This window comes from Brevibacillus fluminis, from assembly GCF_003710825.1.
GTDB lineage: Bacteria > Bacillota > Bacilli > Brevibacillales > Brevibacillaceae > Brevibacillus_D > Brevibacillus_D fluminis.
In genome coordinates, this window is record NZ_RHHQ01000012.1 from 288,358 (window position 1) to 346,028 (window position 57,671).

Below are 57,671 nucleotides of genomic sequence, written 5' to 3' on the forward strand. Positions count from 1 at the left end.
CACGCGCCAGCTATAATGCTCCACGATGATGCCAGACAAGGTTGGCCCGATCGCTGGTGCAAAGGTAATGACGATACCGATCGTCCCCATCGCTTGACCGCGTTTTTCGAGCGCCACTGTCGCGAACACCACGTTGGTCAAGAGCGGGAAGAGCAACCCGGTCCCCGAAGCTTGCAGCGTTCTGCCGAGCAGGAGCATGCCGAAGTTGGGAGAGATTGCGGCAACTAACGTTCCGATCGTAAACAAACCCATCGCAGAGAGGAACAAGCCTCTCGTCGTGAACCGCTGGATCAAAAAGGCGGTGACGGGAATCAGCACGCCGATCACCAGCAAATAACCGGTCGACAGCCATTGTGCGGTGCTGGGAGAAATGCCGATGTCTCCCATGATTTTGGATAACGCCACATTGAGGAGCGTTTCGTTGAGGATGGCGACAAACACGCCGAGAATCATCACCAGGACGACGAAAAAATTCCCTTTGCTTCCGAACGTCCCTCCTGTATCCTTCGTTTCCATTTGCATACTCAAATCAGTGTTCCTCCCTTACAAGGTCGCAACATGATTGCGACCATATGTGCGTGATTCATAATTTCACTTTTCCTATTCTAGCCCAAAATCGCAGCGAATGGTTTCTTTTCAATTGCGAAGTTGCCGATTTCAGCACATTCATGGGAATTTTTTACTGCCAAGTTTCCCAAATGCAAGAATATGCCTCTCTCTTTTGAGAAGTGAGCGCTTTCAACGGAAAACAGGGAAATTAGATGTTCCAATTATTGTAAATGAGAATAGTGACGTTCCGATAAAAGGGTTCATAACTGTTTGTGATGCTGGTACAAAAGTTGCTACGGCTCTATATGGGCGCGAGCGCGGCATAGCCGGGCAGGTCGACTCAAAAATGCGAAGGGAAGTGGAATCTCAATTGAAACGGATTCGGGTAGCAACAGTAGTAGGGTGCATGGTAGGAAGCAAACAAAAACAATATTCCAGTGAAGGAGGACGACGATCTGAGTTTTGCGATGGTCATTTTAGGTATTGGTGGAGTAGGTCAAGTTTGTGCGAGGGAAGCGGTCAAGCGTGAGTATGTAACCCAACTTGTTTTGGCGGATCTTTTTCCGGCAGCTGCTGAGCGATTGGCAGAACAGCTGCGCGAACAAACGAAGGCGACGATTGAGGTCGTGAAAGCAGATGCGAGCGATGCAAACAGCATGGCTGCGATTCTCGGTGCTGCGGACGTTTGCGTCTATGCGGGTTTGCCCGAATATAATTTTCAAGTGATGCAGGCGTGCCTTGAGACAGGGACGTCTTATATTGATTTGGCCGCAGACGGCCCCGGTTCCAGCTACCAGCTGGAGCAATTGGCATGGGATGAACGATTTAAACAGGCAGGCCTCCTCGGCATCATGGGGATGGGCTGCGACCCTGGCTTTACCAACATCGCGGCGCGTTATGCCGCAGATCAGATGGACCGCATCACACGCATCTCTGTGCTTGATGGGGACAAATCGACGGTTGATATCGACGGGTATTGCGCTTATTTCAGCCCGGCTACGGCGATCAAAGAGTGCCTCGGCAATCCGAATTACTGGACGCCGCAAACAGGCGAATGCTTCGATTGGGAGCCGCTTTCTAACAAGGAGCGCATCCAGTTTCCGGAGCCGGTCGGCTGGCTCGATTGCTACAATGTCGAGCATGAGGAAGTCGCTACGCTCGGCACTTCGATCGGCAAGGGCTGCGAGTATGTCGATTTCAAGTACGCGCTGTCCGAGGATTTCGTCACGATGCTTCGCGTGATCCAAAAGCTCGGCTTGGCCAGCGAAGAGCCAGTGGAGTCAGGTGGGCAATCGGTGGTGCCACTTGATCTCGTCGTGCGCGCAATGCCCAAGCCCGCGGAATTGGCTGGGAAAATACACGGACACTCCTGCATCGGCACCCTCGTGCATGGTACAAAGGGCGATCGGGCGGTAGAGATGTTCGTCTATTCCCTGATCAGCCACGATGAGGTGTATGCCGAGCACGGGTCACAAGCGACCGTCTGGCAAACCGGTGTACCGCCGATCGTAGCCGTGGACATGATGGCCGAAGGGCTTTTGACTCGTACTGGCTGCATTCCGCCGGAGATGATCGATCCCGTTCCTTTCCTGGAACGATTACGAGCGAGAGGAATGAGATGGGACGTAATTATGAAAACAAGTCCACTTGTGTAAGCTGGCTTGAACGATAAATCGCTGTAACCAAAAAGAGAAGAAATAGAGAGAGAAACCGGTGCTTTCCGCATATGACGTGGAGGGTAACGATGGGGGTTATGATACGTTCGTATCAATTGAAACGGCAGCATCGCTTGTGGGCCGCCCTGATAGTGGGGATATCCTTCTTGCTGCTGTCCGCATGCAGCCAGACGCCGGCTGCCACGAATGGACAAAAGCCAGGTGGCGAGGTTGTTTTCTCCAATTGGTCCGATTTCACACCGGAGACGATGCTGAAAAACTTTGAGCAAGAAACGGGCATTAAAGTCAAATTCAGTACGTTTTCGTCCAATGAAGAGGTGTTGGCCAAGCTTTCTGCTGGTGGCTTGGGCAACTATGACTTGATCGTGGTGAGCGATTATACGGTGGATATTTTGCGTAAGCAGGGGATACTTGAAGAGATTGACAAGACGAACATCCCGAATTTCAAAAACCTGATCCCCTCGTTTTTGGATCAGGCGTTCGATCCCGGTAACAAATACTCGATTCCGTACATGGCTGGCAACGTGATCATCGCCTACAACAAGAACACGGTCAAAAAGCCGATCACAGGCTATGCGGATCTGTGGGACCCGGAGTTCGTCAACAATCTGGTCGTTTTGGATGACCAGCGGACACTGATCGGCATCACCAACAAAATGCAGGGGAAATCGATGAACGATACGGACCCTGCCGTTTTGAAGAAGTCGCTTGACCTTTTGCTTGCGCTTAAGCCGAACATCAAGGCTTTTGATAGCGACAGTCCCAAAAACATGCTGATCAACGGCGAGGTGAAGGCGGGAATCGTCTGGGGAGCCGAGGCGGCGCTGGCCCGCAAAGACAACCCGTCGATCGTCACGGTCAATCCGAAGGAAGGCATGCAGCTGTGGATCGATAACCTGGTGATTCCAAAAGGTGCGCCGCACAAGCAAAATGCAGAGGCGTTCATCAATTTCATTCTGGAAGGTAAAAACAGCGCGGAGCTGACAAAAGCGTTTCCGTACATGCTGCCCAATTCAGCAGGCCTTGAACTGACAGACGACTCGATCAAAAATGATCCGGCCGTTTATCCGCCGGAAGAGGATAGGAAGAAGGGCGAGTATTTTATTGATGTCGGTGATGCGACCACCGAACTGGACCGAATCTGGTCGCGATTCAAGCAATAAAAATTGAAGGGGGACACACTCTTGCAGATGAATATCGCCATTGTGGGAGCAGGCGCAGTCGGGCACGTGGCTGCGATGGAAGCGATCAAAACGACCTATGTGAAAAAGTTGGTGGTGGCGGACATTTCGCCACAGGCAGCCGAGCATTTGGCCCAGAAGCTACGGGGAAAAACAACCATCGACATCGTGACGGCGCGGGTGGATGCGAGCGATACCGAAAGCGTGGCTGCGATTCTTAGTGACATCGACGTGCTGGTACACGCAGGGATCCCGCAATACAACTTCACGGTGATGGAAGCGTGCATCCGTACCAAAACCAACTATATCGATATGGCAGCCGATTCGCCGACATGGCTGTTGAAGCAGCTGGAATGGGACGACAGATTCAAGGCAGCAGGCATTCTCGGCATCATGGGGCTGGGCTGCGATCCGGGCTTCACCAACATTGCAGCCCGTTATGCCGTTGACCAGCTGGACACAGTGAAAAGCATCACCGTGCTGGACGGGGACAAATCTGTGGTCGACTACGAAGGTTTTTGCGCCTATTTCAGCCCGCAGACGGCGATCAAGGAATGCTTGGCCAAACCGAATTACTGGAGCAAAGAAGAGGGGATGCAGTTCGATGCCAAGCCGTTCACGCGTCAGGACGAGTATGAGTTTCCCGAGCCGATCGGCTGGCTCGACTGCTACCGCGTCGAGCATGAGGAGGTTGCGACGTTGGGCGAAACAATCGGGCGCGCAAAAGGCTGCGAGCTGGTCGAATTCATGTATGCGCTCCATCCCGACTATGTGAACACGCTGAAGGTGCTGAGCTATCTCGGCCTGGATGGTGACGAGCCGATCAAGGTGGATGGCACTGATGTGATACCGCTCCACGTCGTCGTCACCTCGATGCCGAAGCCGCAGGACCTCGCGGGCAAAATCCACGGCTTTTCCTGCATCGGTACGGTCGTCAAAGGGATGAAGGATGGCGAATTGGTGGAGCTGTTCGTTTACTCGATGGTCAACCATGATGAAGTGTACTTGCGGATGAACACGCAGGCAACCGTATTTCAGACCGGTGTGCCGCCGATTGTCGCGATCGACATGATGGCAGAAGGGCTTTTGAACCAGACTGGCTGCATACCGCCGGAAATGATCGATCCGATCCCGTTTCTCGCGCGCCTTGAGACGCGTGGTATGAAATGGTATGTGAGCAAGAAAACGACGCCGGTGTATGAACGGATTGAAGCGTAAGTGTAACCAAAGCCGTCAGGAAATTCCTGGCGGCCTTTTTGTGCCGTTTAACTGCTTCCGTTGAGGATTTTCGGGATGTTTGCAATCTCTGCCTGTTCCTCCGTTTGGTGATTTTATCTAAATCAGCTTCCGATTTTCGAGTCATCAATAAGTGAAATTTTTGTGCGACCTAGACAATTCAAAACGTCAGCGATTATCATAGGAGACAGTAATAATGATAATTCTTTTCATTTATGAATGCTAAGGATGCGAGACATAGATGGTGTTAAGTGAATGCAGCATTGGCACAAGCGCACGGATCCTCGCGTTGGACATGGCAGACGCCCAGCGAAAACGGATGATGGATCTCGGGTTGATGCCGGGAACAGAAGTGAAGTTGGTGCGGAAAGCGCCGCTCGGCGACCCGATCGTCGTGCAGGTGCGCGGCTATTTGATCAGCTTTCGAATATCGGAAGCGCGTCGGATCGAAATCGAAAGAATACCCTAGATTTAATGGAAGAAGTTGGTCGTTGTGAAAACCATCATCGCATTGGCGGGCAACCCCAATGCCGGAAAAACCTCTTTGTTTAATGTGTTGACAGGCACGCGGCAGCAAGTGGGCAACTGGCCGGGTGTCACGGTTGAGAAAAAAGAAGGCGTGATCAAAGGGCTCGATGGGAGTGTGCTGATCGACCTGCCGGGGATCTACAGCTTATCTGCGCAATCGCTTGAGGAAAAGCTGGCGATCTCCTATCTGTTGCTGGAAACGCCTGATACGATCGTCAATATCGTCGATGCCTCCAATCTGGAGCGCAATTTGTACTTTTCGCTGCAGCTTTTGGAGATGGGCCTGCCCAGCATCGTCGTGCTCAATATGATGGATGTGGCGCGTTCGCGCGGACTACATATCGATGAAAACAAGCTTGCAGACCGTTTGGGCGTCCCTGTCATTCCGATGGTGGCGCGCAAAGGCAGTGGTCATGAGCGATTGCTGGGACAGCTTGCGGAACGCCGGGCGACTACAAGCATGCTTACGCTCGCGTATCCTTCCGAGGTGGAGGAGGCGATCGGCCGATTGCTTCCTCATTGCAGCGACATTCAGCTGGGGCAAGCGCTCAACCCGCGTTGGCTCGCTGCGATGTGGCTGGAGCGCAACGAATCGGTCGAGCAATTGATTCAGGCACGCGTCACGCAAGCTGTGTATCGGGACATGGAACGAATCCGTGATGAATACCGGCTCGCCGACCAATTGATCCGCAATGCGCGGTACACGTGGATCGAAAATTTGCTGACTGATGTGACGGAGCGGAAAAAACAGGTGGCCAGCACATGGAGCGACCGGATCGACAGCGTGGTTCTGCACCGCATCTGGGGGATTCCGATCTTTCTCGGATTTATGTATCTAGTGTTCCAGCTGACGTTCAGCTGGATCGGGACGACGCTGTCGGATGCGATGGATGCGTTTTTCAATGGCACGCTGACGGAATGGGTGCAGCAGGCGCTTGCGCTGATGGACAGTCCTGAGTGGTTTAGCAAGCTGGTGACCGACGGGATATTGGCGGGTGTGGGCTCAGTCCTCGTGTTTGTGCCGCAGATCGCGATCCTGTTTCTCTGCTTGTCCTTTTTGGAGGACTCCGGTTATATGGCGCGCGCTGCGATTTTGATGGACCGGTTCATGCTGGCGATCGGCTTGAACGGAAAAGCCTTCATCCCGCTGATTCTCGGGTTTGGCTGCAATGTGCCGGCGATCATGGCGACGCGCACGCTGGAAGACCCAAAAGGACGACTGGTCACCGCGCTGATCGCGCCGTTTATGTCCTGCTCGGCGAGGTTGTCCGTATTTTCCTTGTTTGTGGCGGCGTTTTTTACCAATCATCAAGCGGAAATCGTGTTCATCCTCTATGTGACCGGGATTTTGATGGCCGTGTTTACCGCATTTTTGCTGAAGCGATTCATCAAGGCGGAGGAAGGGCTGTTCCTGATGGAATTGCCGCCGTATCGTGCGCCGATGGTCAAAAGCTTGCTATTGCACACGTGGGACAAAGCCAAAGGATTTGTGCGCAAAGCCGGTACGATCATTTTCGGGATGTCAGTGCTGATCTGGTTCCTCGGCAATTACTCCTGGCATGGTGCAGCCCCGATGAATGAGAGCTTCCTCGCAGCCATCGGCGGAAGCATCGCGCCGCTGTTCGCACCAATGGGCTTTGCGACTTGGCAAGCGGGCGTATCGCTGATCACTGGGTTTTTGGCGAAAGAAGTCGTCGTCACGACGATGAGCATCGCGTATATGGCGGGAGACAGCGGCAATTCGCTGATGGCTTCGCTGCAAGGCGCGTTTTCCCCGGCAGCAGCGCTTTCCTTTCTGTTTTTCTTGCTTCTGTATACCCCGTGCGTGTCCACGGTCGTTATCATGAAAAAAGAAACAGGTTCGTGGAAGTGGACGATTCTTTCTGTCGTATACAGCTTTGTGGCGGCGTGGGTTGTGGCGTTGCTCGTCTATGAAGTGGCGCGAGTCATTTACTAAAAGTCGAAAGGCGGAATGGAAATGATCTATCTAGTGATGGCTGTAGTTCTGGGCTTTGCGACATGGCAACTGATCGCGTTTGCGAAACGGGCGAGGGCGGGCAAATGCGGCGGCGGAGGCTGCAGCGGCTGTGCAGCAGCGGACGGAAACATGATATGCACCAAAAAATAAAGGAAGCTGTCAGCGGACCGATGGTTCTGCTGACAGCTTTTTTTTGCATGTTCGTCTAGGCGATCTTTTCATCTTCCGGGACGTCTCTTGCTTGCTCGCGAGCGTAATACTTACCTTTGGTCGCCACTGCCAGAATCACTGTCAAGGCAAAGGCAAGGATGGCAGCGAAAAACGCGGCGATGTTTTGCAAGAACGCCCCCATGTTGCCAAAGGCGGCGACGGTACCCAAAACGCTCGACACGACAAGCGAGATGACGCCGACTGGGTTCCACGGGTACAGATATTGACTGCGGTATTCGAAAAACAGCGGGCCGATCTTAAGCCACCGTTTGACCACAAGCGCATCCGCGACCAATATCGCAGCCCATGCAAATAAAAAGACGCCTTGGAAAGTCAATAACGGTCCGAGGTAATCAAGCGCGCCGGCCAGCATGGCGATGATTGCCGTGAGGGCGGTGGTCGCTACCCAGAAAGTGCGTCCCGGCCGGAAGCGGAAGACGTGCTCGAAGAAATTGGCGAGAGATAAGGAGCCGCTGTACAAGTTGGTAATATTAATGCGCAGCTGCGTCAGAATCGTGAAAAGTGCGCCGCCGATCCCGATCAGATGAACAAAGAACACGCCGGGATTCGGTTCTCCCAGTCGCACGCCGAACCAGATTCCTGCCAACCCCATCAAAAAGAAGCAGACCAGCTGCGGAATGAAGCCGACGGCAAAGACGCCGATTTTCATTTCCTCGCGCTTGATGAATCGGGCGTAGTCGGAGACCAGGAGCGCCATGATGCCGACCAGCCCGTTCATAATGCCAATGCAGGTCAACAACATCGTCCCGCCAACCTGCGCACCCTCCGGCAAAAAGGACCAGATTCCGCCGGTGTAGGCGGGGGCAACTCTCATAGCCGCGACGATGCCTGCGCCAAGCAGGACGATGAAGACGGGCAGCGTCCATTTTTGCAGCTTCTCCAATTGCTTCATACCAAACCAGTTGAACGGAATGACGATCAGTCCGAAAAAAACCATCAGCACCCAAACGGGCACGACCTGTACATATTCATGGACAGCGCTGGCCATGATGGACCCCTCAATTGCGGAATACATGATGAAGTTCATCGCATAAATGAAAGACGTGATCGATGCGCCGACATAGCCGAACCCGCCGCCGCGCGCCATGAGATTGGTGTTCAGGCCGGATTTGGCAGCGTAATAGGCGATCGCGATCCCCAAAACACCACCGACTACAGTCGCATAAATTTCGGCGATCAATGCATTCATGCTGCCGTAGGCTGTGGCCATCAGGCTGCCCATCTGCATGAAGACCATGGCGGTTGCGACTCCCAGCGTCACATTGGTGATGCTCCACCATTTCATGCGGTAGTGCACAGGTACTTTTTCCAATGCGTAGTCTTCCTTTTGTTCCTTGGAGGAATCGCCGGATGAGGTAGCGGGACGTATGATTTCTGCCACGTGAATCAACCCCTTTATTCGAATGATTATTTCTGGACAACCAGGACGCGTACCGTTCCTCCTTTCCTGTTTTGCAAACTGTTAGATAAGCAATCCACGTACCAAGCAAAAAAAAGATGGAATTATTTGAATTTTTCGATTGTAATCTTTCATTTTTGCAAGAAGTCAAGGATAGCGACTTCGGATTTGCAATCGATTAGGGGCCAAAAAGTAGCGAGACTGCCAGTTTTGACGGCGAAAAAAACGGTCTTTCAAAAGTGAAAGATCATCTTTCGTTTTTGAAACATTTTTGCGTCTTTGTTGCAAGCCAAAAGCGGGCGATACCGCTGCTTTCGCCTTGTTACCACTGGAAATCAATCCGTTTTTTCACTGTTGGTACGCTCTTTGCTATTGCTTCATGTACAAGTCGCGGCAAGCGCAGACAGCAGGGGAGAGGAGGCAGACGGCGCTGGCTTACGTGTTGCGTGGAATCGCAATGCCCGAGCCAACCATGACGGAAGGCTTGTCGGCAAGCGTGACAAACCAAAACAGAAATTTCGAAAAATCATAAGTATGGAGGGCAGACAATGGGCAAATATCAGCTGGCAGTCGATGTAGGTGGAACGTTTACGGACGTGTTCATTTTTGATGAGGAATCGAAGAAAATTTCGGTGACAAAAGTATCTTCAACACCGCACAATCCTGCGGTCGGGATTTTGACGGGCATCGCGCAATCGGCCGTATCGACAAAAGACATTCATCTGTTTTCGCACGGAACGACGGTTGGACTGAATGCGCTGATTACACGGAGGCTGCCGAAAACGGCGCTGGTAACGACAAAGGGGTTCCGGGACGTGGCGGAAATTCGCCGCGGTACCAAGCTGGACTTGTGGGATGCCTACGCAGATGTGGCGCCGCCTTATATCAAGCGACGCGATCGGTTTGAGCTGGAGGAGCGCGTGGATTATACAGGCAAGCTGCTTACCGCTGTCGATGAAGAGGAGGCACGGGAGCTCGCCCGCTTGTTGAAGAAGCGAGGTGTCCAGTCTGTTGCGATCTGCTTTATGAATGCGTATACAAATGGCGTCAATGAGCGGAAAGTGAAGGAGATTTTGCAGGAAGAACTGCCCGAAGTCTACATTTGCACGTCGAGCGAGACGCTGCCGGAAATTTTCGAGCATGAGCGGATGAGCACAACGATTGTCAATGCAGTGCTGGGGCCGATCCTCTCGACTTATATCCGGAATTTGACAGACGAAATGCGGGACAAAGGCTACGAGGGCGATGTGCTCGTGCTGCATTCGGGCGGCGGAGTCATGACCTCGGAGACAGTGCCGAAGTTTGCCGCCAGACTCGCCAGCTCCGGAATTGCTGCGGGGGCAATCGCCAGCTCCTATATCGCCAAGCTGTGCGGCTATCAGAATGCGATCGGGCTGGACATGGGGGGAACAAGCACAGACATCTCGCTCATGTATGACGGCGATTTGCGGATTACGAAAGACTGGTACATCGAATACGGCTACCCAATCGGATTCCCTAGCATCGAGATCTTAAGCATTGGTGCGGGTGGAGGCAGCCTCGCCTGGATCGACGAGGGCGGCTCCTTGCGCAACGGCCCGCAGAGCGCTGGCGCCGATCCGGGTCCTGCCTGCTACATGAAGGGAGGCAAGGAGCCGACCAACACCGATGCCAACGTGCTGCTCGGACGCCTGAACACCCGGCTGCTCAGCGGCCAAATGACGCTGAATAAAGATGCTTCACGCCACGTCATCAGCGAAAAAATCGGGACGCCGTTTACGCTGTCCGACGAAGAGGCGGCCAATTCCATTTTGAAGGTAGCCAATGCCAATATGTGTGATGCACTGCGGCTCATCTCCATCCGCCGCGGCTACGATCCGCGCGATTTCGCCCTGGTGGTCTTTGGTGGAGCGGGTGCGCTGCACGGCGCTTATTTGGCAAAGGAGATGGAGATTCCGACCGTGATCGTCCCGCCGTATCCCGGCATCACCTCCGCGATGGGCTGCCTTTTGGTCGACGTGCGCCACGACATTTCGAAAACGTATCTGGTCAATGCGGCGGATGTGACCGCCGAGCAGCTGGAGAACGAATTTCAGGCGATGGAAGAAGAGGCAGCTGGTTTGCTGGCTTCTGAGGGCATCGGTGGTGAGGAGATGAAGCTGGTCCGCTATTTGGACATGCGCTACAACGGCCAATGGCGCTCGCTGGAGGTCGCAATGAACCGTCCGATTCATTCCTTGGCAGACGCACTTGAGCGGTTCCACCAGGAGCACCAGCGGGAGTTCGCTTTCTCGAGCCGCGAGCAAAGTGTGGAAATCTATGGCCTGCGCGTGGAGGCGATCGGGCTTGTGCCAAAGCCGAACTTGCCTAGCTACGAACCAGAGGGGACGCTTGAAGACGCGCTGACGGGTTACCGCCAAGTTTATTTCGAAGAAGCGGGTGGTTATGTAGCAACACCGATTTACGATCGCGAACAAATGCCGGTCGCAAGCGAATTCACCGGTCCGGCCATCGTGGAGCAGCTGGACTCCACGACCGTAATCCCACCGGGCTTTTGCGTGAAAGTGGACGAATACAAAAATATGATCTTGACCTACGGGGAGGCGAAATAAGATGAGCCAGGTGCGAGAGCAAGCGACCGCCTACAAAAGCAAGCTGGACCCAGTTACCTTTGAAGTGTTGAAAAATGCGTTCGTCAATCTGGTGGACCAGATGTCCGAGCAAATCTTGCGGACGTGCTATTCGTTCGTCATCTATAACCGCGATTTCAGCTCGGCGATTTGCGACGCCAAGGGCAACACGATCATGCAGGGGACACAAGACATTTCCGTGCACGTGGGCACACTGCATCTGACGGCAAAAGCGGTGATCGAAGATTTCGGAGACGACATCCATCCAGGAGACGTTTTTCTGGTGAATGATCCGTATCGCGGCGGCACCCATTTTTGCGACGTGCGCATCGTCCGTCCGGTTTTCCATGAGGGCGAATTGATCGCTTTCATGCAGTCCAACGGCCACTGGGCCGATGTGGGCGGTTCGGTCCCCGGCTCGTTTGACGTGCAGTCACAGGACCATTATGGTGAGGGGATGCGTATTCCCCCGGTGAGAATGTGGAGCCGCGGCGTCTTTCTCGCGGATGTCGCGAATTTGCTCGCAGCCAATATGCGTCTGCCGCAAGAGCGGCTGGGTGACCTGCGCTCGCAGGCGGAGGCGACGCACGTCGGTGAGCGCCAGCTGCTGCAGTTGATCAAAAAATATGGCCGTGAAACGGTGCTGACCGCGTTCGACGAGGTGCAAGATTATGTGGAGCGTCTGGCCAAGTCCAAAATCGCGCAGCTGCCGAATGGCACATGGGAGACAACCGATTACCTTGATATGGACCCGCAGCAGGGCGATGGCTTGATTCCGATCAAGGTGAAAATGACGATTGACCAGGATACGATCACGTATGATTTGAACGGGTCGCATGCATATATCGGCTGCTTTCTCAATGCGGGCTTCGGCTCCTCCTTCTCGGCGGTCGTGGCGGGGACAAAGACGTTTTTTCCGGAAATCCCGCTCAACTCTGGCTTCTACCGTGTCCTGACGGTCGAGCTGCCGGAAAACTCCGTCGTCAATGCGCCGTGGCCTGTTGCGGTATCGGGCTTTTGCTCGGGCGCATACGAAAAGATCATGAATGCGATCTTTGAGCTGTGGTCACACATCATGCCGGAGCGGGCGCTTGCATGCTCCTTTAACCTCGAATATTTGCTGATCGGCGGCTGGGATAAGCGGCAGGGTGCCGACAGCTACTTCATGTGGTACGACTGGATGGCCGGCGGTCATGGTGGCCGCCATGAAAAGGACGGGGCCAACGCGCTGTCGCCGGTGTTCGGCGTAGGCTTAAGCATCCAGCCGTGCGAAGGGCAGGAACGTCTGTCGCCGGTGCTGACCACCCACCATCAGATCATCACGGATTCCGGCGGACCGGGTCGTTTCCGCGGTGGCTGCGGAGTGGAAAAAGGCGGGATGATGACCGGTATCGACCGCACCGTCATGTCATATTGCTGCGACCGTTCGCGTTCCGTGACATGGGGCATTTTTGGCGGACAATCGTCTAACCCGCACGGAGCGTGGCTCAACCCGGGGGAGGAAGGTGAACGTTTTTTGGGCACGATTTTTTCCAATGTCAAAATCAAGACCGGCGACACGTTCACGCGTCCATCTGCCGGCGGCGGTGGCTTGGGCGATCCGCTCGAACGGGACCCCGAGCAGGTAATGGAAGATGTCATTGACGGTTATGTTTCGCTCGAACGCGCCAAGCGCGATTACGGCGTGGTCATCTGCGAGATCGACCAGGAGCTGGACCTCTACGAAATCGACGAGAGTGCGACGGAAGCGGAGCGCACCTATATACGCGCTCATCGCAAGGAATGGCTGGCGCTTGGGCTGGATGAGGTTCAGGCGCTGTACGACAGCGGTCAGGCTGACAAGCTCGATCTGCTACGCCGCTACCATGTAATCCTCGATTATGCGACAGGGATGATCCTGCCGAAAACCACTGCGCAATACCGCGACATGATCACCAAGCGGACGCTTCCTTACTGGTTATAACGATTCTTTGCACGAAGCCCCGGGCTGTTCGGATGAGCATGCCAGGGGCTTTGCGCCATTTGAAGCGGGCCAATCTCCGCTATTCTTTTCGGTGCGGGCTTTTGTACAATAGGGATAGGGACAACGCTTCGGCGCAGCCAAGTTTTATCGCGACAGGTGGTGGAAAACATGATGGATTGGAACGAGATTCTCGAGGCATTGCCTGCGACGGTTTCGAAAGACGCGACCGTGAAGCACGCCTTGCAAATGCTGAATGCCGCTCCGCAAAAGGTAGTGTTCGTCACGGAAGCGGACGCCATCATCGGCTATGTGGACGGCGAAAGCATACTGGAGCAGATTGAGCAAAGCAGCCTGGGAGCGCCGATCACCTACAAAACGGACATGCTCAAGGTGCCGTGCACAAATCCGGTTGAGTTTTACCACAATGTGTCGATCGTGCTCGGGGTAAACCAGCAAGGCGAGCCGGTCGGGTTCACCACATTCGCGGAGGCGCGAAACAAGATCACGCAGACGCAGCTACACCGAAAAAATCAAATTTTCCACAGCTCCGGCATCGGGCTGATCACCACGGATTGCCAGTTCCGCATCACATTTATCAATGAGCGTGCGGAAGCGATACTTGGGCTCTCACGCAATTTTTTGCTGAACCGCAATTACAAGAAGCTGCTCGCCATCGATGTGCTCGAAGAGGTTTTGCAAGGCGGGCAGCTCGTCAATGTCACCAGCTCGCTCAATTTCAAGCAGATGATCGGCAACTTTTCACCGCTCATCGAGCATGGCAAAATCCAGGGCATCGTCCACATTTTTTATCAGAGGCAGCAATTGGAGCAAGCGATTCAGGATTTGGAACTGGTGCGCAACCTGAACGACGACATCCAGGCGATCTACTCGTCTTCAAATGAAGAGATTCTCGTCATGAATGGACAGGGGCGGATCATGCGCTTGGCTGGGACGTATTTGCAGGAGTTTTGGATGTATGCCGATCCGCATCTGCTGATCGGCAAGCAGATGGACGAGCTGCAGAAAGAAGGATTTTTCCGGCAAAACATTTTGCAAATCTGCCGTAAGCAAAAAGGTAAACACGTGTTCATTCAGGAAAATGCCAAAGGACGCAAGGTGTGGTCCGTGGCGACCCCCGTGTTCCACGGTGAGACGTTAGAAAAAATCGTGATCATCTCACGCGACATCACGGAGCTCAATCAGCTGAAGGAAGAGCTGGAAACCGTCAAAAAGAAATCGGATCGGTACAAGCAGGAGCTCGACCAGATCTTGAATAAGACCCAGCAGGAAAAAAAGCTAATCTACAGGTCGAAGGTGATGGAAAATCTGGAGGACCAGATCAAGCAGATTGCCCTGGTGAATTCGACCGTGCTGCTTTACGGACAGTCCGGGGTCGGGAAGGAAGTGTTCGCGCAGGCGATTCATAAATACAGCCGACGCAGCGAGCAGCCGCTGATTCGGGTCAACTGTGGGGCAATCCCTGAGAATTTGATCGAGAGCGAGTTTTTCGGCTATGAAAAAGGGGCGTTCACCGGAGCTGACCGCAACGGCAAGCCCGGTTTGTTCGAGTTGGCTCACAACGGCAGCATTTTCCTCGATGAGATCACCGAAATGCCGCTCAACATGCAGGTCAAGCTGCTGCGCGTATTACAAGAGCGGGAAATCACGCGAATCGGCGGGGTGAAAAGCCGCAAGATCGACGTGCGCGTCATCGCGGCCACCAATCGCGACATCAAGAAAATGGTGGAGGAAAACAAATTTCGCGAAGACCTTTATTACCGGCTGAACGTTATCCCGCTCCATATCCCGGCGCTGCGCGAGCGGGTAGAGGACATCATCTCGCTGTCGATCGCGTTTTTGCAGCAATACAACGACGCGTACCAGCGGCAAAAAACGCTGACGCGCGAAGCGCTCGACGTGCTGGAGAGCTATCACTGGCCAGGAAATGTCAGAGAATTGCAAAATGTTTTGGAGCGGAGCATCGTAACGACGAAGGATGACGCGATCAAGGGAGAGGATGTCATGGCGATCCTGTACGGCGAGGAAAAGGATACGAAAATCAAGCCGATCATCGGTTCTATCGTGCCGCTCAAGGAGGCGGTGGATGAAGTGGAGGGACAGCTCATCCGCTCCGCGCTGCAAAAATACGGGACAGCAGCAAAGGCGGCGGAGATTCTCGGCATCAGCCAGGCCACGATGAGCCGCAAGATTAAACAACTGCTGTAGAGGAGGTCATCGTCATGTTCACGCTGCCAGAAACACGCTTCGATTTTGCCGGGGACGAGTACATTTATGCGGAAATCTCGCGGGAGATGGGGCTTGCGAGCAACTTCAAGGCGCTTGCGATCACGAACGAGCTGCGCAAGCGCAACATTCCGGGGCTCATCGACATTTGTCCGGCAAACGCCTCCTACCTGGTCCGCTTTAATCCAGAGATCATTTCGTCGCAAGATTTGCTCGATTATTTGATCGAGATCGACATCACCAAAAGCAATGTTGCGGAGCTGAACCTGTCCACGCGGATCGTTGAGATTCCGACCTGGTACGACGATCCGATCACCCGCTCCTATTCGGAGCGCTTCGCAAGCCGACACCAGCATCCGGGCCTATCGGATTTCGATTTCGTGATGAAATGCAACGGCTTTACGGACAAGGCCGCATTCATCCAGGCGCACTCGTCCACGCCGTATTTTATTACGATGGTAGGCTACATTCCCGGGACCTCATGGGAGTTTCCGCTCGGTACGACTAACGAAGAGATTTTGCAGGCGCCCAAATATTTGAGCCCGCGCTCAAAGACGCCGAACCGCGCGATCGGCTTGGGCGGCGCGTTCAATGCTATCTATCCGGTCGACAGTCCGGGCAGCTACCAATTGATCGGCATGTCGGCGGTGCCGGTTTACGACAAGGAGCGGCGCTATCCAGAGCTGTGCGACTACGTGCTGGCAAAGCCGGGAGACATCTGGCGGCACCGCCCGATTGACGAGGCGGAATACTGGCAGATCGTTGCGGACGTGGAAAAGGGGACATACACATACCGGACACGGGACGTCGAGTTTTCGCCAAAAGAATATTTGCTGCGCGGTAAAGCGTACATTGCATTATTGATGGAGGGATTTTAAATGATTCGGGTGCTGGAGCCGGGATTGTCGACCACTGTGCAGGATATGGGCAGAGACGGCTATTATCATTTGGGCATACCACCGTCAGGGGCGGCGGACAAATATTCGTATGCGCTTGGGAATATGCTGCTGGGCAATCCGGCATCGTTTGCGGCGCTTGAGATGTCGCTCTTCTGTCCCAAGCTTGCATTCGGCAAAAAGACCGTGATCGCCATCACCGGCGCACCGGTTTTGGCTTATGTGAACGAGCAGGAAATCCCGATGTGGCAAAACGTCGAGGTACGTGCGGGGGACATCTTGTCGTTCGGCCATGTGGCTGCGGGGGTTCATGCGTATTTGTGCGTATCGGGTGGCATCGCGGTGCCGGAGATCATGGGCAGCAAATCGACGTATGCGCAGAGCGGGCTCGGCGGGTTTCACGGACGCAAGCTGCAGAAGGGCGATGAGGTCGAGATCGGCGAGCCGCTTCCCGGTTACGCCCGGCAAGTCGGCAAGCAGATCGGCGAAGATGCACTGCCTGTATTTCAAAAGGAGCTTGATGTACGGGTCGTCCTCGGGTTGGCGAGCCACCGCATCAGCGATGAGGGAGTTCGTGCCTTCCTCAATGAAGCGTGGGTCGTTTCCTCCGAGGCCAATCGGGTCGGCTATCGGTTCCATGGGCCAAGCGTGCATTTTGAACCGTTCGAGACGCCTTTCGGGGCGGGCAGCGGGTACTCCAATGTCGTCGATACCGCGTATATGCTCGGCGGGATCTTGCTGACGAACAGCGAGGAAATCATCATTCAGCTGAGCGATGCGACGACGGGCGGTGGCTTCATGACAATGGGAGTCGTCATCAGCCCCGATCTCGATCGGATCGCCCAGTTGAGGCCGACCGGCATCGTCCGTTTCCATGCGGTGACCGTCACACAAGCGTATGAAGCCCGAATGGCCAAAAAACAAAAGCTTCTGCTGGTCGCAGAGCAGTTGAAGTAACAAAAATCCGAAATTGCAAAAAACGGAAGAGTCGCTACAATAAGGGGAAGTAAAGACGGGAAGAGGAGGCCAAGGCAATGAAGATGAGCATCGATCGACTGGATCATCTCGTCCTGACGGTAGCCGACGTCGAAGCGACGGTTCGCTTTTACACCACCGTGATGGGGATGGAGGAAGTCACGTTTAAAGGGGGCCGCAAAGCGCTTCAGTTCGGCCGTCAAAAGATCAATCTGCATCAAGCAGGACGCGAGTATGAACCGAAAGCGCTGCGGCCGACGCCTGGCTCGGCGGACCTCTGCTTCATATCGACGCTGCCGCTTGCGGATGTGATGATTCATCTGACCGAGCAAGGCGTCGCGATTGAAGAAGGACCCGTGGAGAGGACTGGCGCGAACGGCACGATCCTGTCCGTGTATTTCCGCGATCTGGACCAAAACTTGATCGAGGTGTCCAATTACATAGAGAACTAGCCCGATACGAAAAAACACCCGTTTCCCGAATGAAAGTCGGGAGTGGGTGTTTTTTTGCTGTTCAAAAGGATCGATTACTAGGCTTGGCTATGTCCCTGAACGATGCGGCCGATAAATGCGGCGCACTGCTCGGCGATCGCCTGCTTGTCATGGTCGAGCGTCGCCACATGGTAGGAGTTGCTGAGCACGACCTTGCGCTTTTCAGTCGAATGCAAATGCTCCAAAATATAGTCCGAATCAGTGGGCGGAACCACATGGTCATCCGCGGAAACGAAGACCAGGGCAGGGCAATTGATGAAGGGGAGCTTTTTTCTCACCTGCTCTTTGAACGTCAAAAACTGCTTCACGGCAGCGATCGGCACTTGAGGATAAACGAGCTCTTGTGCGTCGGGGTCCTTGATATCCGAGCCGATGCCGGTCAAATAGGAGTCGGTCGTGACGCTCGCCAGCGTTTCGAAGTTTTCGACTTTGACGGCGGCGTTGATCAGCATCAACCCACCTGTTTCAGGGAAGCGATGAGCCAGATGCAGCGCGATGGTGCCGCCCATGGATAAGCCTGCGACAAACACATGATCACACTGCGCGGCCAAAAGCTGATAGCCTTCTTCCGCAGAGGCGATCCAGTCTTCATATGTCGTTCTTTCCAAATCCTCATAGTGCGTACCGTGCCCTTTGAGCAAAGGGGCAAGTACGGTAAAGCCGCATGCCGCCAAATGCTCCGCGAGATAACGAATGCTTTGGGGGGTGCCGGTGAATCCGTGCTGGACCAATACGCCGATATGGTTCCCTTTACTGAAAAATGGTTCAGCCCCCGCTAAAACAGGAAACGATTGAGACATAGGAAGCACCTCCCAGAACAATTATATTTTTTCGATATATTTCCAATGTTACTAGTGATTTCCCTGCTAAACCAGTATGTTTGATCAAACAAATAAAATAAAGAAATATAAAGGAATATCATAATGTGCTTGTAAATGAAACGCTGGTCCTAGGTGAAACGTACTATATGCAGAGGAGATTACATAACTTTTCCGCAATTGGAGGGAGCCGTCGATGAAAAAACGGTTGCAGCTACAGATTTTGATTCCGTTTCTCGCGCTGATTCTTCTATCCGTGGCCGTCGTTTCGGTGGTGAGCTACGTAGTGTCGGTGAACACGACAATGGAAGTACTGACGCAAAATATAGGTCAAAGGATGGAACAGACAGATAAAACCTTTGATTTGTATTTTAAAAAGACAGAAAATATCGTCAGCATGCTGGCAAAGGCGGATGAATTCGCCAACTATGAAACCCAGCATGGGCAGTTGATGAATACATTGGAAGCATTTGAAGATTCGGGTGCCTATTTCGGCACGGAAAAGGGCGAGTACTTCAGTACGGGGGCTTGGCAGGACGTACCAAAAGATTTCGATCCTCGCAAGCGTGTCTGGTATCAAAAGGCCGTCCAGCATAAAGGAGAGATCATCTGGACCGACCCGTATGCCGATGCGAGCGATCCTAAGTCGATGACGATCACCGCTGCTGAAGCGATCTACAAGGGGGAGCAGCTTGTAGGGGTTGTAGCGATCGATGTGGCACCGACCGAGCTGATCGACCTCGCCAAAGATATCAAAATCGGCGATACCGGACATGCCATACTGCTCGACGCAAACGGGATCGTCCTCTATCATCCGGATCAAGCGGCGATCGGGACGGACATGTCAAAAGAAGATACATACCGCCAGATGCAGGCGAAGGGCGCAGCTGGTGATTTGCAAATCGACGTCAATGATGACATTTTCACGATGAGCTATGTCACTAACGAAGTAACGGGCTGGAAGCTGATCGGCACGGTGAAAGTCAATGAGCTGGCAAGTCGGGCTGGCGTCATTTTCAACCCTCTGCTGATTACGTGCCTCATTCTGCTCGCCATCGCGACGCTGATTTCCATCCTCCTCGCTCGCGGCATCACCAAGCCGATCCAGCGCCTCGGTCAATCGATCGAAGAGGTCGAAAAGGGCAATCTAGGCATCGTGATGACGACGAATCGGGAAGACGAGATCGGCCAGCTCACCCGCCGTGTCAACAAAATGGTAGAGCAAAACCGCGAGATCATCGGCAAGATTCAGGAGTATGCGCAGCACGCGGCAGATTCGGCCGAATCGCTGTCCACAAATATCAACGTGAACAATGACATCGCGGGCCAAATCCACGAATCAATGGCACAGGTGGCAGCAGGCGCCCATCAGCAACAAAAGCAGACAGAAGAGGGTATGCGCGCGCTCGAGGAAATGTCGGTCGGCTTGCAAAGATTTGCCGAAACGGCATCGATTGTATCGGAAGCGACTGTGGAGACAGCGAATAAGGCGGAGCAGGGCGACAAATCGATTCGCCAGGCCGTTGCGGAGATGGATGCGATCAACCAGTCGGTCACGCTGGCAGCCGATACTGTCGAGCAGCTCGGCAAGCGTTCGCAGCAGATCGAGGAAATCGTCGTCGCCATTACCGCGATTTCGTCCCAAACCAACCTGCTTTCGCTGAATGCAGCGATTGAGGCGGCACGGGCAGGAGAGCATGGCAAAGGTTTTGCGGTCGTAGCGGGCGAAGTGCGCAAGCTAGCGGAGCAATCCGCCGAATCAGCGAAGCGGATCGAGCAGCTGATCAAGGAAATCCAAAATGAGACGGCCCATGCGATCAGCTCGATGGATGTCGTTAGCAGCAATGCGTCGGCAGGCATGGAAGCAGTGAAGAGAAGCGGCGAGATGTTCCGCGTTATTATGCAGCAGATCAAGCAAGTCTCCGATCAAATCCAGAGCGCATCAGCCATTTCGGAGGAAATGTCGGCCAGCTCGGAAGAAATTTTGGCAGCGGTCGACGAAACGGCGAAAATCGCCCAGCTATCGTCCGGCAAGGCTGGTGAAGTAGCCAGTTCGATTGAGGAACAGGTGAAGTCGCTCGATCAACTTGCAGGCTCAGGCGAATCGCTCAACAAGATGGCACATGAGCTGAAAAGATTGACAGACCGCTATACGGTTTAAAGTAAGCAGAAAAGAAGCGTACCTGTGGGGACGCTTCTTTTTATACAACTGCGGCTACGCCAAAAGCTTGGCGTAGCTAGGTTTTCTAATGAAGAGGTATCGCAGGAATTGTCAATTAAAAGGGAATTTTGATAATGGGAGTAACTTTTTGCAGGATGAGGCGTCTTTTAATACGATGGAAAATACTAGTATATTTGGAAGGGACGTATTTTATTCATGATGAAACAAAAGCTGACTCGAATTCTCGGAACAGTCGTAGCAGTGAGCCTCTTATCGGCGACACCAGCTTGGGCCAAGCCCATTGAGCGGCATGCAGGCAATGGCCACCAGGTGCAATCGATTTCCATCAAGAAGATCCCCTCGGATATGACAAAAGCGCTTCAAGACCTATACAAGCTGATACCCGAACTGAAAGATTTGCGCGTAAGCAGCGCTGACATTTGGGAGGATGAAGACGGCACAAGCGAATGGAGCTTCACACTCTTAAACAAGGAGAAGAAAGAGAGCAAATCGATGGTCCGGGTGAATCTAACCATTGATCCTGACACGGGCAAGCTCCTCAATTACATGATTTTCAATTCAGACTGGAATCCGACGAAGTCGATTTCGGAAAAAGAGGCAAAGGAGATCGCTGACAAGTTTTTGAAAAAAGCGGTGGACAAGAGCGACCGTTATCAATTGGTGAAGATCAGCACCCAGACCGATGATGATGGCGAGTATGAGTACGAGGATGAAGAAGGCGAAGGCGAAGGCGTATTGCAGCGCGAGCTCATCTATCAAATGACCGTCAATAAAATTCCGGTGTTGGGCACCGATATCCGCATAAAAATCGACGGGGACGGACATCTGACCCGATACACCAATTATTTCAATGAGATACCGGACGAATCGCGCTTCCCCGATGCCAAAAAGGCGCTCAGCAAGAAAAAAGCGGAGGCTGCGTACCTCGGTCTATTAGACATGCAGCTGATGTACAATGCCAATCAATTGGTGTGGGACAAGAATGGCGAAGAGGCGACCGGTCTGGGCCCTGTGCTCAAATACGTGCCTTCGTTCAGCGGCGCCATCGACGCGCTGACTGGCAAAGCAGCGTATGAATACGTAGAGGACGACGAAGGAGGTAGCGAGCAAATACCTTACGAGAAAATCAAGCTCACTCCTCAAGGAAAAGACATTTTCATCAAATCGGCAGACGATGCCCAAAAAGTGCTGGAAGACGCGCTCGGCATCGATCTTTCGCAGGCGGACTACAACGAATCCGGCAACAAGCAAACGCGCAGCTATCGCTTTTATACGGACGAAGAGAAGGGTGGAAGCGTCGCACGCGTCATGATCGACGCGAAAACAGGACAGCTGCAGCTGATCGACTTCCGCAGCTATGACGACAGGACGGGAACGGGATTCAAGCCGGAAGAGGCAAAGGCTGCAGCTGTGAAGAAGTTGGAGCAGTGGCTCGGCAAAGATGTGACGGAAGTGTTCCTGACGGGAGGATGGTCGGATCCACAAGGCTATTCCTTTGAATTCCTGCCGTCCTACCAAGGCATTCCGGTGGAAAGCAGCGAAAATGAAGTCGAATTCGACGGCAAAGGAAATTTGACGAGATTGCGGATTTCGCTACAAAACGATTTCTCCAAACTGCCAGACAGCGGGAAAGCGATCTCGGTCGAAGCGGCGGGTAGAATGTATTTGAAGAAAAATGCCCTGAAGCTGACCTATGTGCTGCAAGGAGTCGGCGAGGAGACGGGCAGCCCGCAAGTGGGACTGTACTATGTGCCGACGTATGAGGGTCGCGAAGCGTATGTCGATGCGATTACAGGAAAGTTCCAGACAGGCTGGTAAAAATCTTATAATGCAAAAATAAAAGCTAAAAACCGTTTCCCAGTGAGTAGGGAGACGGTTTTTTGTTGCGTTTTGGCAGGCTGGATATCCGAATTTTAGCTGTTCACGGATGCTTCAGCCGGTTTCGGCCCAAAAACGGGTGCCAACCTCGAGGGCATCAGCTGCTCAGACAGGCCGAAATATTCGCAGAAATTCATAATCAGCGGCGACCATTTGAAAGGGTCGATGTAATTGGCGTGTCCGTCCATCAGGACACCCTCTTCGGCGTGGACTTTTACGATGCGCGTTTCGATGGCAGCCAAGGTGCTTGGTTCTTCAAAGTTGTGTACCTGAACGACGGTTGCTTCCAACTGAACGAGACATTCTTTAACACGCGGCGCGGAAACAAGTGTGGAAGGGATCGGGGTCAAGCCTGCGACCCCGAATTTATCTTCCTCAAATCGGTATCCTTGCGCTGCCTTGGCATCCGGTACAGGATTTCTGCCCGTTTTTCAAATGCTGAGCGTAGTGTAGCACGGTTTTTTGGCGTGAAGTCGAAATCGGGAGTAAGACAGCAAGATCGCAAAAGGAATTGATTTCGATTTTGGGGCGATTACATGGCAGAAAGGCCGTTGACAGAAATGTAACCATTGGTTATTATATGACCAACGGTTACTAACCGATGGTTATAAGGCGTTGTGTCTGGACGAATCATCGAAATCAAAGGGGGCTGCTTTTATGTTTGCAGGTCATTTCGGCTTGGCGGCAGGCGTGCGTGCGAAATATCCGGAGGTTCCGCTATGGGCGCTGATGCTAGGAACGCAACTGCTTGATGTTGTCTTTGTCCCGCTCTTTGTATCGGGCGTGGAGACGATGGACGATCATATCGGAAACGGCTATGGCGAGGCGATCATCCATGCGGATTACACGCATTCCTTGCTGGGGGCGCTTCTCATATCCGGTCTGGCATGGATTGTGGCAAAGCGCTTTTGGCGAGGGCGTGGGGGGCGAGTGCTGGCGGCGGTCGTCTTCAGCCATTGGCTTCTCGATCTGATCGTTCACCGGGCCGACATGCCGATATTGCCAGGCAATTGGGGCGGATTGCCGACGCTTGGGCTTGGAGCGTGGAGCCATCCGTGGCTGGCGATCAGCCTGGAGCTGGTATTGCTTGCGGCAGGTCTTGGCATGTATGTGCACGCAGCCATGAAAGCATCGTCGGGCAGGAAAAAACGCTACGCTTACCTTTCCGGTGCTGTGCTTGGGTGTCTTCTCGTCTTTGCGTTGTTGAACGATGTTCTCGGGCTTTTTTGAAAGGAGGGTCACCATGAGCTTTATCGTTTTTCTGTTGCTGTTTACCGTCGTCTGCGGCTGGTTGGATAAGCGAATCGGCAGGGGCGGCAAGACGCATTGACTTTGCGGATAACCACTGGTTACAATGGGGCTACGCATGGAAGCAAGGAGTTGTAGCATGGCCACAAGACAAGAACAACGTTCCGAGGAAACCAAAAACAGCATTCTGACCGCAGCAAGGCAGCTTTTCGCCAATCGCGGCTACGATACCGTCACGATGCGGGAAATTGCCAAAGAGGCAGGATGCTCCCACACCACGATTTACATCTATTTCAAAGATAAAGAGACGCTGCTGCAGCAGCTGTCCATGCCTCCGCTGCAAGCGCTGATGGAGCGGATGGACGCATTGAGCGAGCAGAAGACCGCCTCCGAGGAAAAGCTGGAAGCAGTCAGCCTGGCATTCATCGAGTTTTGTCTGGCGAACCGCAGCATGTACAGCCTGTTCGTCAACGTGAAAGCAGGACGGGTCGACGAGCAATCGCCCCAATTGGAGATCAACAAAATACGCAATGACATTTTCGCTAAACTCTCTCGCATGGTACAGGCGAGCTTGCTGCTCGCGGTCACAGACGAGCAGCTTCTGATGTGCACCCGTATTTATTTCTATACCCTCCACGGAATCGTCGCGACATACGAACATTCCGAGGAAACCGTCGAAATGCTCATGGACCGCCTGACCCCGACATTCCGGCAAGCCATCAGCGTGTTGCTTAGCGGTTTCCGCGAGACATGCAAAGAGACGTAAAAAGACCTACTTCTATGAAGTCAGGTCTTTTTGTTTTTGGCACTATTTCTCCCAAAGCTCGATGAGTCGACCTTCAGGATCTTTAATCCAAATAAACTTTCCGAATTCACTACTCTCTTTTTCCTTTGCAAGAGGTACACCAATATGTTCAAGATGTTTAATCGTCTCGTCTAGATTATGTACTTGGAAATTTAACATCACTTGTTGTTCTGTTGGAAAATAACTGTCATTCTCAGTAAAGAAAGAAAAGATCGTCTCATTTCCTGATTGGGGTTTGATCACAGTCCCATTCCAATTTTCTATTTCAAGCTTCAATACTTCACTGTACCATTTTTTTACAACTTCAAGATCCTTTGTTCTCCAAAATATTCCTCCGAAACCTTTTATCATCGTATCAAACTCCTGTCTGTCATTAAAATTTTAGCCATCCGATTACATGAGATATTCGAGAATTGCATGTAAGTTCCTTTTTCAACTATGCTGCCCGGTAGGCTACCTGATATACTGTGTATTCGGCGATCAAGCATTCGAAAGCCTCTGGCCGGTAATGGTCAGAGGCTTTTGGGGGTGGTGGCAGGATCAGTGTTTAATTGGCAGAGAATAGTAGCCAAACGCTAAATCAAGCAAGGCACTAGCTTCCTGGCGCTTCAGTAAATCTTTTGCACGGAAATTGAAAGAGCCATCTGCGTTTACCTTCGTATCTGGATCGACGATGCCTTGTGAAACTAGAATAGTGATCGCATCTGCTGCCCATGCATCGGCTTTGTCTAGCATCTTCACTTTGGTGGTTGCGACCGGCTCAAGCTGCTTCAAATTTTGGATCATGGCAGCAGCGACTTGTCTTGTGATTGGTGCTGATGGGTTCAAATTAGGGATGCCCGCGGCCAATTGCTGTCTAAGCCCATCTTCACTCCCGGCCATTACGTAATGGCCTTCTGCTTTGATCAGGGCGTCAGCAAATTCGCCTTGTGTCATGCTCCCTGTAGGATCAAATTTACTTCCTGATTTCGCTCCCATAATGGAAAAGGCGCTGAGGTTGTTGATATGGGTCTTATAGCTGCTAGTGTTAGGGACGTCTGAGTAGGTCTTTTTCATTTCCATTTTTTGTGAATGGGCAACAAGGCTCAAGCCGTTCATCGCTGTATAATAGAAGTATTTGATGGTACCGTTTTTGTCTTCCTTGAACGCGACTTTTTCTCCTACCTCATCGACAAATAGCAATGGGCGAATCATTCGCAGCTTTTGTTTTCCGGTTGCCTCACCCTCAAGCACGAGTGATCCATTCTCATAGGTAATAGAAGTGCGTGTCCAATAGGCACGCGTATTTTGATACAGCCCGAAATATTTTTGCGCATCCGCTTCACTCAAGGGCAAGTATACAGGCTCAGCTTTTTTTTCTGTTTCTGGGAAATAATGATCCATGAATTCTTTGTAAATATCAACGCTAATCATTGAATCATTGTTGTAGGACATGAAAAAGCCGGTTTTTTGTTCCGGGATCAATACCATCAGGGAAGAATGGCCTGGCATGTTTCCGCCCTTCAAAACAACGTGCTGACCATTTGCATACTCTGGAAAATAGTTTTCAAAGCCTACGGTAGTGATTGGGATGTCCTTTTCCGCGAAAGCCTGGTAAGAATGCATCAATTCCATGCTTTTCTGGCTGACGATTTCCTTGCCGTCAAATTTTCCGTTTTGCAGCTGCATGATCATGTACTTTACCATGTCTTCTGCTGTTGATAGAATGCTTCCCTGCGGACCATCAGTTGGAGCGTGTCCTTCTAGCGGACGTGGCTCGCCATTAAGATCGTAATGGGCAGCCATTCTCTCCAAGAGCTCAGGCTTGAAACGTACACTGGTCGAGGCCATTCCGAGAGGCTTGAACACTTTTTCATCCATATACTGGGCAAAGGGGATTCCACTTGCTTTTTCCACGGCGTAGCCAGCGAGTAAGAATCCTGTATTATCATACGTATAGACTTCGCCAGGTGGTCGGATGACGGTCGGCATGTGCTTTGGAAGGAATTCATCCATAGAGATGTCCTGCCCGATGTATTGTGGACCGGTAAAGGTAGTTTCGTCAGGTAATTCGAAGCCGGGTGTGTAGGTGAGCAAGTCGTACATGGTGACCGATTTTCCTGTCTTATTCGGAATTTTTAGCCCACCGAGATATTCCTCTATATTGCCATGCAGGTCAATTTTACCCGCATCGACTTGCTGCATGGCAGCCAAGGCGGTAAAGGTTTTCGATACGGAGGCAATTTGGAAAACCGTGTCTTTATCAACAGGGATTTTCTTTTCCTTGTCAGCAAAGCCGTAGCCTTTGTTCACAATGACTTTACCATCACGGACGACAACAAAGCTGGAACCAGCCACATTATATTCTTTCATTTTTTTTGCAAACAGTGGATCGGCAAACGCTTCTATTTCTTTGGCATCCATCGGTCCTTTTGTGCTGGAGGCAGCTTTGGACGTAGTCTGATTTGCCCCCATAGCACCGAACGGCTGCGTACATGCGACAACCAAGGTTGTGGAGAGTAGAAAAACAGTCATACTCAAATTTTGAAGAGTTTTTTTCATGTGCGATTCTCCTTTAATTTTTGATAACACGTTTTGGCGCACCAACTCCGGTAGTGAGCACTTGAGCACAGTATGGCAAAGCAGGCGTCATACTCGGTAGTTACTTCCTATCATCACTTTTCCCCATGACAAAAAAGTTGCAGTCTCTGATGAATGAAAATCACTTGGATTGTCATATGACATTTTGGCACTGGCTCATGTGACACGCAGCGGATTACGGTAAGGGCAGACCGTCATCATTGTGTCGGAAAAGGTATTGATAGGAGAGAGTTAGCTTCGATGAAAAGAGCGATCATGCGTAACGTTCAAAATGTTATCTTTTTGCTGTTTACCTTTGGCTCAGGTGTGTTTTATTTTTGTTTTTATTTGAGCAGCATCGTCCTTGGCTTGGCATTGTCATTTACCGTGGTTGGAATTCCGTTGCTCACCAATGTGTTGCGCACAACCCAAACGTTTGTCCAATACGAACGCATTCAGACGAAAATTTATACCGATATTTCAATAGAACCGTTGACAACGAGTCAACGAGTAAAAGGAAATCAATGGATGCAGGCAAAGGCGGAATTAATGAATAGGAAAAACTGGATATCAGTTTATTGGCTGATGCAAAAATTCGTCCTCGGGTGCATTTGTCTGGTGATCGGAGTACTCATCTACATTGGACCCGTTTTGTTTGCGTTCGGACCGTTGCTCTATCCTTATTTGGAGCTGTATTTTTTTGGGATCGCCGTGGATTCGGGGCTGAAGGCATTGCAAATGATGAGTGTAGGATTCATACTCATGATCGGGTGCTCCAAGCTGGGGAACGGACTGGTCCAAGTAATTGGTGGGTACACGCGCTTGATGTTCAAAGCAATTAGGGGATGATGGTTTGTTAGATATCGTAAAACAATGGGCTTGGTATGACTGGGTAATGCTTTTTATACGTCTGATCAGTTCCTGTTCAATCATCGTTGCGACTGTAGAATTAAAAGATTATCTTACCCTGCCCGTATGGAGTGTTGTTCTTTGGGAAATTATGGTGTTCTCCGTCCCATGGATTTGTCTAATGTTGAGCTATCGCTACTACCTGATAGCAGAAATGCTCTTGTTTGGCGGCGTATCTCTTTATCTCACGTCTTTGTTTCCAGAGGCCTACCTTTCTTTTATGACGCCAGCATTTTTGATTGCCGCCAATAGCGCGGAGAAATCGTATCGCTGGTCAGCTCCCATGACGATTGTGTTACTTCCACTGTTGATTGTGCTATTTTCGCGGGACATTGATGTGTTGGAGATTTTTCCACAGGTTGGGCTTGCTTATGCGATGGGGTTTGCCTTTCATTTGCTCATCGTCAATCATCGGCAAAATGAAATTATTCGCAAGCAAAATAGTGTGCTGGAACAGTACCTCACGCAAATCGAGAGAGTTACTCTGCTGGAGGAGAGGGGCAGGCTTTCCAAGGACCTACATGATACGATGGGGCATTCCTATACCTCGATCATCATGGGGCTGGAAACATTGCGCCCGGATGTGGCTACGCAGGAAGGGACGCACAAGCTTGACTCACTCTTGCAGTTGGCTCGAAAAAGTATGGAGGACGTGAGAGGGTACTTGCATCAGATGGAGTCACCGCAAGAGACGCTTCCATTGGTCCAAACGCTGAGGCAGGTTACGGAGGAGTTTCAGACACATGCTAGCGTGAACGTGCGGTTTCGAGCGATCGGAGAAGAGTATCCGGTCGGTAAGCAGGTGAAAATGACTTTGTTGCGCTGTTTGCAGGAATCTTTGACGAATGCGGTACGCCACGGGCAGGCTACGGACATTGTCGTTTCCCTGCATTTTGAGCCGCAACAGACGAGGCTGGAAGTGCAGGATAACGGTCACGGGGTGGAAAATTGGAAGGATGGCTTCGGGATCACTGCGATGAAAGAGAGGGCCGCCCATTTGCAAGGAAGAGTATCCATATACTCTGAGCGGGGAGAAGGAACGCTCGTTACGTGTTTTGTGCCGAGGCTGGTAGAAAGCGACGACGAAATCATTCGCTTGTTTATTGTTGATGACCACTCGTTTATTCGGGACAGCCTGCGTACGATCCTCGAAGGACAGCGGGATCTGCGCGTAGTTGGGATGGCTGAGGATGGGGCAGAGGCTCTTGAGCGATGCGAGGAGCTAGAACCAGATCTAGTGCTGATGGACTTGGAGATGCCGAATATGGACGGGATCACTGCGACAAAACGAATGAAGGAAAAATGGCCCGGCATTCGTGTCCTTGTCCTGTCTACGTTTCAGGATACGGAAAAAGCCAAGGAAATCATTCGCAGTGGTGCAGACGGTTATCTCTTGAAATCGATTGAATCACGCGAGCTTGCGGAAACGATTCGCCTCGTCCATCGCGGCGGAACGATGATTGCACATGACCTGTTTCATAAAATGCTGGATGCACAGCCAGTAAACGAACAGGAAGATTTGCCCGTTGCATCTGAAATAAGCGGAAAAGACGAGAATTTTTATGGTTTAACGAAGCGGGAGCTAGAGATTTTGCAGATGCTTTCCCAAGGCATGCGCTATAAAACGATCGCTTCCAAGCTGTATTTGTCAGACGGGACTGTGCGTAACTATGCGTCAGCTCTATATGACAAGCTCGGTGTGCGGAATCGGGATGACGCGATAGAAAAAGGGCAAAAGGAAGGATTGCTGTAACGGATTCTAGCAAACTACCGGGTTTCTCTCCCCGTTATCAAGAGAGGAGTATCGTAATGATGTTCAACATCTTACCGTACTTTAGAGTGAATCGCTTTTGGCGATTAAAAAAGGTGGTACCACGATAGCCTCGTCCTTTATTGGGCGGGGTTTTTTTGTATGACTTGAAAGGGGGTGATGTCCATGGATGATGGCTGGTGGTGGTGCTCAAGTTTACATGACAGAAACAAAATCATGAGGAGGATCATACATGAAAGAACGATCATACATGAAAGAACGTATTTTAACAGGCGATCGAATTACGGGAAAACTTCACCTTGGACATTACGTTGGAAGCTTAAAAAATCGAGTGGAGCTGCAAACTCAATACGAAACATTCTTACTACTTGCAGACGTCCAAGCCCTAACGACTCATTTTGAAAAACCAGAGCTGATTAAACAAAACTTGCGTAATGTGGCAATGGACTATTTATCAGTAGGTATTAACCCGAATAGCGCAACAATTTGAACAAACAAGGAAAATTGTCCGGCGTTTTAACCAGCTTTATAAACCTGTGTTGGTGGAACCAAAACCACTCGTTGGCGATGTTCCACGCCTTGTCGGCTTAGACGGAAATAATAAAATGAGCAAAAGTCTTGGAAATGCCATCGACTTAGATTCCACCCAAGAAGAGGTTAGCGAGAAGATTAATAAAGCGACCACTGATCCTGCCCGAATCCACAAAACAGATATCGGCCATCCAGAAATTTGCCCAGTCTATGCGTATCATCAAGCGTTCCGTAAAGAAGGCTCTGATGAGATTTATGAAAGCTGTAAAAAGGGGCAAATCGGATGCATGGGATGCAAACAAAAAATTACGCAAAGCATTAACGATTTACTTGAACCAATGAGGGAACGGAGAATCGTGTACCAAAATGATTCAAAAAAAGTCGATGAAATTCTAATGGCGGGTACAGAAAAAGCGCGCCTGGTAGCAAAAGAAACAATGCAAGAAGTACGTGAAGCCATGAGTATGAACTATTTCTAGATAAAAGCGACGTGTCTATTGTGATGGAAATCGCTTTTTTCCATCCAAATCTTTATCAACAGCCTGACCTGCTTCTATGAAAGTAGGTCTTTTTTACTTATTTCTTTTTTTATATTATCTTTTTTTCTCGATCTCCCCACCAGCAGCTTGAAAAGCCTGCCTCCGCATCCGCAGCAAAGGGATTTTCGGACAAGAGTGGCACAAAGCCTTGGCGATGCCCTTCCAGGCTCCGCGAAAAAATGGGAAACGCCTTTGCGCCACATCTACTTCCTTGAGATACACCCGCCGCGCAGCGTGTGGCTTTGGGGCGCGGATTCCCATTTTTTCGCGGAGCCGGCCACCCCGACCCTCAGCAGGCATCGTCAGAGCGTCGTGCAACTTTTGTCCGAAAATCCCCGGCCCACCACTAACACCGGCTTTTCACACAAATGTTGAAAAATCCAAAAATTCAGGATAACCTTAAAAAAGAATTGATTCGAAAGCGAGGGTGACGAATGCATGTTTGAGGATCTCGTTTCGATGCGGATGTGGAAACGTTTTGTCCATGAAGGTGTGATAGACTCGGCGCGAATCAATAAGCGGATAACGGAATCGTGGTACCGGTGCAGGCACGGGCGAGTCGACCCGTACCAAGGGACAGGTCGTGTCGTTCTGCAGGCAGACGCACTGGAGCAGCAGCGCATGAAACACCGCCGCTTGCTTGACCTCGCAATGCCACAGCTCAATCGCCTTTCCCCTTTCATCCATGATGCAGGCATGATTTCGCTCTTGATCGACCCGGAGGGCTATGTACTCAACATGCAGGGGGAAAAGCAGGCGCTTCAGGATGCGAATGCCATCAACTTCGTGGAGGGCGTGCGCTGGACCGAGGACGAGGTGGGAACCAATGCAATCGGGACGGCGCTTTTGGCAAGCGAACCGATCATGATCAACGGCTCGGAGCATTATTCAGTCGCCTCGCATCGCTGGAGCTGTTCGGCCTCCCCGATTCGAGACGAGAACGGCACGCTTCTGGGGGTGATTGACGTGTCGTCCCCTTTGGAACGCAGTCATCCGCAGACGATGGCAACCGTCTCGTCGCTCGCCTTTTTAATTGAGCAGGAATGGGCGAAAGCCAGACAGCAGGACGAGCTGGAGCTTATGCAGCTGGCGCTGATGATTCCTGAGGAGGAAGACCGGCTGCTGGTCGTCTGCAACTCATACGGCCAGGTTGTGTTCGCTTGCAAGCGTATCCGGTGGATCGTCCCACATTGGGCGGGCATGCAGCGGGCGGAGCTGGTCAATCACGGGTTCGCCGAGGTGCGGGAGAAGCCATTTGCCTCCATGCGACACGGCGGATTGATCGGTTGGAAAGTCGAACTGATGCAGCGATTCAACGAAGCATTCTCGGTGTCGTTTGCTACGAGCGCGTCGTCTGTGCGCAACTTCCGGTTCGAGGGGGAAGCGGGAGTCAGCCCATCGTTTCAAACGACGCTGCGTGATGTGGAGCGGGTCGCACCGACTGATGTGAACGTGGTAATCTACGGCGAAAGCGGCACGGGCAAAGAGCTGATCGCCCAAGCGATCCATATGAACAGCAGCAGGCGGAACGGACCGTTTGTCGCTGTCAATTGTGGCGCTGTTCCGCGCGAGCTGATGGAAAGCGAGCTGTTCGGCTATGCAGAAGGCGCGTTTACAGGTGCGAGGAAGCGCGGATATGAAGGAAAGCTGATTCAAGCCAACGGCGGCACACTGTTTCTTGATGAAATCGGGGAGATCCCGCATGCGATGCAGGTTGCGTTGCTGCGGGTGCTGCAGGAGCGTAAAGTGACGCCGATTGGAAGCAGGGAGGAGATGCCGCTGCAAATCCGCGTGATTGCGGCGACGCACCGGAACTTGCGCCAGCAAGTCCAAGAAGGGACGTTTCGCGAGGATCTGTACTATCGGCTGCATGTCATGCCGGTTTCTGTGCCGCCGCTTCGTGAGCGCAAGGAGGATATCGTCAGTCTAATCAAGCACTATGCAGCGCGCAACGGATTTTCCCTGCACATTACGGATGACGTGAAGCAATTGCTGATCGCCCACGACTGGCCAGGAAACATTCGCGAATTGTTCAATGTGGTGGAGCGGCTGCGGATCACACCTGAGCAGGAATGGAAACGCTTTCTGACTGAGCTGACAGACCCGCGAGCGGATATGGGACAGCCTGAGCAAGAATTGAATTATCGGGAGCAAGTGGAAAAGCAATCGATTGCGGAAGCGCTGGCGAAGAGTCATGGCAGCGCAGCGGTGGCAGCGGAGCTGCTCGGGATACCACGCAGCACGTTTTACCGCAAGCTCAAAAAATATCAGCTGTAGGGAATGGAGGCAGCGATGGGAAACAAGCCTGATTACCATATACTCGATACGTTATCGGCTCCGCAGACAGGCGATGTCCTGCTGCCGTTTTGCCGGGACGAGGCGTATGCGCGCCGACTGGCAGCAGAACCGGACATGCCATCTCTTTTGCATCTATGGCGGCACTGTCATGCATTCGTGCTCGGCTCGCGGGATGCCAAGCTGCCGCAGGCCGCTGATGCGGTGCGCCAGCTGACGCGACAAGGCTATCAAACGGCGGTGCGCCATTCGGGCGGAGCTGCCGTCCCACTCGACCCTGGCGTCGTGAATCTTTCGCTTGCGATGCCGGTATCGGCGCTCGAGCTCAATCCAGAGCCGCATTTTGAACAGATGGTCGCGTTAATCAAGCGAGCGTTGGGGGCAACGGGTGAGCAGGTCGTGGCGGGTGAAATCGCCGGCGCCTATTGCCCGGGGTCGTATGATCTAGCGATTGCGGGGCATAAGTTTTGCGGAATCGCGCAGCGGAGGCTGGCCAAAGCCGTCGTGGTGCAAGCCTTTGTCATCGTGGAGGGTGAAGGCAGGGCGCATGGCGAGCGTGCCTGCGGCTTTTATGAGCAGGCCGCAAGCGGAGCTGATGGCAGCTATCCCCACGTCGTGCCAGAGCGGATGAAAAGCTTGACCGAGCTGGGCTGGCATGCGGGGGTAGCCGCTTTTGGGGAAGGTGTAAAGCAGGCGCTCGCATCATTTGGTACAATCGAGGAGATAGCTATGATTCCCGAATGGATGGAACAGGACGCCAGACAAGCCCTCCCGCTGCTGCAGGAAAGAAACGTGCAAGTATGAATGCAAACAAACGAAAAGGTTAAAGGAGAACGCCCATGTGCCGAAACATTAAAACATTGTTCAATTTCGATCCGCCGGCAACCGATGACGAAATACAAGCAGCCGCCTTGCAGTTTGTGCGCAAGCTGTCGGGTTTCAATGCGCCGTCGAAGGCCAATGAGCAGGCATTTCACCAGGCGGTCGAGGATGTGGCTGCGGTTGCACGGAATTTGCTCGAATCGCTGGTGACGAACGCTGAGCCGCGCGATCGTGAGACAGAAAAGGAACGTGCCCGTTTGCGGAATGCCAAACGGTTTGGGACAGGGGACTAGGTCGGTCCGCTGGCAAGACAAAATGAGACGATTTGGGACGAAATGAGACGAAAATCTCACTTCGTCCCTTTTTTGTGTAGACACGGAACAGCTCCCTATGGGAAAACCGCGTCCTATCGCGGTTTTTTGGGGGAGTGCACGGCTGGCATGCAGGTTGCACATAGGAAAAGGCAAGAGCGGCTTACAGTCGTTTGCACACTCGAAACCGATGATGGGGGGCGTCAAAGATGGAAGTAGCGAAGGCGCAGGAGCAAGTGTTGTCGCGCGAGCAGGCGAAGTGGATGTACCAAAAAATGCTGGAGATCCGCCAGTTTGAGGACGCAGTGCATGTGTTGTTCAGTCAGGGCAAGCTGCCGGGTTTCGTTCACTTGTACGCGGGAGAGGAAGCGATTGCCGTCGGGCTGGGCGCTCATCTGAACCAGCGGGACAGCATCACGAGCACGCATCGCGGGCACGGCCACTGCATTGCGAAAGAGTGCGATCTGAACGGGATGATGGCGGAGATTTACGGCAAGGCGACTGGTCTGTGCAAAGGTAAAGGCGGCTCCATGCATATCGCCGACCTGGACAAAGGGATGCTGGGGGCTAACGGGATCGTCGGCGGTGGATTTCCGCTCGCATGCGGTTCTGCACTGACCGCCAAGCTGAAAAAAACGGACGCGGTCAGCGTTTGCTTTTTCGGGGATGGCGCGAACAACCAGGGGACCTTCCATGAAGGCTTGAATTTGGCGGCGATCTGGAAGCTTCCGGTCATCTTCGTCGCAGAAAACAACGGTTATGGAGAAGCAACGCCATTTACGTATGCCTCCAGCTGCACGCATATCGCCGATCGTGCAAACGGTTACAACATGCCGGGGGTGCGCATCGATGGCAAAAACGTGCTGGAAGTGTACGAAGCGGCACGGGTTGCCGTCGAGCGTGCGCGTCGCGGCGAGGGGCCGACTTTGATCGAATGCATCACGTACCGCAACTACGGCCATTTCGAAGGCGATGCGCAAAAATACAAGAAAGACAAGGATAAAGAAGAGCATTTGAACGATTTCGATGCCATCGCATTTTTCCGCAGCCATCTACTCGCCTCGCAAACGCTGTCGCAAGCGGAGATCGAAGGGCTGGAGCAACATGTGACGACAGCGATCGAGGAAGCGATCCGCTTTTCGGAGGAAAGTCCGTATCCGGAAGCGAGCGAGCTGTTGACCGATGTGTATGTGTCCTACTAATGAAAGGGGGAATCGACAATGACGAGAAAAATCAGTTTTTCAACCGCGGTCAATGAAGCCATGAAGCTGGCGATGCGCAAGGACGAGAACGTGATCCTGCTCGGTGAGGATGTGGCGGGCGGCGCACAAGTCGACCATTTGCAGGACGACGAAGCGTGGGGCGGCGTGCTGGGTGTGACCAAAGGGCTTGTGCAGGAGTTCGGCCGCGACCGGGTGCTGGACACGCCAATTACGGAAGCGGGCTACATCGGTGCTGCGATGGCCGCGGCCGCGACGGGGATGCGCCCGATTGCCGAATTAATGTTCAACGATTTCATTGGAAGCTGCCTCGACATGGTGATGAATCAAGGCGCCAAGTTCCGCTACATGTTCGGCGGCAAAGCGCAGGTTCCCGTGACCATCCGCACGATGCACGGCGCCGGCTTCCGTGCGGCGGCGCAACACTCGCAAAGCCTGTACGCCATGTTCACGCACATTCCCGGGATCAAAGTGGTCGTGCCGTCGACACCGTATGATGCCAAAGGGCTTTTGCTCGCGTCCATCGAGGACAACGATCCGGTCATTTTCTTTGAAGACAAAACGCTGTACAACGTGACAGGAGAAGTGCCGGAGGGCTATTACACGATCCCGCTCGGCAAAGCGGAGATCAAGCGCGTTGGCAGCGACGTGACAATCGTGGCGATCGGCAAGCAGGTCCAGACCGCGTTGAAAGCAGCCGAGCTACTCGCCCAAAAAGGCGTCGAGGTGGAAGTCGTCGATCCGCGCACGCTCTCGCCGCTCGATGAGGACACGATCCTTGCCTCCGTCGCCAAAACGAACCGGCTGATCGTCATCGATGAAGCCAATCCGCGCTGCAGCATCGCGACGGACATTGCGGCGATTGTGGCGGATAAAGGCTTTGACACGCTGGACGCGCCAATCAAGCGGATCACCGCGCCACACACGCCTGTTCCGTTTTCACCTGTGCTGGAGGACTTGTATTTGCCGACGCCGCAAAAAGTGATTGAAACGGTGTCGGAGTTAATTGGAGACGCTTCCATTTCGGTCGTGTCCTAACGAAAGGAAAAGCGCCCGTGCGAGAAAAGTAATTAGCCCGGGCGCTCCCATTCATTCGCTCGAACGATCAGGAAGGCTGGAGAGGAGAGAATCGGCATGGCGAATCAGGTGATTATGCCCAAGCTGGGGATGGCGATGGTCGAAGGTACCGTCATCGCCTGGAAGAAAAAAGCGGGGGATACGGTTAAAAAAGGCGAAGGCATCGTCGATATCAGCTCGGAAAAAATTGAAATGGAGGTCGAATCGCCGGGCGATGGCGTACTGCTGCGCATCCTTGTGCCAGAAGGAAGCGTCGTCCCGTATGGCACGGTGCTGGGGAGCGTTGGCGGGCCTGGCGAATTGGCGGAGGAAGCGCTCGCGGTCGAGTCATCCCCAGCGGCCGTGGCAGCACAGGGGGAATCGGCGGCAGCGATTTTGGCGGCAGAGCCAGCGGTAGACGCGCCGAGAGAGCCTGCATTTGCCCAAGCGGGGCGCGATGGCATCAAGATCTCCCCGGTGGCACGTAAGATGGCAGATGAAGCGGGGCTCGACGTATCGCAGATCACTGGAACAGGGCCGCAGGGACGCATCACCAAAGAGGATGTGGAGCTTATGCTACGTGAACGTGGCGGGCTGCCAGCGGGGAAAGCCGCTGAGGCAGCGACGGGCCAAGCGGATACGGTTGCCGTGCGAGCAGTGTCGGCAGCAAGTACTGGCGGTCCAGCTTCCACGCCAGATGCATCTTTGCAAGCCGATGCCCAAAGCATCGAGCGCATCCCCGTCACAGGCATGCGCAAAGTGATTGCGGAGCGGATGCAGGCCAGCTTGCAGCAAAGCGCACAGCTGACGATGACCATGCACGCAGATGTGACTGCGCTGCTTAAACTGCGGGAAAGCCTTTCACAAGAGTCGCAGCGACGCTACCAGGTAAAGCTTTCCGTCACCGATCTGATCGCGAGGGCCACCGTGCTGGCGCTGATGGAGCACAAGCAAATGAACAGCGCCTTTTTAGGTAGCCATATTGAGCAGTATGGAGCCGTGCATCTTGGGATGGCGGTCGCGCTGGAAAAAGGACTGGTCGTTCCGGTCATCCGCCACGCTGAGCAAAAAACGCTCGTACAGCTGGCGCAAGCGATCAAGGCGGCGAGCGAGCGGGCCCGTCTCAACCAGTTAGCCCCGGAAGAAATGAAAGGTTCGACGTTCACGATCAGCAACCTCGGCAATTTTGGCGTGGAGAGCTTCACGCCGGTGCTAAATCCGCCGGAAGCCGGGATACTGGGTGTGGGAGCGGCCAAAGCGGTGCCAGCTTTCGTCGGTGAAGAGCTGGTTCGGCAACAGCTGCTGCCGCTCAGCCTGACGTTCGACCATCGCGTATTGGATGGCGCGCCAGCGGCTGCGTTTTTGGCTTGCATCAAGCGGCATCTCGAGGAAGCATACAGCTTGCTGTTGTAGGTAGGAGGGGAAAGCCATGCATGACATTGCAATTATCGGAGGAGGACCAGCTGGCTATGTGGCGGCGATTACGGCGGCACGGGCGGGCAAACAGGTTGTACTGATCGAAGAAAAAGAGCTGGGTGGCACCTGCCTCAATGTGGGCTGCATGCCTACCAAAGCATTGCTGGAGAGCGCCGATACGTACGAACAAGTTTTGCACGCGGAACGATTTGGCATCGAGGGACCGCTTGGCGAGGCGCGTGTCAACTGGGCACATGTCCAGCGTTATAAAGAAGGAGTGATCCAAAAGCTAGTCGCAGGCGTGAGGTATTTGATGAAGCAAAATCAAATTACGGTGATCCACGGCAGCGCCTTTTTCTTGACGGACCACCAGCTGCTGGTGACTGCGGAAGGCAGCGAACAGCTGGTCGAAGCGGAGCGGATCATTATCACGTCGGGTTCCGAGCCCATTCCGCTGCCGTTTGCCCCTTTTGATGGAGAATGGGTGCTGCACAGCAGCCACGCCATGTCGCTTGCGGTCGTGCCGCCGGTTTTGGTGGTCGTGGGCGGCGGTGTAATCGGCTGCGAGTTCGCGTCCGTCTACAGCCGCATGGGCAGCAAGGTAATCATCATCGAAATGGCGGAGCAGCTTTTGCCTGGCGAGGATGGCGACATTGCCGGCGTGCTGGAGCGGCAATTGAAGCGGAACGGTGTAGAGGTACATGTGAACAGCAGTGTCGAAGGAGTGGATTGCTCTGCTAAAACTGTTCGATTCCGCACGCCAGATGGGCTCCAATCGATAGCGGCAGATGCCGTTTTGGTCGCGATCGGACGCCGTCCGCGCGTCGGCGGGTTGAATCTGGAGTCGATCGGCATCCGTTTTTCCACCAAGGGCATCCAGGTCGACGAACGGATGCAGACCAGCTTGCCGCATATTTTCGCAGCGGGCGATGTGACCGGCGGCATCCAATTGGCGCATATGGCTTTCCACGAGGGGGAGGTGGCGGCTGCCAACGCATGCGACGGCGATCGCCGAGTGCAGGATCGCGTCGTACCGCGTTGCATATATACTGCTCCGGAAGTGGCGTCGGTAGGCTTGACGGAGCGGCAGGCGAGAGCGAAATACGGGGATATCAGGACCGGCGAATTCGCTTTTTCTGCCAATGGCAAAGCGCTGATTTTGCAAGAAACGGCGGGGAAAGTGAAAGTGCTGGTCGAGCCTAGCTTCCACGAAATCGTCGGCATTTCCATCGTTGGGCCGCGGGCGACCGAGCTGATCGGTCAGGCTGCGCTCCTGTTGCACACAGAGATGACAGCGGATGCGCTGGAAGACTTCATCGCTCCGCACCCAACCTTGTCGGAAGCGCTGTTTGAGGCAGTAAGAGGCGCGGTTGGCCATGCGATTCACGGGTAAAGAGGAGAGGAGGAGGAAGGGTTGAAAGCAGCCAGATGGCATGGCGTACGGGATATTCGAATCGAGGAGGTCGAGGAGCCGGTCATCCTGCCGGGCATGGTCAAAATTCGGCCGGTATGGTGCGGCATTTGTGGAACCGATTTGCATGAGTATTTGGCGGGGCCGATTTTTTTACCAGCAGAACCGCATGCGCTGACAAACGAGAGTGTGCCCGTGGTGCTCGGGCATGAGTTCGCGGGCGAGGTGGTTGAGATCGGGGCAGGGGTCAGCCGTTTTCAGGTGGGCGACCGCGTCACGGTCGAGCCGATTTTGGCATGTGGCACGTGCGCTGCCTGCCGCAAAGGCCATTACAACGTTTGCGATCATATCGGCTTCCATGGCTTGAGCGGCGGCGGTGGCGGATTTTCGGAAATCACCATGGTGAAGGAATCGCTAGTGCATCCGCTGCCGGATGGGATTTCCTACGAGCAGGCCGCGATGGTCGAACCGGCTGCGGTCGCGCTGCATGCGGTGCGGCAAAGCGGCTTGCAGGCGGGCGATTCGTGCGTCGTATTCGGCACGGGACCGATCGGCCTTCTGGTCATACAAGCAGCGCGGCTTGCAGGGGCAAGCAACATCATCGGCATCGAAATATCCGAGGTGCGCCAACAGATGGCCTTGGCCGCAGGGGCCCACCACGTGATCAATCCGCTAACTGCCGATGCGGTCGGCGCTGTGCTGGAGCTGACCGGTGGCGGGGCAGACATCAGCTTTGAAGTCTCCGGCGTCGAAAAAGGGCTGCAAGGCGCGATCGAGGCCACCAGGACAGACGGTCAGGTGGTCATCGTGAGCATTTGGGAAAAGTCAGCACAGGTCCCACCCAATTCCTTGGTCTTGAAAGAACGCAGCATCAAAGGCGTGCTCGCCTATCGCAACATTTTCCCGGCGGTCATCTCCCTGATCGCGGAAGGGCGTTTTCCGGTAGAGCAATTCATCACCAAAAAAATCACGTTGGCCAATATTGTGCAGGAAGGCTTCGAGGAATTGGTCAATGACAAGCGGCATGTGAAAATTTTGGTGACACCAAAAGGAGTGTAGGGATGATTAAAAAGAAGACCGCGGGTTCCTCGTTATAAGGCGAGGAGTTGGCGGTCTTCTTCGTTGGTATGTCTTAGTCATCTGTACCGAGCACGTCCGTGTTAGGCGGCGTGTAGCCCATATAGCGGGCCATCGACAGGATCTGCCCTTTGTGATGATACTCATGCGTGACGGTATGCATGAGCAGCTTCCCGGGAGTCATGGTCAGCGTCTGTGCCACGCGCCACGGGATATCCCGTGTAAGCGGAACCTCCATCTGTCCGGCGAACTCAGCCATAACGTCTTTCACATACCCATCCGCCTGCGCGAAGCGCTCCCGAATTTCTTCAGGGCCGATCTGTGCCAAGGCTTCTTTTGCGGTAATCGGTTTTTTCGTCCGAAGTAAGAGGTAGGAGCCAAGCCAAGCGTGGTAACAGTCAGCCACATGCATCAGCATATCGCGGATACAGAGATCGCCGAACCCGTCGATCTGGCGGGTAAAGTCTTCCGGTTTGATCTCGCTGCAAAAATCAAGCAGCGTCCTTCGCGTTTGTTTGACCCATTCGTATTCACGCGGATGCATGGTCATCATCTCCTTGTCTTGTGTTCAGGAAACGGCAATCTTATAAAACTTCTTGTCCACCTGCATGATAGGGAAGTTTTCCGGCAGCTGTGCGACGTCGATCTCCGTGAAGCCGTTCTTTTCATAAAAACGATGGGCACTAACAAACTGCAGCGTCGTCCCCAGAAAGATGTCATGGACGTGCTTTTGACGAGCCCACTCGATCGCTTGCGCCAGGAGAAGGCTTGCGGTTTTGTAGACTTTGCCGCGGTAAGGCTCAGCGACGAACATTTTGCGTAAAGATGCCTGCTGATTCCCGATATCGAGCAAAGCGACGGTGCCGACCACCTTGTCGCCATCCAGCGCGACCCAGAAGTTGCCCGTTCCCTGCTGGTAGTAGTGCTCAATATCCAAAAGATCGGGCTGCTGTTCCTTGGTGATTGGCACGTTGTATTCGTTCTGCTGGATATGGAGAATCAGGTCGATGATTTGCGACTGGTGCTCGCTTGTATATTCTTTGATCACAATGTTTTCGGACATGGCCTTTCACTCACCCTCCAGTATGGTACGTTTCGTCTCGATAAACAAATCACACTCGTATGCCTTTCCAAAATATCTTCCAAATATTCTGGGCTCTATTTGAAAAATTTTCGTCATAGAGATAATAGGCATTCGTAAATAACCCATCCAACACGCAAAGATACGAATTGACTAAATCTTTGATGTTCCCCGGCTGAATAATGCCTTCTTTTATCCCTTCTTCAAAAATGGAGCACAACGTTTTTACCAGAGCCTCATCGGTGGTAGCAATCCTTGTCATGAGTTCTTCCAGCAGAAATGCTGGTGGGAAAAGGACAGACCTCCGTAAAAAAAGTTTCTTATCCTCGTTTTTCGTATAGTAGTGACTTACATCGCAGAGAATCTTGAACAATTTTTCTTCAATGGGATCATTTTTAATTTCTTCAATCAACTTTTCGACGTGAATGTTATAGTCCCATAGCGCGTCATCAAAAACAGCCAAAAAGATGCTTTCTTTGTTTTTGAAGTGGGCGTAAATGGTGGATTTATTAATTCCTACGCCATTTGAGATATCGGATAAAGACGTACCATCGTACCCATTTTGGCTAAACAACTTCAGCGAAACTTCTTTTATTTTTTGAATCGACATAGTGCCTCCTAATAGGTTCATTTTCATGAATTAATTATCTTGCAATTCAATAAATTGCGATTTATAATCATCTCAACTTAACCAACCGATCGTTCGGTTTGCTAGGTATATAAATAGTTTAGAACGTTTTCAATTTTTTGTACAGATAAGAATTTAAAACAATTCTTATCCAGTATTAGTGGTCGGCTGGACGATACGTCCTATAGCATCGCCGACACTCGCACATCCTGTGCTTCGCAACTACGGCTCCGCAAAAGGCCTGGCGGAGCCAAGTTTTCTAATCTATTGCTATTTAAGGGGGAACAGAAATGGAAGCTTATAAATTGTATATCGATGGAAAGTGGGTAGAACCGCTGGCTGGCGCTTATTTCGATACGTTCAGTCCAGCGACAGGAGAACTGATTGCCAAAGTTGCGGAGGGGACGAGGGACGATGCACAAGTCGCAATCGAAGCTGCTCGTCGGGGATTTGAAAGGATTTCCTCCATGTCCGTTTGGGAACGGTCCCGACTTCTTGCATCGATCGCTTCTGTTATCGAAAAACGAAAAGAGGAACTGGCACATACGTTAACACTCGATCAAGGCAAGCCTTATCTAACTGAAGCATTGAGCGAGGTAGAAGGTACGATCACGGCGTTTCTTGAGGCAGCCGAACAAATGAAATGTTTGGAAACTTCAGTAATCTCTGTTGAGGACAGTTCAAAGAGGGTCTTTACGATCCGACAGCCGAAAGGTGTGTACGCCATAATCACACCATGGAACTTTCCGTATACGGTTCCGGCAGAATATATCGCATACGGTTTGGCCGCAGGAAACGCGATTGTATGGGCACCTGCGCCTTCCACCTCTGTATGCGCGGTGAAACTGGCAGAGTGCTTAGACGAGGCGGGAGTTCCCAAGGGGGTTGTCAACTTGGTTACCGGACAAGGTGCGGTCGTGGGTGATGAGATCGTTGCCCATCCGGGAACGGATGCGATCGGTTTTACAGGGAGCACTGCAACAGGCAACCAGATAGCTGTTCGGGGGGCAGGTAAACCATTGCTGCTCGAATTAGGGGGGAATGGACCGACGATTGTGCTCGAAGATGCGGATTTGGATCGAGCTGCCCAATCGATTGCCATGGGGTGTTTCCTCAATGCTGGTCAGGTTTGCACTGCCACGGAACTCATTTTGGTGCATGAGAACGTACATGATGAACTGGTAAAACGATTGCTGAAGTATGCAAAGGAGGTCGTGCTTGGTGATCCGTTTGATAGTCGTACTACGATGGGGCCTTTAAATAATGAATTGGTCGTGCAAAAAAATGAACAACATGCCCAAGATTGCTTACAAAAAGGGGCACAAATCTTGATAGGCGGAAGGCGTGCACCCAATATGGCGAGCAATCTGTTTTTTGAACCAACCGTGATCGTGGGGGTAACCGAAGAGTGCTTGTACAGTCTGGAGGAAACATTCGGTCCCGTAGCACCGGTTATGTCATTCTCCACGAATGAAGAGGCCCTCGAACTGGCTGCCAAAAATAAATGGGGGCTCGTATCCTCTGTATTTACGGCGAATCTGAAGGATGCGTTTTACTTTGCGGAACAATTGAAGGCAGGCGTTGTCACCATTAATAGCGGGAGTTGTGAAGCCGGGGGATCAAATATACCGTTCGGAGGGGTGGCAGGCAAGCAAAGCGGTATAGGAAAGATTGGAGGAAAATACGCCCTATATGAAATGACAGACTTGAAAGCCATTAGCATCGATGTTCGGTAACGATCTGTGCCTTGTTTCGCCTCATAACCAGGAAGAAAAGGAAGGTGTAGAAGATGTACGCAAAGATCAACAATACCAAAATATATTTTGATGTGGAAGGAGTGGGGAGTGTTCCTGATGGACCCATTATGAGGCAAAAGCCCGTTTGCTTTGTGCTCCATGGCGGACCGGGATCGAATCATACCGGATATAAACCACATTTGACACCGCTGTCTGAACATATGCAGCTCGTGTACATCGACAATCGTGGTAGCGGGTTCTCGGACGAAGGGCCACAATCCACCTACTCACTTGAAAATAATGTGGAGGATGTGGAAGCGCTGCGTGAATACTTGGGGCTGGAAAAAATAGTGATCTTGGGCACATCGTATGGGGGAATTGTCGCGCAAAGTTATGGCGTGAAATATCCCGACCGTTTGCAAGGGCTACTTTTAATGGTAACGACGCCCAGCTATCGGACGATTGAGAAAGCGAAAAAAATACTGGCCGAAAAAGGAACGGAAGAACAAAAAATCGTAGGCGAGAAGATTTTCAGCGGCACGTTTACGTCCGAAGAAGAGTTTGTCAAAGGAATCCAAGTAATGGACCCATTGTATATCTACACCTATACCGCTCCTTCTGAAGAGGATAAGCGGACGATGGAAGATGCGTTGAAACGATCAAAGCATTCATATCAAGCGTTAAACGAGGGTTTTCGAACATTTATGAAAACGTATGACGTCATCGACCAATTGCCGCGAATAAAAGTTCCCACACTCATTATCGCGGGACGCCACGATTGGATTACGCCGGTGGAGGAATCGGTTGAAATTTCCAAAGGCATCCCTGACAACGAGTTCATCATTTTTGAGAATAGCAGCCACGATATCATAATCGACGAATACGATCTCTATATCAAGACAGTAACGAGCTTTGTGCAAAGAAGATTGCTCGGGAGGGAGAATGCATGACAAACCGCTTTTTTAAGAGAAAGTACCTCCTATTGATCGCCTGCCTGCTGATGATGGCAACTGGTTGCAGCCAAACCCCTTCACCTTCGAAAGAGACTGGTGAATCAGGAAAGGCAGCAACCGCTACGGAGCCGAAAAAAGGCGGGACCATTACAATCGGATATCCCGCCGAACCTGATTCGTTGGATGTGCACAAATCTGCGATGGTCGCATCCTCCTTCATCACTTCTCTCATAGGCGGTGCTTTAGTCTATTACGATCCGAAAACGCAAGAAATAAAACCGAATCTAGCTGAATCGTATACCGTTTCAAAAGATGGAAAAACACTGACATTTACCCTTCGGGCCGGCGTACGGTTTCATGATGGCACTCCGTTGACAGCAAAGGCTTACAAGCAAACATTAGAACGAGCGCTTGCTCCCGAAACGGCTTCACCGCTAGGCGGGTATATGTTTGGCTCGATTCAATCCGTATCCGCTCCGGATGACAAAACACTGATCTTGCAGTTAAAAGAACCGTCTGCTCAGCTTGTCTCCAATTTGTGGGATCCATCGATTGGCCAACCTCTCTCCATGAGTGCTGTCGACAAGCTTGGAACGGATTACGGCAGGAACCCTGTAGGCGTTGGACCGTGGAAGTTCGAAAGCTGGAAAACAGGCGATTCCGTCACTCTCGTTCGAAATGAAGCGTATCAGTGGGGGAATCCATCTGATGCCAATCAGGGACCGCCACGCGCAGATAAGCTGGTCATCAAGTTCATCAAAGAAAACCAGACGATGATGGCAGCGTTGGAAAGCGGTGCAATCGACATTGCCGCTTATGTCCCCGCGAAAGAGATAACAAAGTATAAGGATAGCGATCAGGTTTCCGTTTTGGAGAATCAGAAATGGGGCCTTTCGTTCCTCGAAATGAATACGACTCGCGAGATTTTGCAAGATCAAGCCGTACGCCAGGCAGTGAATAAGGCGCTCAATAAGGAAGCCATTGTCAAAGCGGTTCTTCATGGAGAAGGTGTAGTCGCCAATACCCCTTTGCCTCCCAGCTTGTTCGGGTACGATCCAGCGAGCGAACAATACGGTTATCGCTATGATGCGGCTGAAGCCCAGAAGTTACTCGAGAACGCGGGATGGATAGTAAACAGCCAAGGAATCAGAGAGAAAAACGGAAAATCTCTCACGCTTACTTTATCACTTTCGGAATCCGATAGCCGCATTGGTGAATTGATCCAGATTATGTTAAAAAACATTGGGGTTGGCGTTACCATTCAAAAGATGGACCAGGCAGCACTGATTGAATCGGCAGGCACGGGGCAATTCGATATGGCGATTGTTTCATACGTAGACAATGACCCCAATGCGATGAGCCTGTTTTTCGATTCCAGCCAGATCGGTAGTACGAACCATTCTCGTGTTAACAATGAACAGCTCGACTCACTTTTGAAAAAAGGACGTACGACTTTGGATAAGGAGGAGAGATCGAAGATATATGCAGACATTCAAAAGCTACTGGTTGAACAAGCGTATTGGGCCCCGCTTTATTCGGAAAAAGAATTTTATCTGGTGAGCAAACGTGTACAAGGAGTGAAGCTTCAACCGATGTATGGCCTCTCATTCCAAGATAGTTGGGTGAACAAGTAATGAGACAATATTTATGGAATCGACTGGCCTCAGGCCTGCTAGTTCTCATTGGGCTCTCCGTTTTCACGTTTGGGCTGATTCAGTTGATTCCTGGGGACCCTGTTCGCATGATGCTGGGAGACAAGGCGACAAAAGAACAGGTCGAACAACTAAGAGAGTCTCTAGGGCTGAATAAGCCGCTTGTCGAGCAGTATGTCAGCTACGTGACAGGAATCGCAAAAGGAGATTTCGGCACCTCAATCAAAACAGGACAACCGGTACTAGAGGAAATTATGGCCCGTTTTCCAGCGACGCTGAAAATGGCATTGTTCGCGATGGCTTTTGCAATTGTACTTGGAATCGCATTGGGGATACTCGCAGCCAAGCACAAAGATACATTTATTGACCGAACGGTGTTGACGCTCGCGACACTGGGGGTATCCTTACCCAGTTTTTGGGTGGGGTTACTGCTCATGATGCTATTTGCCGTTAAATTGAAATGGTTTCCGATCGCAGGTGGCACCGGATTGCATGATCTCGTGCTTCCTGCAGCAACCTTGGGTGTTTACGCATCCACAATCATTTGCCGTCTGACGAGATCCGGAATGCTCGAGGTTCTTTCCCAAGACTACATTCGGACTGCGCGGGCCAAGGGAATCGGTGAAAGACTCATCTTGTTTCGGCATGCGTTCCGAAATGTGTTGATTCCCGTTGTGACGGTCATCGGGCTGCAGATTGCGTCACTATTGGGCGGGGCGGTACTTATTGAGCAAGTATTCAGTTGGCCAGGTATCGGGACACTGGCGATCGATGCGATTTATTCACGCGATTTCCCCATGATTCAAGGAACTACGCTGTTTATGGGAATCATTTACGTGACGGTCAATATTGTGATGGACCTCCTGTACGGGTTGATCGACCCGCGGATTGATATCAGCCAGCAAAAGGCGGGTGCATAAAATGAACGTTGGTAACAAAGTAGTCCCGACTCCATCCGTAAATCATCGGTCACGTGATTTACCTCGATTTGAAATGTTGGATAAAGTGCTGAAAAACAAGAAGGCAAAATTCAGTCTTTTTTTTCTATTCGTAATCGTGCTTCTTGGGATCATCGGGCCTTGGATCGCTCCCCACGATCCGATCGAAGCCAATTATGAAGCGTTCTTACAGGAACCTTCTGCAGAGCATTGGCTTGGAACAGATTCGATCGGTCGCGATCTGCTTTCACGGATGTTGTACGGTGCGAGGGTCACGTTGACGATTGCGTTGATGTCGGTCGGAATTACGTTTGTTATAGGAACGCTGATTGGCGTCACAAGCGCGTATCTCGGTGGATTTGTCGATAACCTGCTCATGCGCATCATGGATATTTTGCTGGCACTTCCGGGAATTGTATTGGCCTTGGCGATTGTTGCGGTATTGGGGCCGAGTTTGAACAATGCAATGATTGCGATTGGAATCTCGTCCATTCCCTCATTTGCTCTGTTGATTCGGGGGGCAGCACTCACGATCAAGTCGTCCGGGTATGTGGAAGCGAGCAAGTCGATTGGCAGTTCAGATTGGTGGATTATCATGTTTCAAGTGATACCCAACGTAGCCAACGTGTTGATTGTCTATACCACGCTGTTTGTGGGTGCAGCGATTTTAGATTCGTCCGCTCTTGGCTTTATCGGGTTGGGTGCTCAACCACCTACACCTGAGTGGGGTACGATGCTAAATGAAGGAAAAGATTTCGTATCGGAAGCCTGGTGGTTGGCGACTTTCCCCGGTATTGCGATCACGCTTGTGGTGTTTATCGTCAACATCTTAGGCGATGCGCTAAACGATATTTTTAATCCGCGAGCATCCAACAAATAAAGCGAGCCGGGCATATTCAGACAGATCGGAAGAGAGACAGGGGGATGTATCAGGTATGGATAACGTGTTGGAAGTAAGGGAACTGTCCATACAGTTTTGCAAAAACTCTGCAAATATAACTGTGGTAGAAGATTTTAACCTGCAACTGAAAAAAGGTGAGTCCCTTGGTATTGTTGGCGAATCAGGTTGCGGCAAAAGTGTCACTTCGCTGGCTATTATGAAGCTATTGGGGAGTGCTGGGAAGATAGCGAACGGAAGCATCCTGTTGAATGGCATTGATTTACGCTCTCTAAACAATAAAGAGATGCAGCAGGTGAGGGGCAAAGAGGTCGCGATGATTTTTCAGGATCCGATGACATCGTTAAACCCCGTACTCACGATTGGAAAACAGATCAGCGAGGTTCTCGAAAAGCATGAAAAGCGAAGCAAGGCAGAGACCAAGCAAAAAGTAATGGAGTTGTTAACGCAAGTAGGAATTGCCCGGGCAGAGGAGATCTACAGCGAATATCCGCATCGGTTATCCGGCGGAATGAGACAGCGAGTGATGATTGCGATGGCGATTGCGTGTAACCCGCAATTGCTGATCGCAGATGAACCGACGACTGCTTTGGATGTGACGATTCAAGCGCAAATTCTTGATTTGATTAAAAAAATTCAAAAAGAAGCAGCCATGTCCCTCATTATGATTACCCACGACTTAGGGGTAGTCGCCGAGGTTTGCGATAAAGTGATGGTCATGTATGCTGGGCAGGTGGTTGAGGTGACCGATGTGCGAACGCTGCTGCGCCATCCAAAGCATCCGTATACCGTCGGATTACTCCAATCGATCCCGAAAAAGGGAAAGAGTCAACGTCGGCTGTACAGTGTCAGCGGAAGTGTCCCCTCGCCAGAGGATTATCCGAAAGGGTGCCGGTTTTCCACCCGCTGCGACAAAGTGATGCCGGTTTGCCTCGAAGAGAACCCAGCGTTATGCCAGGTCGATCAACAAACTGCTTGTCGTTGCTGGTTATATCAAGAGAAAACCAAAAGATCGGTGGTAAGCATATGAGGGCTCCTATTTTGCAGGTCAAAGGCCTCGAAAAACGGTTTCCCATTCAAAAAGGCTGGTTTCGGAAACCAGGTTACATATACGCCGTGAACGGGGTTGATTTAACCGTATATAAAGGAGAAACCTTGGGTATTGTCGGTGAATCTGGTTGTGGAAAATCCACGCTGGGGAGGTGCATACTTCGACTAGTAGAGCCTACAGGCGGGACAACCATTTTCGATGGAAAAGATATGGGCCAACTGAACAAGCGTGATATGCGCGCAGTCAAGCGTCACATGCAAATGGTGTTTCAGAATCCATTTGATACACTGAATCCCAAATTGACCATTCGCCACATATTATCCGAACCACTCATCGCGCATCACATCCCATTGGCGGAAAGAGAAGATTTAATCTTGAAGACGATTGAAGCGGTTGGATTGTCAATGCACCATCTCTCTCGGTATCCGCATGAATTTTCCGGAGGGCAGAGACAACGCATCGGAATTGCCCGTGCGCTTATGCTGCGGCCCAAATTGATAATCGCGGATGAGCCTGTCTCAGCCCTAGATGTTTCCATTCAATCACAAATCCTCAATTTGTTGCAGGATCTGCAAGAGCAGTTCGAACTGACCTATCTGTTTATCTCTCATGATTTAGGTGTGGTTGAACACATAGCGGACAAAGTGGCCGTCATGTATTTAGGAGAAGTAGTTGAATATGGGAAGAAGCATGAACTGTTTCAGCGCCCGATGCATCCGTACACGAAAGCGTTGTTGTCTGCCGCCCCTGTTTCCGACCCGGATGAGCGAGCAGATCGAATTATTTTGCAAGGCGATCTTCCTTCTACCTCCAATCCGCCGAATGGATGTAAGTTTCATCTTCGATGCAACTCGTGTCTGGAGATGTGCAAGACCGTGGCTCCAAAACTCCAAGAAGTAGAAGGACAGTTTGTTGCATGTCACCTTTATGGACATACGTGATGTATGGTAAAAAACCTAACCACGTACAGCGGAATAATCGGTACAAACGAGTACTGCGATCATTTTGGAGTCATAGAATGCAGCGGTACCTGGAGTGGGACTTTTGCTTGCGAAAAGCAAAGGCCCTCCGCCGTTTTGGCAGCGAAGGAAAGAATGTTTTTTGGTATGGAGATGTAAAGCACATCAATTCACTCCGGTAAAGTTTCCGAGTTGCCTCCATTTTTAAAGATGTTCCAAACAAAGGAAGCATTTATTCAGATATAAAAGATCCACTAGAATTTGCAAGAACAGTAATTTTGTCAAATACCTTTAATGAGAGGTGGTTAACTGAATCGGTTGACTTAGCAAAGGAATTTCAAAAATTAAAATTACTTGCCGATTCATTAATTTGATGGCTTATGGTCTTCCCCGAGGGCTGCTTTCGCTGTGTCAGGCTGAAACCAGATGCAGGAGAAATCGATCCAGCCTTCCGCCGTAAACCGGACATTTTTGACCGTGGACGGGTAGGAAGCTGTCAGTGTGTTGTGCAGCAAAAACAGCAGGGCGTTTTCACGCTGCAGCAGACGTTCGATTTCAAGCAAGAGCTGCTCCCGGCGTATATCGCATGGCTCGGCTAAAAGCTGGCCGATCTGCTGATCGATGATGTCGTCTACAGCGGGGGCCAAGTGCGGGCGAATGAAGCAGGCGGCCGATTGGAGCAGCTCGATTTGCGTGACTTGCTCGACATAGATGACAGCACCGAACATCAAAAAGTCGCTCGCCGCCCAAATGGCCGAATCTCGTAAATCGCCCCAGCTGTGCAGCTCCACTGTAATCGTGATGCCATATGCCTGGCACTGCCACGCGATCCAGCGGGCATCTGCCGCATGCCTTCCGTATGTGGACAGGCGCAGCTCTTCTCCTCGATAGCCGCTGCGCGCGATGAGCTGGAGAATGTCGTCGTTGCTGACCTTCGTTGACTCCTGTGGCATCGCCTCGCCGCCGCGGTAATGAAACCCATGTGCAGGGCTATCCCGAAAGCCGCCCAGGTCAGCGATCATCCGCTCCGGTGAGAGAATGAGTCGCAGCGCTTCGCGAAAATGCCGGTCGTTTTGCGGTCCGGCTTTTTTCCGGTTGAAGGTCAGGATGCTGCTGCTGGCATGGAAAAAGTGCTTGGTGTCCCAGTCGGCGAAGGTCGGCTGCGCCATTTCACCTGTATCGACCATCAGCTGGCGGGGGGCGGCAGACTCCCACTCCGCAAGCTGCTCAGGCAGAAGCTGCAAAATTTCCACGTTGTCGGTTTGGGCGCGTCCGGCAAAATAGTCGTCAAAAGCTTCGAGCACCGTGAGAAACGGCTGCCATTTCGTCACGCGAAACGCGCCAGTACCGGTAAGCAGTCCTGTATCCGACTCCGCCGCTTGTCCAATGATCGATGCGGACGGATGGGCGAGAAAACGGGGCAAGATCCAGTTCGGCGAGGCTAGCTTGAACAAGACCGTATAGCGATCAAGCGCGACGGCTGTCCCGAGCTGCCTGCCAAGCCACTCTCCCGGCTGCGAGCAAGGTGTGTGCCCAAGCCGCTGAACCGTACGCACGACATCGTCCGCTGTGCATTCGAGGCCGTTGTGGAACCGGATGCCTTTGCGCAAGTAAAAGACCCAGCGCGTCGCATCGTGATTTGCTTCCCAGCTGTGGGCCAAGCGTGGGATACAGACGTTTTTCTCCCGATCCAATGCGACCAGCGTATCGAAAATCTGCCGCACCAGATGAATGTCGAATGCGTAAAACGCCTCGGCTGGATCGAGCGTCAAAATTTGCCGTCCGGTCGGAAAGCGCAGCGTCTCGATACGGCTTGTGTCCTCGGTTCGAACCGCATAGCCGAACGTGCCGGAAAGCTTTTGCCAAAATTGCTGCTTGGCCGAGGTTCCGGTGCCGTACTTGTCCAACAGCTCGATCGCTTCGTGAAGTTGTCCGTGCGCAAGACGCGCTTGCGCCACTTCCAAAAGTACGGCTTGCAGCGGGAGGAGGAAGGTGAGTGTTGAGGGATTGCCGCGACCGACGCCAGGAACAAAGCGCAGCCAATCGGCTTGCTCCATTTTTTTGAGCAACAGCTTGGCATTGCGAGGCGTACAAAACAAGATCGCGGCGAGCTGCGAAAGGGTAACGCGGACAGGCTCGCCGTCTGCGATCTGTGCGAATGCGTGGCGGAGCGCCAAATAATCGAGTGTGATGGTCATGGGAAAACTCCATTCGGGAATGCGGATTAAAAAAGGCGAAAGGAGCGCGCGGATGTTTGCCCTTTTTCTCTTACCCGCAGTCGCTACAATTAAGATTGCGAAACGATGAGAGAGGAAGGAAACGAGCATGGCGATACTAGTACCTGCTGCGAAAGCGGCGACGGGCAAGGAACGGTCGTTTGCCATCCTGCTGGCATCCGCTTTCTTGCTCAATATCGGCAATAAAATTTATGAACTGGTGCTGCCGTTAATGATGTACGACATCACCCATTCTTCGGTGGCGATGGCTTCGATGCGGACGGCTGAGCTTTTGCCCAATCTGCTGTTCGGCATGCTGATCGGCGTCGTAGTCGACCGCGTGAACAAAAAGCGATGGGTGCTCTTAATGATTGCGGTGCAGGCTTGTTTGCTGTTGTCGCTCGTCGGTCTGGCGCAAGCGGGCATCCCGTTTTTACCGGTGTACTACCTGATCGGCTTTTTGCTGATGACGTTCAATTACGGCTACTTCAATGCGCAGATTAGCCTGACGAAGCTGTGTGTACCCTCTGACCGGCTGACAGCGGCCAATGCAAAATTGACGTTTGCTGAGACGTTTGTCGGCATTATGGGCCCTGCTGTCTCCAGCCTAGTTTTGCTCTTGGCACACATTCACGATGGGCTCTTGATTACGGCAGGTCTATATGTGATCAGTCTGTTTTTGATGCGCACACTGAAGGTTCAGGAGCCGGTGCCGCTCGCACCGCATGGGTCGTTCATTGCGGATTTGCGGGAAGGGTGGACGATGTTTCGCGCCAACCGGATGCTGGTGATGATGACCGTGTTCGTGGTTTTGTTGAATTGTACCATGACGGTTGTAAACACGACCATGATTTTCTATGCCAAGGATGAACTGCATCTGTCCTCGTCCGCACTTGCTCTCACACTCTCGTCGGCGGGCGCTGGCGGCCTTCTCGGCAGCATTTGCGCCAAACGTCTGCGCGACAGCATGGGGCTTGGGAAGCTGTTTGGGGCAAGCTTCATCGGGAATGGGCTCAGTTTTTTGGGCTTGTACGCTTCAAATGGACCGCTCCTGATGATCCCCGCGCTCATTCTGGGTGGATTCGCCACTGCTGTCTATACGGTGAGCGTCTATACGTTCCGGCTGGAGCAGACGCCCGCTCCGCTTATGGGGCGGATCGGCGGCATCACAGGTACGCTCTTCCGGTTGGGCATGCCAGTCACGGTGTATGCAGCAGGTTGGGTCATGATGTGGTGGGGCAGCAGCGTCATTTTCTTGACCGCGGCGATCCTCAACGCCCTCTTTTTTCTCGGTTACTGGAAAACAGCGTTGTGGCGCATACGATGAGCATGACTGGATGAAATCCCTTTCGAACAGGGATTTTTTCTTTTTTGTCGAAAACGTGCGTCAGAAGGAAGGGAGTAGAGAAGAATGCAGGGACTCATGCGTTTTGATGAAAAGGTATGCCTGGTCTCGGGGGCTGGTAGCGACAGCGGCATCGGCTTTGCAGCGGCGAAAATCATCGGCAGACTGGGAGGCAGAATCGCACTGGTGGCGACGACAGAGAGAATCAACGCACGTGCGCGCGAGCTTGCGGAAGAAGGAATTGAGGCACGCGGGTACGTCGCCGATCTGATGGTCCGGGTGCAGACGCGCGGCATGGTGGAGCAGGTGGCGGAAGATTTCGGACGCATCGACATTTTGGTCAACAATGCGGGCATGACGCAGGTGGGCGAACCGGAAAAATTCATCGCGTTCGCCGAGCTGCCGGATGAAGAATGGGATTTGGGGATTTCCCGCAATTTGACGACTTGCTTCAATGTCACGCGCGCGGTGTTGCCGCATATGATTGCGAATCAGTACGGGAGGATCGTCAACGTCTCGTCGACGACGGGAACGCTTGGCGCCAACCCGGGCGAAGCGGCTTACGGAGCGGCAAAGGCCGCGATGGTGGGAATGAGCATGGGGATCGCTATCGAGGTGGCGAAGCAGAACATTACGATCAACAGCGTTGCACCCGGTTGGATCGCAACCGGGTCTCAGACGCCGCTCGAAGCACAAGCCGGCCGCCAAACCCCGATGGGACGCAGCGGCCGGCCGGAGGAAGTGGGACACATGATCGCGTTCCTCGCTTCCGAGCAAGCTTCGTACATCACTGGACAGCTGTTTGTGGTGGATGGCGGCAACGCGCTTGTGGAAAACAAAGCGCCGCACAGCCAGCATCCATAAAAGCTGCCGTTTAGTTTGCCGATGCGGTGGCCGGAACGGCATTCAAGTATTCTTCCAGCGTGATGTTTTTCCCGCTGATTTCACCGGCGATCTGGTTGCCGACATAACGGAGGTGCCACGGTTCGTACTGGTAGCCGGTGATCGAATCTTTGCCTTCCGGATAACGGATGATGAAGCCGTATTCGGCGGCATGCTTGGCGAGCCAGGCAGCTTCTTTCGTATCGCCGAAGCAGTCTTGTGCCGCGCAAGCGCCGGTACTGCCAGAAACGTCGATGGCAAGGCCCGTTTCATGCTCGCTGGTGCCAGGTAACGCGCTGTATTTGCGGGCGGCTTCCTCGCCGTCCTTTTTCACATAGTTTTCAAAAAGCACGCGCTGGGTGGCTTCAGAGCGGTAGGCCGATACGCCTGCCAACTGGATGCCATCCTTTTTCGCGCCCGCAAACATTTTTTCCAACGCTTCTGCGGCTTCCTTACGCATCATTCGTTTCTCCGACTTTCCTTTGAAAATGAATGGCACGTTAGGGTCGACCAGATCGGCTGGCTTGAAGTGGTCAGGGAGCTTGTACTGCTTGTTTACCAAAATGCTCAGACTATCAGGATCGCCGTCCACTTCTTTTGGCTCATTGGCGGATGGCTGGGGAGTCGCTGGCGTCGGTTCTATCGTTGTTGAAGGTTGTTCGGCGTCAGGGGCTGCTGGTGTCTGTGAAGACGGTGTTTCCTGCGATGACGAAGGTGGCACGGTTGGCGTCTGATTCGCTTCTGTCGCGGGTTTTGGAGTTGGCTGGGCGCTGTTGTTCAGGATATCGCATCCGGAAAGCAGCGTGACGGACAAGCCGAAAAAAACGGCTGCCAGTGTTGTTTTGGAATGTTGCATGAGCGTGAACCTCCTTGAGCAGGTGACAAAACATGTATGAACGTAATGACGGTTTGGCAACCGAAAACGTTACTTCCTCATTATGATAAAAACTAAACAAAAACGAAACAGTCATTTTTTCGTAACTTGATTTGGTTTGGCAGTTCATGTCAAGATGGGAGGCAGGTTACTAATTCCAAGTGATAAGGAAGGAAATAACGTGTTCATTGGTACGCGAACGATAAAAACAGCAATTGGAACCGGTGTTTCCATCGCGATTGCCCATGCCATCGGGCTGGATTATTTCGCCACGGCAGGTACGATCGCCATCCTGTGCATCCAGGTTACGCGCAAGCGAACGGTGAAAACTTCGCTATTTCGGTTTGCCGCGAGCCTGTTGGTCATCTTGTTTGCTTTTCTTTTTTTCAGTCTGCTGGGGTACCATCCGTGGACCGTCACGATCTTGCTGCTGGTCTTCCTCCCCGTTTTGGTGAAATTGAAAATACAGGAGGGCTTCGTCACCAGCGCGGTCATTCTGATGCATATTTTCACGCTGCAGGAAATGACGATCCCGATCCTGATCAACGAAATGTCGCTGGTGGGAATCGGCGTCGGCGTCGCGCTTTTGATGAATCTGTGGATGCCGAGCTACAACAAGACGATAGCCGGTCTGCAATGCACCATCGAGCAAAACTTCCGCACGATCATCAAGGAGTTCTCCATCTATTTGCGCCAGGGCGAAAGCGAATGGGACGGCAAAGAGTTGCTGGAAACGGCGAAATTACTCGATCAGGCGATCAAGCTGGCCGTCTTGGAAAACGAAAATCGGCTGATTCGCGAAGAAAACACCGCATTCGATTATTTCGTTATGCGCGAGAAGCAGTTCGTTTTGCTTGAGCGGATGATGCCGATCGTTTCCTCATTGACGCTGCAAGTGCCGCAGGGTACGCAAATCGCCGAATTCCTTGAAGAATTAGGCTCGCGCGTCCATCCCGGTAATACTGCCTACCTCTTTTTGGAAAAGCTACAGGTAATGGTGGAGGCGATCAAGCAGGCCCCGTTGCCGCTGTCACGGGAAGAATTTGAAATCAGAGCGTCCCTGTTTACGTTGTTGCGCGAGATCGAAGAGTATCTCTACATCAAACATAATTTGGGAAAAGCTTAACGTAGAGGTGTGAACGTGAGCAAGAAAGCGAAATTGCGAAAAGGGGCTCTGCAAAGTCCGAGCCACATCATTTATGACTATCTTCATTTGATTATCGGGTCGCTGATTTTGGCGGCGAGCTTCAACATGTTTCTCAATCCGAACCAGATCGCATCGGGTGGTGTGTCCGGGCTGTCCACGATCATCCATAATCTATTCGGTTTTCCCCCGGCCATCATTCAGTGGGCGCTCAATATTCCGCTGTTTCTTCTGGGGCTGTGGCTTTTGGATCGGCATTACAGCATCAAAACGGCGGTCGGATCGGTCATTTTGCCGCTGTGCGTGATGCTGACAAGCTCGCTGCCGGTGCTCACGACCAATACGCTGTTGGCGAGCATTTACGGCGGGATGGGCGTTGGGCTAGGCATCGGTATCGTGTTCCGCGGACGCGGCTCGACGGGCGGTCTGTCCATCGCCTCGCAAATTTTGCACAAGTATACGGGATTAAGTCTCGGGCTGTCGGTTGCCGTGTTTGACGGGCTGGTGATT

General features: G+C 52.3%; 49 protein-coding genes and 1 pseudogene (2 of these 50 only partly in view). 39 read left to right on the forward strand and 11 right to left on the reverse strand.

Annotated elements, in window-relative coordinates; all coding sequences use genetic code 11:
• On the reverse strand, positions 1-522 hold the 5' end (the start) of the coding sequence (locus EDM56_RS15545) for an MDR family MFS transporter (protein ID WP_246009425.1). Its footprint begins 957 nt before the window's first position; 522 of the gene's 1,479 nt are visible here — the first part of the coding sequence; it begins with the start codon at positions 520-522; its stop codon lies off the left edge, out of view.
• A gap of 494 nt (positions 523-1,016) precedes the next feature.
• On the opposite strand from EDM56_RS15545, the gene EDM56_RS15550 reads away from it, so the two are divergent.
• The 6 genes from EDM56_RS15550 (at position 1,017) to EDM56_RS15575 (ending at position 7,298) form a co-directional block, all read left to right on the forward strand.
• Complete coding sequence (locus EDM56_RS15550; RefSeq protein ID WP_122918805.1) at positions 1,017-2,204, forward strand: saccharopine dehydrogenase family protein; 1,188 nt, start codon at positions 1,017-1,019, stop codon at positions 2,202-2,204.
• Positions 2,205-2,293: 89 nt separating this feature from the next.
• Entirely contained in the window at positions 2,294-3,388 is a 1,095-nt protein-coding gene (locus EDM56_RS15555; protein ID WP_122918806.1) for a polyamine ABC transporter substrate-binding protein, read from the forward strand.
• Positions 3,389-3,415: 27 nt separating this feature from the next.
• A complete protein-coding gene (locus EDM56_RS15560) occupies positions 3,416-4,624 on the forward strand; it encodes a saccharopine dehydrogenase family protein (protein WP_122919193.1) in 1,209 nt (402 codons plus the stop codon).
• A 259-nt stretch (positions 4,625-4,883) separates the two neighbouring features.
• Positions 4,884-5,111 (forward strand): FeoA family protein, encoded by a 228-nt coding sequence (locus EDM56_RS15565; protein WP_122918807.1) that lies wholly within the window; start codon positions 4,884-4,886, stop codon positions 5,109-5,111.
• Between the two features lie 24 nt (positions 5,112-5,135).
• Positions 5,136-7,127, forward strand: a complete 1,992-nt coding sequence (gene feoB, locus EDM56_RS15570) for a ferrous iron transport protein B (protein WP_122918808.1) — start codon at positions 5,136-5,138, stop codon at positions 7,125-7,127.
• 21 nt (positions 7,128-7,148) lie between these two features.
• Positions 7,149-7,298, forward strand: coding sequence for a FeoB-associated Cys-rich membrane protein (locus tag EDM56_RS15575; protein WP_122918809.1), 150 nt, complete (start codon positions 7,149-7,151; stop codon positions 7,296-7,298).
• A gap of 55 nt (positions 7,299-7,353) precedes the next feature.
• On the opposite strand, the gene EDM56_RS15580 is transcribed toward EDM56_RS15575, so the two are convergent.
• Positions 7,354-8,760: a purine-cytosine permease family protein gene (locus EDM56_RS15580; protein ID WP_246009400.1), complete on the reverse strand. Its 1,407-nt coding sequence runs from the start codon at positions 8,758-8,760 to the stop codon at positions 7,354-7,356.
• Between the two features lie 566 nt (positions 8,761-9,326).
• Here EDM56_RS15580 and EDM56_RS15585 point away from each other — a divergent pair.
• The 6 genes from EDM56_RS15585 to EDM56_RS15610 all read left to right on the forward strand — a co-directional run bounded on the left by EDM56_RS15585 (position 9,327) and on the right by EDM56_RS15610 (position 17,917).
• The gene (locus EDM56_RS15585) at positions 9,327-11,369 is read left to right on the forward strand and encodes a hydantoinase/oxoprolinase family protein (RefSeq protein ID WP_122918810.1); all 2,043 of its coding nucleotides are present in this window, start codon (positions 9,327-9,329) and stop codon (positions 11,367-11,369) included.
• A gap of 1 nt (position 11,370) precedes the next feature.
• Positions 11,371-13,350, forward strand: a complete 1,980-nt coding sequence (locus EDM56_RS15590; RefSeq protein WP_122918811.1) for a hydantoinase B/oxoprolinase family protein — start codon at positions 11,371-11,373, stop codon at positions 13,348-13,350.
• A gap of 168 nt (positions 13,351-13,518) precedes the next feature.
• Positions 13,519-15,576, forward strand: coding sequence for a sigma 54-interacting transcriptional regulator (locus EDM56_RS15595; RefSeq protein WP_122918812.1), 2,058 nt, complete (start codon positions 13,519-13,521; stop codon positions 15,574-15,576).
• Positions 15,577-15,590: 14 nt separating this feature from the next.
• Positions 15,591-16,472: a 5-oxoprolinase subunit B family protein gene (locus EDM56_RS15600; protein WP_122918813.1), complete on the forward strand. Its 882-nt coding sequence runs from the start codon at positions 15,591-15,593 to the stop codon at positions 16,470-16,472.
• Entirely contained in the window at positions 16,473-17,447 is a 975-nt protein-coding gene (locus EDM56_RS15605; RefSeq protein WP_122918814.1) for a 5-oxoprolinase subunit C family protein, read from the forward strand.
• An 83-nt stretch (positions 17,448-17,530) separates the two neighbouring features.
• Complete coding sequence (locus EDM56_RS15610; RefSeq protein ID WP_122919195.1) at positions 17,531-17,917, forward strand: VOC family protein; 387 nt, start codon at positions 17,531-17,533, stop codon at positions 17,915-17,917.
• Positions 17,918-17,994: 77 nt separating this feature from the next.
• Here the strand turns inward: EDM56_RS15610 and EDM56_RS15615 are convergent, their stop codons facing one another.
• Positions 17,995-18,756 (reverse strand): alpha/beta hydrolase, encoded by a 762-nt coding sequence (locus EDM56_RS15615; protein ID WP_122918815.1) that lies wholly within the window; start codon positions 18,754-18,756, stop codon positions 17,995-17,997.
• 214 nt (positions 18,757-18,970) lie between these two features.
• Between EDM56_RS15615 and EDM56_RS15620 the strand changes: the two genes are divergently transcribed.
• Positions 18,971-20,935, forward strand: coding sequence for a methyl-accepting chemotaxis protein (locus EDM56_RS15620; RefSeq protein WP_122918816.1), 1,965 nt, complete (start codon positions 18,971-18,973; stop codon positions 20,933-20,935).
• A 216-nt stretch (positions 20,936-21,151) separates the two neighbouring features.
• On the forward strand, positions 21,152-22,774 hold the full coding sequence (locus tag EDM56_RS15625) for a YcdB/YcdC domain-containing protein (protein ID WP_122918817.1): 1,623 nt from the start codon (positions 21,152-21,154) through the stop codon (positions 22,772-22,774).
• A gap of 95 nt (positions 22,775-22,869) precedes the next feature.
• Here EDM56_RS15625 and EDM56_RS15630 read toward each other — a convergent pair.
• Positions 22,870-23,262 (reverse strand): annotated as a pseudogene (locus EDM56_RS15630) (flavin reductase family protein); the annotation flags it as partial.
• Between the two features lie 229 nt (positions 23,263-23,491).
• Between EDM56_RS15630 and EDM56_RS15635 the strand changes: the two are divergent.
• Together EDM56_RS15635 and EDM56_RS15640 are read left to right on the forward strand one after the other, a co-directional pair.
• Entirely contained in the window at positions 23,492-24,064 is a 573-nt protein-coding gene (locus EDM56_RS15635; protein WP_122918818.1) for a metal-dependent hydrolase, read from the forward strand.
• A 157-nt stretch (positions 24,065-24,221) separates the two neighbouring features.
• Positions 24,222-24,848, forward strand: a complete 627-nt coding sequence (locus EDM56_RS15640) for a TetR/AcrR family transcriptional regulator (protein ID WP_122918819.1) — start codon at positions 24,222-24,224, stop codon at positions 24,846-24,848.
• Positions 24,849-24,890: 42 nt separating this feature from the next.
• On the opposite strand, the gene EDM56_RS15645 is transcribed toward EDM56_RS15640, so the two are convergent.
• Together EDM56_RS15645 and EDM56_RS15650 are read right to left on the reverse strand one after the other, a co-directional pair.
• Positions 24,891-25,238 (reverse strand): VOC family protein, encoded by a 348-nt coding sequence (locus EDM56_RS15645; protein ID WP_122918820.1) that lies wholly within the window; start codon positions 25,236-25,238, stop codon positions 24,891-24,893.
• A 189-nt stretch (positions 25,239-25,427) separates the two neighbouring features.
• Entirely contained in the window at positions 25,428-27,428 is a 2,001-nt protein-coding gene (locus tag EDM56_RS15650; protein WP_122918821.1) for a serine hydrolase domain-containing protein, read from the reverse strand.
• 279 nt (positions 27,429-27,707) lie between these two features.
• Between EDM56_RS15650 and EDM56_RS15655 the strand changes: the two genes are divergently transcribed.
• From EDM56_RS15655 to EDM56_RS15710, 12 genes are all read left to right on the forward strand, one after another.
• On the forward strand, positions 27,708-28,295 hold the full coding sequence (locus EDM56_RS15655; protein ID WP_122918822.1) for a sensor domain-containing protein: 588 nt from the start codon (positions 27,708-27,710) through the stop codon (positions 28,293-28,295).
• 4 nt (positions 28,296-28,299) lie between these two features.
• Positions 28,300-30,108 carry a helix-turn-helix transcriptional regulator gene (locus EDM56_RS15660; RefSeq protein ID WP_122918823.1) on the forward strand — a complete coding sequence of 603 codons (1,809 nt, stop codon included), beginning with the start codon at positions 28,300-28,302 and terminating at the stop codon, positions 30,106-30,108.
• A gap of 250 nt (positions 30,109-30,358) precedes the next feature.
• The gene (locus EDM56_RS31870) at positions 30,359-30,616 is read left to right on the forward strand and encodes a hypothetical protein (protein ID WP_246009401.1); all 258 of its coding nucleotides are present in this window, start codon (positions 30,359-30,361) and stop codon (positions 30,614-30,616) included.
• A gap of 46 nt (positions 30,617-30,662) precedes the next feature.
• Entirely contained in the window at positions 30,663-31,136 is a 474-nt protein-coding gene (locus EDM56_RS31875) for a hypothetical protein (RefSeq protein WP_246009402.1), read from the forward strand.
• A 498-nt stretch (positions 31,137-31,634) separates the two neighbouring features.
• The gene (locus tag EDM56_RS15675; protein ID WP_122918825.1) at positions 31,635-33,473 is read left to right on the forward strand and encodes a sigma-54-dependent Fis family transcriptional regulator; all 1,839 of its coding nucleotides are present in this window, start codon (positions 31,635-31,637) and stop codon (positions 33,471-33,473) included.
• 15 nt (positions 33,474-33,488) lie between these two features.
• Positions 33,489-34,295, forward strand: coding sequence for a lipoate--protein ligase family protein (locus tag EDM56_RS15680; RefSeq protein WP_122918826.1), 807 nt, complete (start codon positions 33,489-33,491; stop codon positions 34,293-34,295).
• Between the two features lie 35 nt (positions 34,296-34,330).
• Positions 34,331-34,606 carry a DUF2277 domain-containing protein gene (locus tag EDM56_RS15685; protein WP_122918827.1) on the forward strand — a complete coding sequence of 92 codons (276 nt, stop codon included), beginning with the start codon at positions 34,331-34,333 and terminating at the stop codon, positions 34,604-34,606.
• Between the two features lie 227 nt (positions 34,607-34,833).
• Positions 34,834-35,826, forward strand: coding sequence for a thiamine pyrophosphate-dependent dehydrogenase E1 component subunit alpha (locus EDM56_RS15690; protein WP_122918828.1), 993 nt, complete (start codon positions 34,834-34,836; stop codon positions 35,824-35,826).
• A gap of 18 nt (positions 35,827-35,844) precedes the next feature.
• Positions 35,845-36,882 (forward strand): alpha-ketoacid dehydrogenase subunit beta, encoded by a 1,038-nt coding sequence (locus EDM56_RS15695; RefSeq protein WP_122918829.1) that lies wholly within the window; start codon positions 35,845-35,847, stop codon positions 36,880-36,882.
• Positions 36,883-36,978: 96 nt separating this feature from the next.
• Positions 36,979-38,313, forward strand: coding sequence for a dihydrolipoamide acetyltransferase family protein (locus EDM56_RS15700; RefSeq protein WP_122918830.1), 1,335 nt, complete (start codon positions 36,979-36,981; stop codon positions 38,311-38,313).
• 16 nt (positions 38,314-38,329) lie between these two features.
• The gene (gene lpdA / locus EDM56_RS15705; protein ID WP_122918831.1) at positions 38,330-39,709 is read left to right on the forward strand and encodes a dihydrolipoyl dehydrogenase; all 1,380 of its coding nucleotides are present in this window, start codon (positions 38,330-38,332) and stop codon (positions 39,707-39,709) included.
• A gap of 21 nt (positions 39,710-39,730) precedes the next feature.
• The gene (locus EDM56_RS15710; protein WP_122918832.1) at positions 39,731-40,786 is read left to right on the forward strand and encodes a 2,3-butanediol dehydrogenase; all 1,056 of its coding nucleotides are present in this window, start codon (positions 39,731-39,733) and stop codon (positions 40,784-40,786) included.
• 73 nt (positions 40,787-40,859) lie between these two features.
• Here EDM56_RS15710 and EDM56_RS15715 read toward each other — a convergent pair whose 3' ends face one another.
• Genes EDM56_RS15715 through EDM56_RS15725 form a run of 3 tightly spaced genes read right to left on the reverse strand, consistent with a single transcriptional unit; the run spans position 40,860 to position 42,495 of the window.
• A complete protein-coding gene (locus tag EDM56_RS15715) occupies positions 40,860-41,348 on the reverse strand; it encodes a DinB family protein (protein ID WP_122918833.1) in 489 nt (162 codons plus the stop codon).
• Between the two features lie 24 nt (positions 41,349-41,372).
• Positions 41,373-41,867, reverse strand: a complete 495-nt coding sequence (locus tag EDM56_RS15720) for a GNAT family N-acetyltransferase (RefSeq protein WP_122918834.1) — start codon at positions 41,865-41,867, stop codon at positions 41,373-41,375.
• Positions 41,868-41,916: 49 nt separating this feature from the next.
• Entirely contained in the window at positions 41,917-42,495 is a 579-nt protein-coding gene (locus EDM56_RS15725) for a TetR/AcrR family transcriptional regulator (RefSeq protein WP_183192458.1), read from the reverse strand.
• Between the two features lie 308 nt (positions 42,496-42,803).
• Between EDM56_RS15725 and EDM56_RS15730 the strand changes: the two genes are divergently transcribed.
• The 7 genes from EDM56_RS15730 to EDM56_RS15760 all read left to right on the forward strand — a co-directional run bounded on the left by EDM56_RS15730 (position 42,804) and on the right by EDM56_RS15760 (position 50,682).
• Positions 42,804-44,249 carry an aldehyde dehydrogenase family protein gene (locus tag EDM56_RS15730; RefSeq protein ID WP_122918836.1) on the forward strand — a complete coding sequence of 482 codons (1,446 nt, stop codon included), beginning with the start codon at positions 42,804-42,806 and terminating at the stop codon, positions 44,247-44,249.
• Between the two features lie 53 nt (positions 44,250-44,302).
• The gene (locus EDM56_RS15735; protein ID WP_122918837.1) at positions 44,303-45,199 is read left to right on the forward strand and encodes an alpha/beta fold hydrolase; all 897 of its coding nucleotides are present in this window, start codon (positions 44,303-44,305) and stop codon (positions 45,197-45,199) included.
• The gene (locus EDM56_RS15740; protein ID WP_122918838.1) at positions 45,196-46,836 is read left to right on the forward strand and encodes an ABC transporter substrate-binding protein; all 1,641 of its coding nucleotides are present in this window, start codon (positions 45,196-45,198) and stop codon (positions 46,834-46,836) included. Before EDM56_RS15735 ends, EDM56_RS15740 begins: the two co-directional genes overlap by 4 nt.
• Positions 46,836-47,774: a nickel ABC transporter permease gene (gene nikB / locus EDM56_RS15745; RefSeq protein WP_122918839.1), complete on the forward strand. Its 939-nt coding sequence runs from the start codon at positions 46,836-46,838 to the stop codon at positions 47,772-47,774. The genes EDM56_RS15740 and nikB overlap by 1 nt, the downstream gene beginning before the upstream one ends.
• Before the next feature lie 73 nt (positions 47,775-47,847).
• A complete protein-coding gene (locus EDM56_RS15750; protein ID WP_246009426.1) occupies positions 47,848-48,672 on the forward strand; it encodes an ABC transporter permease in 825 nt (274 codons plus the stop codon).
• A gap of 55 nt (positions 48,673-48,727) precedes the next feature.
• Positions 48,728-49,720: an ABC transporter ATP-binding protein gene (locus tag EDM56_RS15755; RefSeq protein ID WP_122918841.1), complete on the forward strand. Its 993-nt coding sequence runs from the start codon at positions 48,728-48,730 to the stop codon at positions 49,718-49,720.
• Complete coding sequence (locus EDM56_RS15760; protein WP_122918842.1) at positions 49,717-50,682, forward strand: ABC transporter ATP-binding protein; 966 nt, start codon at positions 49,717-49,719, stop codon at positions 50,680-50,682. The genes EDM56_RS15755 and EDM56_RS15760 overlap by 4 nt, the downstream gene beginning before the upstream one ends.
• A 383-nt stretch (positions 50,683-51,065) precedes the next feature.
• Here EDM56_RS15760 and EDM56_RS15765 read toward each other — a convergent pair whose 3' ends face one another.
• Complete coding sequence (locus EDM56_RS15765; protein WP_183192459.1) at positions 51,066-52,898, reverse strand: ABC transporter substrate-binding protein; 1,833 nt, start codon at positions 52,896-52,898, stop codon at positions 51,066-51,068.
• Positions 52,899-53,025: 127 nt separating this feature from the next.
• Here EDM56_RS15765 and EDM56_RS15770 point away from each other — a divergent pair, with 127 nt between their 5' ends.
• Together EDM56_RS15770 and EDM56_RS15775 are read left to right on the forward strand one after the other, a co-directional pair.
• A complete protein-coding gene (locus tag EDM56_RS15770) occupies positions 53,026-54,243 on the forward strand; it encodes an MFS transporter (protein ID WP_122919196.1) in 1,218 nt (405 codons plus the stop codon).
• A gap of 84 nt (positions 54,244-54,327) precedes the next feature.
• The gene (locus EDM56_RS15775) at positions 54,328-55,125 is read left to right on the forward strand and encodes an SDR family NAD(P)-dependent oxidoreductase (protein WP_221175983.1); all 798 of its coding nucleotides are present in this window, start codon (positions 54,328-54,330) and stop codon (positions 55,123-55,125) included.
• Positions 55,126-55,135: 10 nt separating this feature from the next.
• Here the strand turns inward: EDM56_RS15775 and EDM56_RS15780 are convergent, their stop codons facing one another.
• Positions 55,136-55,999 (reverse strand): M15 family metallopeptidase, encoded by an 864-nt coding sequence (locus tag EDM56_RS15780; RefSeq protein ID WP_122918844.1) that lies wholly within the window; start codon positions 55,997-55,999, stop codon positions 55,136-55,138.
• Between the two features lie 199 nt (positions 56,000-56,198).
• On the opposite strand from EDM56_RS15780, the gene EDM56_RS15785 reads away from it, so the two are divergent.
• Both EDM56_RS15785 and EDM56_RS15790 read left to right on the forward strand, forming a co-directional pair.
• Positions 56,199-57,143, forward strand: a complete 945-nt coding sequence (locus EDM56_RS15785; RefSeq protein WP_183192460.1) for an aromatic acid exporter family protein — start codon at positions 56,199-56,201, stop codon at positions 57,141-57,143.
• Positions 57,144-57,158: 15 nt separating this feature from the next.
• Positions 57,159-57,671: the 5' portion of a YitT family protein gene (locus EDM56_RS15790; RefSeq protein WP_122918846.1), read on the forward strand. The gene runs 360 nt beyond the window's last position; only the first 513 of its 873 coding nucleotides appear in the window; its start codon is at positions 57,159-57,161; its stop codon lies off the right edge, out of view.

Coding starts and splice junctions, on each gene's coding strand:
- EDM56_RS15550 (WP_122918805.1), top strand. CDS start 1,017: ATGGTCATTTTAGGTATTGGTGGAGTAGGTCAAGTTTGTGCGAGGGAA.
- EDM56_RS15555 (WP_122918806.1), top strand. CDS start 2,294: ATGGGGGTTATGATACGTTCGTATCAATTGAAACGGCAGCATCGCTTG.
- EDM56_RS15560 (WP_122919193.1), top strand. CDS start 3,416: ATGAATATCGCCATTGTGGGAGCAGGCGCAGTCGGGCACGTGGCTGCG.
- EDM56_RS15565 (WP_122918807.1), top strand. CDS start 4,884: ATGGTGTTAAGTGAATGCAGCATTGGCACAAGCGCACGGATCCTCGCG.
- EDM56_RS15575 (WP_122918809.1), top strand. CDS start 7,149: ATGATCTATCTAGTGATGGCTGTAGTTCTGGGCTTTGCGACATGGCAA.
- EDM56_RS15585 (WP_122918810.1), top strand. CDS start 9,327: ATGGGCAAATATCAGCTGGCAGTCGATGTAGGTGGAACGTTTACGGAC.
- EDM56_RS15590 (WP_122918811.1), top strand. CDS start 11,371: ATGAGCCAGGTGCGAGAGCAAGCGACCGCCTACAAAAGCAAGCTGGAC.
- EDM56_RS15595 (WP_122918812.1), top strand. CDS start 13,519: ATGATGGATTGGAACGAGATTCTCGAGGCATTGCCTGCGACGGTTTCG.
- EDM56_RS15600 (WP_122918813.1), top strand. CDS start 15,591: ATGTTCACGCTGCCAGAAACACGCTTCGATTTTGCCGGGGACGAGTAC.
- EDM56_RS15605 (WP_122918814.1), top strand. CDS start 16,473: ATGATTCGGGTGCTGGAGCCGGGATTGTCGACCACTGTGCAGGATATG.
- EDM56_RS15610 (WP_122919195.1), top strand. CDS start 17,531: ATGAGCATCGATCGACTGGATCATCTCGTCCTGACGGTAGCCGACGTC.
- EDM56_RS15615 (WP_122918815.1), bottom strand. CDS start 18,756: ATGTCTCAATCGTTTCCTGTTTTAGCGGGGGCTGAACCATTTTTCAGT.
- EDM56_RS15620 (WP_122918816.1), top strand. CDS start 18,971: ATGAAAAAACGGTTGCAGCTACAGATTTTGATTCCGTTTCTCGCGCTG.
- EDM56_RS15625 (WP_122918817.1), top strand. CDS start 21,152: ATGATGAAACAAAAGCTGACTCGAATTCTCGGAACAGTCGTAGCAGTG.
- EDM56_RS15635 (WP_122918818.1), top strand. CDS start 23,492: ATGTTTGCAGGTCATTTCGGCTTGGCGGCAGGCGTGCGTGCGAAATAT.
- EDM56_RS15640 (WP_122918819.1), top strand. CDS start 24,222: ATGGCCACAAGACAAGAACAACGTTCCGAGGAAACCAAAAACAGCATT.
- EDM56_RS15645 (WP_122918820.1), bottom strand. CDS start 25,238: ATGATAAAAGGTTTCGGAGGAATATTTTGGAGAACAAAGGATCTTGAA.
- EDM56_RS15650 (WP_122918821.1), bottom strand. CDS start 27,428: ATGAAAAAAACTCTTCAAAATTTGAGTATGACTGTTTTTCTACTCTCC.
- EDM56_RS15655 (WP_122918822.1), top strand. CDS start 27,708: ATGAAAAGAGCGATCATGCGTAACGTTCAAAATGTTATCTTTTTGCTG.
- EDM56_RS31870 (WP_246009401.1), top strand. CDS start 30,359: ATGAAAGAACGATCATACATGAAAGAACGTATTTTAACAGGCGATCGA.
- EDM56_RS15675 (WP_122918825.1), top strand. CDS start 31,635: ATGTTTGAGGATCTCGTTTCGATGCGGATGTGGAAACGTTTTGTCCAT.
- EDM56_RS15680 (WP_122918826.1), top strand. CDS start 33,489: ATGGGAAACAAGCCTGATTACCATATACTCGATACGTTATCGGCTCCG.
- EDM56_RS15685 (WP_122918827.1), top strand. CDS start 34,331: ATGTGCCGAAACATTAAAACATTGTTCAATTTCGATCCGCCGGCAACC.
- EDM56_RS15690 (WP_122918828.1), top strand. CDS start 34,834: ATGGAAGTAGCGAAGGCGCAGGAGCAAGTGTTGTCGCGCGAGCAGGCG.
- EDM56_RS15695 (WP_122918829.1), top strand. CDS start 35,845: ATGACGAGAAAAATCAGTTTTTCAACCGCGGTCAATGAAGCCATGAAG.
- EDM56_RS15700 (WP_122918830.1), top strand. CDS start 36,979: ATGGCGAATCAGGTGATTATGCCCAAGCTGGGGATGGCGATGGTCGAA.
- lpdA (WP_122918831.1), top strand. CDS start 38,330: ATGCATGACATTGCAATTATCGGAGGAGGACCAGCTGGCTATGTGGCG.
- EDM56_RS15715 (WP_122918833.1), bottom strand. CDS start 41,348: ATGCATCCGCGTGAATACGAATGGGTCAAACAAACGCGAAGGACGCTG.
- EDM56_RS15720 (WP_122918834.1), bottom strand. CDS start 41,867: ATGTCCGAAAACATTGTGATCAAAGAATATACAAGCGAGCACCAGTCG.
- EDM56_RS15725 (WP_183192458.1), bottom strand. CDS start 42,495: ATGTCGATTCAAAAAATAAAAGAAGTTTCGCTGAAGTTGTTTAGCCAA.
- EDM56_RS15730 (WP_122918836.1), top strand. CDS start 42,804: ATGGAAGCTTATAAATTGTATATCGATGGAAAGTGGGTAGAACCGCTG.
- EDM56_RS15735 (WP_122918837.1), top strand. CDS start 44,303: ATGTACGCAAAGATCAACAATACCAAAATATATTTTGATGTGGAAGGA.
- EDM56_RS15740 (WP_122918838.1), top strand. CDS start 45,196: ATGACAAACCGCTTTTTTAAGAGAAAGTACCTCCTATTGATCGCCTGC.
- nikB (WP_122918839.1), top strand. CDS start 46,836: ATGAGACAATATTTATGGAATCGACTGGCCTCAGGCCTGCTAGTTCTC.
- EDM56_RS15750 (WP_246009426.1), top strand. CDS start 47,848: ATGTTGGATAAAGTGCTGAAAAACAAGAAGGCAAAATTCAGTCTTTTT.
- EDM56_RS15755 (WP_122918841.1), top strand. CDS start 48,728: ATGGATAACGTGTTGGAAGTAAGGGAACTGTCCATACAGTTTTGCAAA.
- EDM56_RS15760 (WP_122918842.1), top strand. CDS start 49,717: ATGAGGGCTCCTATTTTGCAGGTCAAAGGCCTCGAAAAACGGTTTCCC.
- EDM56_RS15765 (WP_183192459.1), bottom strand. CDS start 52,898: ATGACCATCACACTCGATTATTTGGCGCTCCGCCACGCATTCGCACAG.
- EDM56_RS15770 (WP_122919196.1), top strand. CDS start 53,026: ATGGCGATACTAGTACCTGCTGCGAAAGCGGCGACGGGCAAGGAACGG.
- EDM56_RS15775 (WP_221175983.1), top strand. CDS start 54,328: ATGCAGGGACTCATGCGTTTTGATGAAAAGGTATGCCTGGTCTCGGGG.
- EDM56_RS15780 (WP_122918844.1), bottom strand. CDS start 55,999: ATGCAACATTCCAAAACAACACTGGCAGCCGTTTTTTTCGGCTTGTCC.